Genomic DNA, 52,294 nt, shown 5'->3' on the forward strand with positions numbered 1-52,294 from the left:
TCCCCAAGATGGAGTAGATGCTATCACCATTGGAGGACAAATTTTAGTAGCTTTACAAACAGTGATAAGTAGAAATGTGGACCCTAGATCTTCAGCAGTACTAACTATTGGGACTATAAAGGGTGGATGTGGTGGTAATATAATTGCAGATAAGGTGGAAATGGAAGGAATAGTTAGAACCTTAAACAAGGAGTCAAGGGAATTGGTATTAAATAGAATAAAAAGCATAGTAGAAATAATTCCTCAATCCTTAGAAGGAAAAGGTGAATTTATTAGGACAGAGGGTTATATTGCCCTAATTAATGATAATCATATGGTGGACATTGTCAGAGAAAATGGATTAGAGTTATTAGGGAAAGATAATGTATACGAAATGCCTTATCCCAGCTTTGGTGTAGAAGATTTTTCCTACTTTGCTGCATCAAGACCTTCTGCCTTTTTCCATTTAGGTTCTGGTAATAGAGAAAAAGGAATAATTCATAGTGGCCATACCCCTTATTTTGATATAGATGAGGACTGTTTAGTCAAGGGTGTTTTACTACAGATAAAGAATACTTTAAAATTTTTAAATAGCTAGAATAGAAATAGGGAGGTTTAAAATGGATTTTTTGGACAAATATAATTATTGGTTAAATAATGAGTATTTTGATGAAGAAACTAAAAATGAATTGAAATCTATTAAAGATGATGAAGTTGAAATAGAGGATAGATTTCATACAGATTTAACCTTTGGAACTGCTGGGCTAAGGGGTAAAATTGGTGCAGGAACCAATAGGATGAATAGCTATACCGTATCCTTAGCTACTCAAGGATTGGCAGATACTATTGTAAGCAAAGGAAAAGAGGCTATGAAAAAAGGTGTGGCTATCGCTTATGATGTAAGACATTTTTCTAAAGAATTTTCAGAAATAGCAGCTAGAGTTTTAGCAGCTAATGGAATAAAAGTGTATTTATTTGATGATATAAGACCTACACCTCTTTTATCCTATACTATAAGAAGGTTGAAGACCATTTCTGGAATAGTTATAACAGCTAGTCATAACCCAAAGGATTATAATGGATATAAGGTATATTGGGAGGAAGGTTCTCAGATACTTGATGATATAGCCCATGATATTCTTAGTAATATAAATAATATTGGAGATTTTTCAAATATTAAAATTATAGATTTGGAAGAAGGCCTGAACAAAGGACTTATACAGTATATTGGAAATGAAATTGATGACGAATATGTAGAAAAGGTAAAGGCATTAGGAATAAACGATGATATAGATAAAGAAGTAAAGGTTATATATACTCCTTTAAATGGTACTGGTAATAAATTGGTGAGAAGAGTACTTAAAGAAAGAGGGTTTACTAAAGTATATGTGGTGCCTGAACAAGAAGAACCAGATCCAGATTTTAAAACAGTAGGATATCCCAATCCAGAAGATGTTAGAGCCTTTGAATATGCTAAAAGATATGGTAAAGAAAAAGAGGCGGATATTTTAATAGCCACGGACCCAGACTGTGATAGAGTAGCTTCTATGGTTAGGGATTCTAAGGGGGAATATGTATTTCTTAACGGAAATCAAACTGGTGCATTACTAGTAGACTATATATTATCATCAAGGGATAAAAAAGGTACTATTCCTAAAAATGGAGCTATAGTGAAAAGCATAGTAACTGGGGATTTAAGTAGAGCAATTGCTGATGATTATAATGTAGCTACATTAGAAACTCTTACTGGATTTAAACATATATGTGGAAAAGCCAATGAATTCGATAAGACTGGGGAACATACTTTTATATTTGGATATGAGGAAAGTATTGGTTATGTATATAATACTATTGTTAGGGATAAAGATGGAGTAATTTCCTCTATGTTGATTACAGAAATGGCTGCTTTTTATAAGAAAAAGGGGAAAACCTTATTAGATAGATTAGAAGAATTATATGAAAAACATGGATATTATCTTGAAAAGCTAATCTCTATAGTATTAGAAGGCGTTGAAGGTAAGGAAAGAATTAATAGAATAATGGATTCCTTCAGAGAAACTCCTATTACTACTATTGAAGATATGGAATTGGTAAAAACCATTGATTATTTATATGATGATACAGGAAATCCTAAATCCAATGTGTTAAAATATTTTTTCCATGATGGTTCTTGGTATGCAGTAAGACCATCAGGAACGGAGCCAAAGATTAAAATATATATCTATTCAAAAGGAGATAATAGCACCTTATCTAAAGACAAGATTAAGTATATTGAAAAAGCTACAATGGATAGGATTGAATCAATAAAATAATGAAAAACAACCTTCCCAGACTTAAAATGGGGAGGTTTTTTATGTATAAAATTATTATAAGTTCCACAAGATATCCATATATGATTATTAGACATAAAAGGAGTGATTACTATCAAAGGAGTAATTATGTCAGGAGGAATTGGTACCCGGCTTAGACCTTTAACCTGTGATTTGCCTAAGCCAATGGTACCAATTTTTAACAAACCAGTAATGGAATATGGGATAGAACTATTGAAAAAGCACGGAGTAAAGGATATAGCTGTTACATTACACTACTTACCTAATATGATTATGGATTATTTTGGCTCGGGTTCAAAATTTGATGTAAATATTAAATATTATTTAGAGGAAAAACCCTTAGGTACAGGGGGCAGTGTAAAAAATGCTGAAGATTTTCTGGATACTACAATAATTGTAATTAGCGGAGATGCTTTTACTGATATAGATTTAAGAAAAGCTTATGATTTTCATACTAGGAAGGGCTCTAAGGCAACTTTGGTATTAAAAAGAGAATCAATTCCTTTAGAATTTGGATTGGTTATTACAGATGAAGATGGAAGGATAATACGCTTTTTAGAAAAACCAAGCTGGGGAGAAGTATTTAGCGACACTATAAATACAGGCATATATATATTAGAACCAGAAGTTTTTCAATACTATAGACAAGGCGAGAATTTTGATTTTAGCAAAGATTTATTTCCTAGATTGCTGGAAGATGGAGTGTCTATCTATGGGTATATAGGAGAAGAATATTGGTGTGATATTGGAGATTTAAATACCTACATAGAAACCCATGAGGATATACTGAGACAAGGTAATAAACATTATCTTTTAGGAGATAGCCAAGGAGAAGGAATATGGATAGGAAAAGGAGCTATAATTGAAAAGGGCGCTAAAATATACCCTCCTGTTTATATAGGTAAAGATTCTATAATTAGAGCTGGAGCAAGCCTAAAACCTTATTCAGTAGTGGGAAGTAATTGTGTTATAGGTGAAGGCACATCTCTTAAAAGAAGTATAATTTGGGATAATGTAAATATTTCAAACAACTGCGAAATTAGAAAGGCTGTTATCTGCAATAATGTAAAAATAGATGAAGGAAGTAGGATATTTGAAGGAGCAGTAATTGGTGCCCATTCAAAAATTTTCAAAAACACCACTATCAAGCCAGGAGTAAAGATATGGCCTTATAAAACAATAGACGAAGATATGATATTACATGAAAATATTATTTGGGAAGAAAAAGCTTCTAAAAAACTTTTTGGATTTAGGAATATATCTGGAATTTTTAATACAACAATAACTCCAGAAATGGCAATTCGATTGGGAACAGCTTTAGCCACAGTAATTAAAAAGGAAGGGACATATGTCGTAAACAGTGATGAACATAATTTGTCTAAATCCATAAAATCATCTATTATCTCAGGAATTTTATCTACGGGTTCTTTGGTTATAGACATTAATGATAGTACTATGCCTATGTGCAGATTTGGGGTAAGACACTTCAAAGCAGATGGTGGAATCCAAATAAAAACAGATGATTTTAACAAGGACCTGGTATATATAGAAATAATAAATGATAAAGGAGGAAATATTGATAAAGGCCTAGAGAGGAAAATTGAAAACTCAATGATTATTGAGGATTATACAAGATGTTCTGGTAATGAAATAAAAGATATAGTAAATATATATAATTTTTCATCTATCTACCTAAATGAAGGAGTCAAAAGGCTTAAAAACATCCATAAGATTAAGAATAAAAAGCCTAAATTAATTATAGCTGCTCCATCAAAAAACATAGTATCTTTAGCAGAAAAATATTTGACGGAAATAGGTTGCCTAGTTAGTATAGCAGAATATGAAAAAGGATTGACAATAGAAGATATTAAAAACTTAGTACTAGAAGTAGATGGAGATTTAGGTGTTTTATACAGTGGAGATGGTGAAAAAGTAGCATTAACCGATGGATTCAATATTATCCAAGATGAAAAATATTATCTTCTATCCTTATTGATAGGTTTCAAAACAGGTGAGATTAAGGAGGCAGTGATACCCTATAACTTTCCAAGGATTATAGAAAAAATAGCTAAGAAATATAACAGTAGCACAACCTATACTAAATCCAATATTTCAGATTTAATTCAAGCCATAGTGAATAAAAATTTGGATTTCCAATTTGTGCTAAATTTTGATGGTATTTGGGCTACTGGGAAAATCATTGATTATCTAGTAGACAATAATATTGTATTAAATAAATTATTGGAAGAACTACCTGAGTATTTCTATTTCAAAAAAGAAATACCCTGCCAATGGAACCATAAAGGTAATATTATTAGAAGGTTAACAGAAGATAGAAAAGAAGGCATAGAACTTAAAGAAGGGATTAGATTTATAGATGATAAAGGTTGGGCATTAATAATTCCTGATGAAGAAATGCCCAGGTTTAATCTATATATAGAAGGTTACAATGAAGAGTATGCAGAAGAATTATGGTTTAAGTACGATAAAAAAATTAGAAATATGTTGAACAATTAATTTGAGAATCTAATAGGTGAAAGGAAGGACAAAAGAGATGTGGACAAAATATGTAAATAGATTGTTGGTAGGAGAAAAAGATATCCATACTCTATATAAAACCATTAGAAAAATTAATACTAAAAGATTCTTTTTAGATAGGTTAGACCAAAGTTTTAAAGAAATAGAAAAAACATATTTAAAGTTCAATAGGGATATATCTGAAGGCTATTCTCTACCAAGAGGTACAGAATGGTTATTAGATAATTTTTATTTAATTGAGCTAATATATAAAGAATTAAGAGCTAATATAAAAAAGGAAAGAAAGATAGTATTAAATATAATAGAGACAGGTAGCTATAAAGGTTATCCTAGAATATATCTTTTAGCCTTAGAATTAATTTCTCAAGGATCAGGAAGTATAACAGAGGAAAATCTAATAGGTTATATCAATGAATTCCAAAAAGAAGATATACTGTCCTTAGAAGAGATAATCCAGTTTTCAAGATATATTACTTTAGGTTTAATGGAATGGATTAGAAATATCTCTTTAAACTTTTTAAAAATAAATGAGTCATGGAGAGAAATAGATAATTTGAATGTATCTCCAGAAGAAAATATAGAAGAGATTATTGAAAATATACATAATATGAATTCCATACAAATAGAACGGCTAATCAGAAAAATAAGGGAAGAAAGAGAAAATTTTCAGCTAGTATTTGATAAAATAAATAAGAAATTGGATTATTATGGAAGAAGCATTGAAGATACTTTGGAAAATGAATATACCCTTCAATCCAAATATAAAATATCTTTAGGTTATTGCATAACATCCTTGAGAAATCTTTCCTCTTTAAACTGGGAGAATATTTTTCAATCAATATGCGTGGTGGAAAGAGTACTAATTGAAGACCCCTTAAACATATATGAAAATATGGACTTCCAGTCAAAGGGTTACTACAGGCATGAAATTCAACAATTAGCAGATAGATTCAATGTTCAAGAAATATTGTTATCAAAAAAGGCATTGGAATTTGCCAAAGAAGAATGGGGGAAAGGGAGTAGAGATAAAAAAGCTCATATAGGTTATTACCTTATAGATAAGGGTAGAAAAAGACTATTCGATTTTTTTCAAAAAAACAATAGAAATTCTAGTATTTATCTAAATCAATATAGTTATTACTATTTACCAATAGTTTTGTTTTCCTTATTACTAACAATATTTTTTAGTAGATATGGCTATAACAAAGGGAATATCTATTGGGGTATTCTAATTTTTTTTGTAACACTTATTCCAACAACGACTATTTCTATAAACTTATTTAATTATTTTTACTCCAAAAGATTTAGACCTAAAGTTTTACCTAAAATTGATTATAAAGAAAGAATACCTGAGGATTTGAAAACCTTTGTTGTTATTCCTACTTTGCTACCTAGTGAAGATAGAATAGAGGAATTAGCCAAGAATTTGGAAATGTATTATCTATCAAATAGGTTGGATAATTTATACTATGGAATAGTGGGAGATTTTAAGGATAGTGAAGATAAGATAGCCTTAGAAGATGAAAAAATAATTGATAAAGGATTAAAGGTAATAAAGGAACTAAATGATAAATATGCTTCAAATGAAGATATATTCTATTTTTTCCATAGGGAGAGGGTTTATTCTGAAACTCAAGCAAGATGGATGGGCTGGGAGAGGAAAAGGGGAGCTTTAGTTGAATTAAACAATTTGTTGAGTGGAGATGAAGATACTAGTTTTAATGTAATTTCAGGTGATATTTCAAAACTTCAAGGGAAAATAAGATATATTATTACTTTAGATGCGGATACTAAATTACCTATAGAAGGAGCTAAAAAACTAATAGGTACTATTTCTCATCCACTTAATAAGGCTATTATAGATAAAGATAAAAACATAGTTAAGGAAGGTTATGGTATAATCCAGCCAAGAATATTGGTGGATATTAAAAGTAGCAACAAATCTATGTTTACTCGAATATTTGCAGGAGCAGGGGGAATAGACCCTTATAGTACGGCAATATCGGATATCTATCAGGATTTATTTGGAGAAGCTATATTCACAGGAAAGGGGATATATGATTTAGAAGTATTTAAAAACTGTATTCACAATGGCATTCCTGAAAACTCTGTACTTAGCCATGACCTTTTAGAAGGAAGTCTAATAAGAGTAGGACTAGCAACAGATGTTGAATTGATAGATGGATACCCTGAAAAATATAGTTCTTATATTATGAGGCAACATAGATGGGTCAGAGGAGATTGGCAATTAATTAGATGGCTTGCTGGAGGATATGGGAAATCCATCTCATCCTTATCTAAATGGAAAATTCTTGACAATATGAGAAGAAGTCTATTACCCATATCTTTACTATTTATGATTTTCTTTAGTTTAGTACTTTTCCCTGGAAATGTTTATCTATGGATAGGATTAGCTATGATTGTTCTGCTTTTGCCCATTATAACAATGGTCATAGAGACTCTATTGCATAGAAAATCTAAAATTGAGAAGATGAAATTAAATGGGAATATAATATTTGGCTATAAAACCTATTTATATCAAGGACTTTTATCTTTAATGTTTCTTCCTCATGAAGGATTAATGATGATTGACGCAATAGTTAGAACTCTATATAGGGTATTGGTTTCAAAGAAAAATTTATTAGAATGGACTACTGCCTTTGATATGGAGAGAAAATTAGACAATGACATTTCCAGCTATTTCAAACTAATGAGAGGAAATTTTTTCCTATCCATATTATTAGTATTATTTACTTATATATTTAAATCATCTAATATAATTCTTAGTTTTATTATAAGTATATTTTGGTCTTTAGGACCTATTGCAGCTTATAAAATTAGTGAAGAAGAAGAGGATTTAATAGAAACTACAGAAGAGGATTCTAAGTTACTAAAAGAAATTGGAGAAAAAACATGGAAGTTCTTTGAAACCTTTACAGATAGTAAAAATAATTATTTACCACCAGATAATTTTCAAGAATACCCATATAATGGAGTGGCTAATAGGACTTCTCCCACTAATATAGGTTTCTATTTACTTTCCATACTTTCTAGTAGAGATATGGGTTTTATAACTACAGACAAAATGGTAAATCTAGTTAGACTAACTATAGATACCATAGAGAAAATGGAAAAATGGGAAGGACATCTATATAATTGGTATGATACTGAAACATTAGAACCCTTAAGGCCAGTTTTTGTCTCTACAGTAGATAGTGGGAATTTCATATCCTATTTAATTGTGCTAAAAGAAGGACTAAAGGAATATGTAGAAGATTTTAATAAAAAGCATGAGATAATTGATTTAGTATATAGGATTGAAAATATAATTAATAATACCAAATTTACGCCCTTATATGATGGGGTAAAAAATTTATTTTATATAGGTTACAATGTAAAAGAAGGAAAAGTATTAAATTCCCATTACGATTTATTAGCCTCCGAGGCTAGGATTTCTAGTTATATTGCTATTGCAAGAGGAGAAGTACCTCTAAAACATTGGGGACAACTGGGGAAGTCAATAGTTATGGAAAATAATCATATTAGTCTTGCTTCATGGTCTGGAACCATGTTTGAGTATTTAATGCCTTCTTTAGTGTTGAAAAACTATAAAAACACTCTATTAGATGAAACTTATAAGACATCCATTAATATTCAAATAGACTATGGAAAGAAAAACAATATACCATGGGGAATTTCTGAATCAGGATTTTTTGCTTTTGATAATAGACTCAATTACCAGTACAAAGCTTTTGGTGTTCCAGCATTAGGATTTAAAAGAGGGTTGAAGGATGAACTGGTAATATCTCCATATTCTACGTTTTTATCGTTAAAGTTTGAACCTAATGAAGCTTTAATGAATGTGAAAAGACTTAAAGAAGAAGGATTAGAAGGAGAGTATGGATTCTATGAAGCTATAGATTATAGTATCAATAGGTTACCTTCTCATTTAGATAAAGGTATAGTTAAATCCTATATGAGCCATCATCAGGGAATGATATTTGCAGCTATTAATAATTTCATCAATAAGGATATATTGGTAAATAGATTTCACAGAGATTCTCAGATGAAATGTGGAGAATTTCTATTACAAGAAAAAATACCTCTAAATCCAATTATCTCTAAGGAGAAAGAGAATTTAGAAGGGATAAATATAGAAAGAAAAAGAGAAGAGAAAATTGGAAAAAGAGTATATGGAAAAGAAGACTTAGTAGATATTAAATGTCACCTGTTATCTTCAAATACTTATACTTTAATGATAAACAATAGAGGAGAAGGGTTTTCAAAAAATGAAGATATATTTATTAATAGATGGAGAAAAGATTTTCTATCCATTCCCTATGGACAGTTTATATATATTAAGGATTTGAAAAACAATAACTTATGGTCTACAACTTATGCGCCAACCTACAAGGAATCAGACTATTATAATGTGGAGTTTACAACTTATAAAGCTAGTTTTAGACGAAAAGATGGGAATATTGAAACCAAGATGGACATATTTCTATTACCTGAAGAATCAGGGGAGATAAGAAGGGTTAGATTAGTAAATAATGGAGAAGAAGAAACTATCCTTGAGGCTATAAGTTATTTTGAAGTAGTAGGTGAAAGATTAGCCTCAGATTTAGCCCATCCTGCTTTTAATAATCTATTTATAAAGACAGAAGTTTTAGAAGAACAAGAGGGGATTTTAGCCCATAGGAGAAAAAGAGAAAAAGAAATTGGAGAAAGCTGGATTATTCATGGAGTGAAAATTTTTGATAATGATGAGTATAAATTCCAATATGAAACTAAAAGAGAAAATTTCATTGGAAGAGTAAATTCTTTGAAACATCCAAAAGGAATATTTAGAGGGCTTACCAATACTATAGGAGTGGTACTAGATCCAATAATGAGTATAGGGAAAAAGATAAAATTAAATCCTAAAGAAAAGGTAGATATATTCTTTATTACAGCATATACCAAGAATAAAGAAGAAGCTATAAGTATACTAAATAAATATAGTAATAAGGCAAATATTAAATTAGCTATTGACCTTAACAAAACTAAATCTCAAACGGAAATGGGCTACTTAAACTTAAACAAGTCAAACTTAAAACTATATGAAGGATTACTTCCTTATTTATTTTATTTACATGAGAATATAAAGTTTCCATATTCCAATATATTAAAACAAAATGAAAAAGGTAAAGAAGGACTATGGGCTCATGGTATTTCTGGAGATAATCCAATAGTTTTAGCCACAATTAAATCCATGGAGGGCATTGAGACTTTAATCCAATTATTAGATGCCCATGAGCATTGGACTTATAAGGGATTAGTTGTGGATTTAATCATATTAAATGAAGAAGATAGTATTTATTATCAACCTCTATTTGAAAGTATCCGAGAAGTAGTATATGAAAGGAGAGGTAATGTAGTTGATATTTCAGGAGGAATATTTATTAGAAGTGCAAATACCATGTCTAAAGAAGACATATCCTTATTGTTCAAGTGGGGAACAGTAATAATAAAAACAGAAGAAGGAGCTAGGTTTAACAAAATTAAAAAAACATCTCTTCCTTTCAAAGAATTTAGTGGAAAGTTAACCGAATATCCAGAAAAAAGTATAATTTTAGATTTGGACTATTATAACGGATATGGTGGTTTTTCAAAGGATGGTAAAGAATATATTATTAAGCTGACAGAAGGTTTAAATACCCCTTTACCATGGATAAATGTTATAGCTAATAGAGATTTTGGTTTTATTATTACTGAACAAGGTTGTGGATTTACCTGGTCTAAAAATAGTAGAGAAAACAAATTAACCCCTTGGTATAATGACCCTATAGTGGAAAGACCAGGGGAAATAATCTATTTCATGGATGATAATACTGGAGAAGTTTGGAATGTTACTCCTAAACCTATTAGGGACAATAAAGAGTATCTAATTATCCATGGATTAGGCTATACCAAATTTTATCATCATACCCAAGGCATAGAACAACAACTTACAGTATTTTTACCAATAGAGGACAATATAAAGATTAGTTTATTGAGATTAAAAAACGATACAGATAGGGATAGAACCATAAGCTTATATTATTATATTAGACCTGTATTAGGGGTTACTGACGAGGAAACGGAAAGGTTATTGGAAACGGATATAATTGATAATGTGTTTTTAGTAAAAAACTCCACTAATAGTGAATTTAAAGGTAGTACTCTATTTATAGGTACCTCTGAACAAATTCACTCCTATACAGGAGATAGAAATGAATTTTTTGGAAATTACCCTAATTTTGTAAGACCAGAAGGAATTAAAAGAGAAGGATTGTCAAATAGAGTAGGATTCGGATACAATCCATGTTCTGCTATAAAGGTAAATATAGACATTCCAGCTAATGGAGAAAAAGAAATAGTATTTTTGTTAGGAGAAGAAAGTGATTTAAAAAGGGGATATGAGTTAATAAACAAATATAAAGATAGGCTTGTTTCGAAAAATGCATTGGAAAAGGTAAAAGAATTCTGGGATAGTACTCTATCTACTATTGAAATTAAAACTCCCGATAATACTATGAACTACATGATGAACCATTGGCTAATGTACCAAACCATTGCTTGCAGAATATGGGGAAGAGCTGGATTCTATCAGGTAGGGGGAGCCTATGGAGCAAGAGATCAAATGCAGGATGCAATAAATGCCATCTATCATATACCAAAAAAGACTAGAAAACAAATTATTAGAAATTGTAGACATCAATACAGAGAAGGAGATATACAACATTGGTGGCACCCAATACCAGATAGTGAAGTTCATAAAGGGATTAGGAGCAAATACTCTGATGATTTATTATGGTTACCTTTAGGAGTAGCAAAATATATTAAAGTCACTGGAGATAACACTATACTTGAAGAAAAGATTCCTTTTATCGAAAGCCCTATTTTGCTAGAAACAGAAGAGGAAAGATATGAAGTTCCTATTATATCTGAAGATATTGGTACCGTGTATGAACATTGTATTAGAGCCATTGACAAATCCTTAAACTTTGGAGAAAGAGATTTACCCCTCATAGGTGGAGGAGATTGGAACGATGGTATGAATAAAGTAGGACATAGGGGAAAAGGTGAATCTGTATGGTTAGGATGGTTTATAGCTAAAGTACTAAAGGATTTCATACCCATTTGTAACATGGTAGAAGATTTTAAAAGAGCCAAAAGATATGAGAGCCTTATTGAAAAATTAAAAAATGCATTAGAAACTAATGCCTGGGATGGAGAATGGTATAGGAGAGCTTTCTTTGATGATGGAACACCTATAGGTTCAAAGGAAAATAGTGAATGTACAATAGATTCCATAGCTCAATCTTGGTCAGTTATTTCTACTTTGGGGGATGAGAAAAGGTCAAAATCAGCATTAAAATCTGTAGAGAATTATTTGATTAATGAAGAAGAAGGGATAATTGCTTTATTGACTCCCCCTTTTGATAAGACAAACCAAGAACCAGGATATATTAAATCCTATGTACCAGGAGTTAGGGAAAATGGAGGTCAATATACCCATGCAGCTACCTGGGTTATTAAAGCTTTTGCCATGTTAGGAGAAGGAGATAAAGCCTACAACCTATTTAGAATGATAAACCCTATAAATCATTCTAGAACTTTAATAGAATCTGCTAAGTATAAAGTAGAACCCTATGTAATAGCAGCAGATGTATATACTAATCCCCAACATTTAGGAAGAGGTGGATGGACTTGGTACACTGGTTCTTCTGGATGGATGTATATAGTAGGTTTAGAAGATATATTGGGCTTTTCAATAGAAAAAGACAAACTATTCATAGACCCATGTATACCAAAGGATTGGCAAGGATTTACCATAAAATATAGATATAAAAATACTAAATACAATATAGAAGTAAAAAATCCAAATAAGGTGAATAAGGGAATTAAAAAAATAACAGTAAATGGAATGAGCATGGAGGATAAGTATGTAGAATTGATAGATGATGGATTAGAACATATAGTCCTAGTAGAGATGGGGAATAGGTGATACAATATTACAGAATTATTACAAATAAGTTCCCTTATCGGTGCCTGGCACCAATTAGGGAACTTATTATTAGTTGTTACTACTTAATTTCATCAAATCTTTCCGATACTTTTTTCCAATCCACCACATTCCACCAAGCATCAATATAGTCTGCTCTTAGGTTTTTATATTTTAGGTAATATGCATGCTCCCATACATCGATGCCAAGTATTGGTGTTTTTCCACTGGAGATGGGGTTATCTTGATTTGGGGTAGATACTATTTCTAGTTTTCCATTATTAAGAACTAACCAAGCCCAACCACTACCGAATTGTCCTAGAGCAGCTTTCTTTAAATCTTCTTTAAACTTATCAAATCCACCTAGTTCTTCATCAATTCTATTGGCAAGTTCTCCTACTGGTTTGCCACCACCTTCTGGAGACATTATCTCCCAGAATATTGTGTGGTTATAGTGGCCACCACCATTGTTCCTTACAGCGCTTCTAATTTCTTCTGGAAGTTCATCTAGAGATTTTAATATCTCTTCAACATCCATTTCTTGAAACTTAGAATGTCCTTCCAAAACTTTATTTAAATTATCAACATATCCCTTATGATGTTTTGAATAATGGGTCTCCATTGTTAATGCGTCGATGTGAGGTTCTAACGCTTCATAGGAATACTTTAGTTCTGGTAAATTAAAAGCCATACTATCTCTCCTTTATATATATTATCTTTTAGTTATTATCTAATTTATATATATCCAAATAATTACATGATAAACATTATCATGTAGAAACCGGTATCAATAAAGGCGAGATAATTGGATGAATTATTAGGTCCCTTATTATTTGCCAAATATGAGAATAGTTACAAAAGATAGCATTCATAGTAAGGAAGGTTAAAACATTAACAAACATTAGTATGGAATATACTTTTATGGGTATAAAGAATATTATATTTTTCATAATCTATTGAATTTTAAAATTCTTTATGTTATATTTATTATTGAAGAAATCGTTAATTATATGACAAACAATGCTATTTATGTTAAAGTATAGTTTATACACTATTAAGTTATTTAGTGTATAGACATTCTTAATTTTGGAGCAAACTAGCTCTATTGTGGTGAAAACATTTTTCAATAGAGTTGTTAGTCATATAAATAACTAACCTTTTATATTTACCCTAAATGATGTATAATTAATATGATAAATTTAAATGAGGGAGGAGTTTCTATTGTATAAAATTGTTGAGAAAAAAGACCTTGCACCTAATATCTTTTCAATGGATATTTTAGCTCCAAGGGTGGCAAACTCTGCCCAACCAGGTCAGTTTGTAATTGTAATAGCTGACGAAGAAGGGGAGAGAGTTCCTCTAACTATTTGCGATTATGACAAGGAAAGAGGAACAGTAAACATAGTTGTTCAAGCTATGGGTTGTTCTACAAAAAAAATGGCAAAGTTCGAAGAAGGAGATTATTTTAAAGACTTTGTAGGTCCTCTTGGAAGGCCATCAGAATATGTTAATGAAGATATTGAAGAAGTTAAAAAGAAAAAGGTATTATTTGTAGCAGGTGGAGTTGGAGCAGCTCCTGTATTTCCTCAAGTAAGATGGTTCCACGAACACGACATTGATGTAGATGTAATAGTTGGCGCTAAAACAAAAGACCTAATAATACTCAAAGATAAAATAGAAGAAGTAGCAGGCAATCTTTATATTGCTACTGATGATGGTAGTTATGGGTTTAATGGTATGGTAACTGGGCTTATTGAAGACCTTGTAGTTAATCAAGGTAAAAAATATGATGTTGTTATATCAATTGGACCAATGATAATGATGAAATTCGTATGCCTGTTAACAAAAAAACTTGGTATTAAAACTATAGTAAGTCTTAACCCAATTATGGTAGATGGAACTGGAATGTGTGGTGCTTGTAGGGTTTCAGTTGGAAATGAAACAAAATTTGCCTGTGTAGATGGACCAGAATTCGATGGTCATCTAGTAGATTTTGATGAAGCATTAAAGAGACAAGCACAATATAAAGTAGAAGAGACAGAATTAGCTGCACGTGGCGAGAAAAAAACATGTACATGTCAACATGGAGGTGTTCATAATGGATAGATTTAAAAAAGTTCCTATTTCAGTACAAGATCCTATAGAAAGAGCTTCAAACTTTGATGAAGTTTGTTTAGGCTATACTAAAGAAGAAGCTATGGCTGAAGCTAAGAGATGTTTAAATTGTAAACATCATCCTTGTGTAGGTAATTGTCCAGTAGGTATCCATATACCTAAATTTATTAAGCATATTGCAGAAGGTGAATTTGAAGAAGCTGCTCACGTTCTTGCAGAACACAGTGCGCTTCCTGCAGTTTGTGGAAGGGTTTGCCCTCAAGAATCACAATGTGAACAAGTATGTGTACTTGGAATTAAAGGTGAAGCAGTTTCTATTGGAAAACTTGAAAGATTTGCTGCTGACTGGGCAAGAGAAAACAATATTCAATTAGGAAAGACTAAAGAGAAGAATGGATTTAAGGTAGCAGTTATAGGATCAGGTCCAGCAGGTGTTACTTGTGCTGGTGATTTGGCAAAAGAAGGATATGATGTAACAATATTTGAAGCCCTACATGAACCAGGTGGAGTTTTAGTATATGGAATTCCTGAGTTCAGACTTCCTAAGGAAAAAGTAGTAAAGCCTGAAATTGAGAATTTAAAGAACCTTGGCGTAAAAATAGAAACCAATGTAATAGTTGGTAGAACTGTAACTATAGATTCTCTTTTAGAAGAAGAAGGTTTCCATGCAGTATTTATTGGTTCTGGTGCAGGACTTCCTATATTCATGGGAATATCTGGGGAAAACTTAAATGGAGTATTCTCTGCAAACGAATTCCTAACTAGAAATAATCTTATGAAAGCTTTTAGAGAAGATTATGATACACCAATTAAAGTTGGCAAAAAAGTTGCTGTTGTTGGTGGTGGAAACGTTGCAATGGACGCAGCTAGAACTGCCCTTAGACTTGGTGCAGAAGTTTGGGTAGTATATAGAAGAACTGAAAAAGAATTGCCAGCTAGGGTAGAAGAAGTACATCACGCTATGGAAGAAGGAGTTAAATTTGAATTCTTAACTAGCCCAATAGAAATTATTGGCAATGAAAAAGGATGGGTTAGTAGTATAAGATGTCAAAGAATGGAACTTGGCGAACCTGATGCGTCTGGTAGAAGAAGACCTATGCCTATAGTTGGTTCTGAATTTGAATTTGATGTAGATACAGTAATAATGGCTTTAGGAACATCACCAAATCCACTTATTCCTGCAACTACAGCAGGACTAGAGATAAATAAGAAAAGATGTCTTGTAGTAGATGAAAATGGACAAACCTCTAGAGAAGGCGTTTTCGCTGGTGGGGATGCTGTAACTGGTTCTGCAACTGTTATACTTGCAATGGGAGCTGGTAAACAAGCAGCAGCAGGTATTGATAAATATATAAAAGAAAAATATGGAAAATAATAAATAAAGATCAGAATATCTATATAAAAGCTATAAACTATTGAATTCAATAGTTTATAGCTTTTATTAATTGCTATTAGACATAACTAAAACAATGATTTTCGAATTTGATTTATGTTAAATTTATGCTATAATATTTAGGGTATCGAAATTACTTACAAGAGGTGGTTGTTTATGGAGGAGGCTTGTAATAAAAAGAGAACAGCAGACATTGTACTAAAAACAGCAGGACCAGTCTTGATAGAGGTTTTTTTAGGAACTTTATTTGGCATGGTAGATATGATGATGTTAGGGAGGATTGTTGATTCAGGGGAGGCTGCTGCCTCTATAGCAGCAGTTGGAATAACAAATCAGGTGGTATTTATTGCATTGTCTTTAGTTCAGTCTTTAAACGTAGGTGCAACAGCTATGGTTGCCAGATATGTAGGGGCAGGAAAGGATGATAGGATAGAAAGTGTAGTCCGCCATGTGATTTTATTGACACAAGTTCTTCTGGTATTACCAATTTTTATTTTAGGTCTACTATTTACAGACCAGATAATGAGGTTTATTGGAGCTCATCAAGATACTTTAATGTATGGTAGAAATTATTTCAAAATTATTATTATTGGGCTTATATTTCAAGCTTTTAATTTTTCTATTTATGCGGTTTTACGAGGGTCAGGTGACACTAAAACCCCAATGAATATAAATTTAAAGGTGAACACCTTAAATGTAATTGGAAATGCTATACTCATATATGGATTATTTGGATTTCCTAGGCTAGGGGTTACTGGTGCAGGTATTTCTACATCATTTTCTCAAATTATGGCAACCTTAATGCTGTTAAGATATATATTTAAAAAGAATACTATTATACAGATAAATTTCAAGAATAGATTCAGATTTGATAAGGACATTATGTACAATCTAGTTAAAATTGGGATACCTGCTTCATTAGAGCAAATAGCTTTTAGGGCTGGTATATTAATATTTGTTCGAATTGTTTCATCTTTAGGTACTGTAGCCTATGCTACTCATCAGATATGTTTAAATATTTCTGGTCTTTCTTTTACTCCTGGACAAGCCTTTGGTATAGCAGCGTCCTCATTAGCAGGAAGGAGTTTAGGGGCAGAAAATCCAGATAAAGCTGAAGAATATATAAAGACTAGCGGTAGAATAGGAGCTATTATTGCTACAGCAGTAGGAGTAATATTTTTCTTCTTTGGTTCCTTTATTGCAAGCTTATATACTAAAAATCCAGAGGTAATAAAAGAAGCTACTAAAATATTGAAAGTTATCGCAATCATACAACCTTTCCAATCTTCTCAGTTAATTATAGCTGGTGGGTTAAGAGGGGCAGGGGATACGGTATGGACTTTAGTATCGATATTTTTTGGTGTGCTAGTTGTCAGAGTAATATTAGCTTATCTATTTATAAAGGTTTTAAGTTTAGGTTTAATAGGGGCTTGGTATGCTATGTTCTGTGATCAAATTGTAAGATGGGGACTTATTAAATATAGGTTTAAGACTAGTAAGTGGAAATATATAAGTATAAGGTAAAACTTGCTTTTATTCTAGATAAAAGCAAGTTACAGTTACCTCTTTATTTCGCTAACCATATTCTCAGCAAACTCTTTTGCTTTTTTCTCAATATTAGGAACTTTATTAATTGCACCTCTATCATTAGCTACAGCCATTAGAGAAAAATATGGTGGTAACCTAAATGTTTTATTTCTGTAATTTTTATATCATTTAGATTTTCCTTTACCATATCCCATAGGGTCAAAGTATTGGAAAACATCCTATTACTAGAATGGAGTACTAGAATTTTTGGGTTTTTCACTTTTTGAACTTTATCTTTAACAAATCTTTCTCCTAATTCCTTACATAAGTATAAGCAAATTTCTTCTAAGGGCAAATTATATACTTTTTGTAATGGAATAAAGTTGTTCAAATTTCCTGTAGCTTCTACTATAGGCCTTCCGGGAAATCTACAACCTAAAAGATTAGACATAAATATTATGGATTGGGCTGCAGTTTTTGTAAAATATTGATATTGGCTGTGAACTATCACAATTCCTTCAGAACCTAGCAAAGAATCATATCCTCTATTGAACAATTTCATAAAAAATTTGTTTAAGCTATTGCTAATTCCCGTTATAGGCAGTTCTATTCCAAATATTATCTTTTTACCCTTCAGATTTGGTAGATTATCATAATATTCCAACACTTCATATTCTATATTTTTGGTAGCCATATCTATCATTTCTTTTAAAAAGGGGGAGGGTTTTTCTGGTAGTATAAGATAATAATTTTTCATATTATATTCACTAACCTTTCATAGGTGTACTTTATTTTATTGAACAATTTTGGTGGGATATTTAGCTGTTCAACTTCTATTTGATTATCTATTAATCTACATTTTGACCCCATATAGGCTTTACCCATATAGGTAGAACCATAAAACCATTCTTCATTAATAGTGGCAATAATGGAAAGGGCACCAGAGGATAGGCTAGGAGCAACATAGGGCTTAAAGCCAAAATTCCTAACTTCTTTATTAGCGTTTAAAGTTTTATATGTTAAGTATTCCGATAGTTTTTTATTATAGTTATCAATACTATCAGCTACAATTAAACCTTCTCCATGGGGACCAAAAACTCTCCCTTCCCTTAGATGATGGATTGTATCCTTAGATTTTTCAGCATAAAAGCGAGCCCTTCCGTTCATAACCCCCAGTCCATATCCAATTATTTGGTTTGAAGCTAAGCCTTGAAAATCATATTCACTTTTTTCATTTTTATTGCTTTCTAAAAAGGCTACTTTACACAACAGATCTACTGGATCAGATACTATTGCAAATATCCCTTTAAAACCTTTATTTCGTGCCATTATTGCATATTCTTTTATTATTTCAGAATTGGATTCAAATTGTGCCATCCTAACATCGTCAATAGTACTACCTACAGGCGGTATTCCTTTTGAGGCACAAAATAGGAAAATATCGCAATCGAATAGTTTATTCCTATCCAACGGATAAATAGGAGGAAAAGCCTCTTCATCAAAAGGTTTTCTAATTTGATTGAGTTCATATTCCCACCGCTTTAACCTATTAATATTTCTATCGTATATACCTATTTTATCAATACATCCTTCGCCCATAAGTCTTAAACCTATGAGAAGAGTACTTCCTACATCGCCTAATGCTAATAGGTTAACTTTCCACTTTTTATTGATTCTTTGGTCAAGGACTTCTTCCCAATTAGGATAACAAGTATTTAAAGAGAGAACTAAACCATCATCAATCTTATTTATTATCCAAGGGGGAATTAAATGGAAATAATCTTTAGTATCTAAAAGAAGTAATTCAACCCCCTCTTTTTCAATAAACAACAAGGATGGATGGTTAATTAAAAAACTTCTTCTGGATTTAATAGGGTTTAGCCTATTCAAAAAATATAATTTTCCTCTATCTTTTTTCACTTCTTCTTCATGGATTTTATTAAAATTATCATATTCTTGGAAAGAGAAAAAATATTTTCCTTTGTATTCATAATAATTAATCATATTTATCACCTTTTATAAAGACTATCTATTAACAATATTTTCTATCCTTTTAAGATGTTCTAAATCTGCCTCTAAACAAGAGGAAGGCTTTAGATTAATAAGGGAGTCCATACTTTTATAGGTATCTGGCCTTCTTGGAGATACCAATATTTCCCCTAGATTTTTTATTATTAAATTTTTTTCATTTATTTCTTGATAAACCTTTTCTATTACTTTAAATATCTCTATTGTATTGATTAAACAGGTTTCAGATAATCTATATATATTTTTGGTAGAAGTATTTTTTATAAAACTTGGTGAAATATAAGGTAGTATTAAATTGATACTTGATATTAAATAATCTTGAGTCGCTCCATCCCTAAGCACCATATCCCCACCTATAAAGGGATATTGGTCACTTTCATTAAACCAGAGTTTTAAATTAGGCACAAAATAGGCGCTGTCTACATCGATGTTTTTTACCTTTCCTATTTCACTTCCTCTACCGGTTAGAATCCCTACTATTACCTTTTTAATATGAACTTGGGTCTTTCTTAACAAGGGTTCAATTACATTCAATCTATACCCCTTATGGAGAAGATCATCTACTAAAATCACAGGCCTATCGAAGGATTCCAACACCTTTGATTGATTTTCTAAGCTTAAATAATTTGGGAATGCTTCGATGGTAAAATTATCTATGCTAGGATTAAATATTTTCTCTGTATGCATGGTTTTGGTAATAGTATTGGGTAATATGGTACCATTTAGTATAGATCCAAAAGGTACACATATATTAGGTCCTAAAACCCTGTTTCTTTTTTGTGTTATAGAGACTTCATTAGCATCGCAGATTTTTTGAATTAGTTTGCTATATATCATATCCCTATTGAAAGATAGCAATAATTCTCCCGGATATAAACTTGAAATAGCCTCTTTCAATTTTTTTCTCCCAATATAGATTATTTTCTTCAATTCTAGATTATTTTCAAAAGGAGGTTTTAAGAGGTTTTCCAAATCTTGATTTAAGGTCATAGGATTATTCATGTCAACCATAAAAATGGGACAGCCATTATGGGTAAAGGGAGTCTCTATAAAACCTTGATGTTTTAAGTTTTCTTCTATATATTTCTTATTATGATGGGTTAAACAATTTTTAAATATGGCATAATTATAGTCTAAACTTATGCAATAAGCTAAAGTTTCATTTAATATGATTTCAGCAGTATGGTAGTCATTGTTTTCTGTATATATTCCAGAAATTAGAACTAATCTACCTTTTGAATGCTGCCTAAAATACTCCGTTATATTGGTATTTTGGAATTCATCATACAACATAATATTTCTAACCCAATAGAAGATTGAAAATCCAAGGATAGAATTGCTTTTGGTCTCTTTAATCAACAGTACTACTGGATTGAGTTTATTTCTCAATTCATAAATGACATTCACATCTATTCTATGGCCAAATTTATTATTTAGATATTGAATCAAATTGTCATTAATATTGTTTATGATCTCAGTTCTATTATTAAAGAGGGACTTTAGCTTAATTAAATCCTTGTAATTACTTATGTTGACAGGTATCTCACTAGGAAATAGGAATATGTTTCTTTCATGAGCAATGGTCATATTTATAATATCCCTTCTAAATCTATGAGGTTGAGTTCTTTTAGACCAGGAGAACTCATCTACTGCTAAATAGACTTCAAAGCCTTGTCTCTTTATTTCTGTAGCAATCTTCTTATGACTAAGGGAAAAGGGATCAAAACTTCCAGGGAAGAAGGCTACCTTTTTATTGCTAATTAATTCAATAGGACCATAAATAAATTCGTAATCCAATATAAATCTATATATACTGTTTAATGAAGCAGAGTTGTTAAGAAAAATAAACTCATCATCTTCCTTTTTTGTCAATAATGTCAGTACTTTTTTTCCTATTCTAGTAAATATAAAATATTTTTCTTTCAGTAGTAGTCTATTAGAATTGAAAATTTGACTGCCAATAATTCTAAAGGATTCTGCCTTTATTTCTTCATCAAAGGAGGCCATTCCGTTTAATAATAGCCCTAGAAGCCTATCTAACCGTTTCTCGTTAAATTCTTTTTCCTCTTTAAACTTTTTGCCATATTTAGGATAATTTTCAATACATATACCTATAGTTTTTAATAGCAAGAATACTATTTGGGTGTTAGACTGCCGAATTTTTTCTTCGAAATCATCGATTATCTCATCTAATTCAGTAGGTTGAAGGTATAAAAGTAGTTGGCCTAAATAATTTGGTATATATTTAGTAAATTGGTAGTTTTGCATCTCTAAAGCCCTAAGAAGTTCAACAGCTATATCATTTCTCTCCTCTTGGGATAAAAATTCAAATATATGCAATAAAGTATGTCCAGCATAATTACGTACTTTTTCTATAGCGCTAACTTTTAATAGATTGCAAAAATGCATACCAGTATGGAGGCCATAAGAATCTGAGGATCTCTTTACCTGATCATATAAGATATCGATATTTACTTTTTTATTCATCCACTCTGTTGCAGTTTTTAAGTTTGTTAGAAATATTTCTGAAATATTTTCTTCTACCTTTTTATAATTAAATTCTAGATGTTTCAGGATATGGGGTTCCATATCGAGTTTCAGGGCTAGTTTATATTTTAAATAGTTTTCAGATGCATAAGGTGAAATCTGTAAATTATCTAGCATCCAATTTTTTAGAAGGATTACAAATTTCTTATTTTCTTTTAATTCTTCGAAGATTTCGTCAATTATATCTAAAACTGTCAATCTAATTTCCAAAATATTTGAATTTAGTTGGTTTATTGTATATTCATGGAGTCTTTTTAAATCCCTATCATCTAAATAGAGTAGGGGAATATATTTTAAAGTTTGAGATAAATAAAGTTGATTAATTGGAGACATGGATTGGTAACAATCATAATAATTAATTAACAGTTTTGAATATTTTTCATAATTTTCTATTCTAGAATTATAGAATAAGGATTTAATAATAGTTTTTAAATTATATTGCCACTCTAAATGGGATTCAGCCATTTTGTGTTCTGGATATAGAATATAATTTAATAGTTTTTTCAAGACTTTTAAGCTAGTTGTTTCAGGATTATGCCTTTTAATAGCCTCTGGTACTTCCTTTCTATATTCTTCATCATATTGGCTAATCAACAGTCCTATTAATTCTGCTGCTTCTTTCCGAATATCTTCTTCCTTATGGAATAATAGGTCTGTTAGAAAATGCAAAGTTACTATTTTTTGTCTTTGAGTCAAGTAAGTAGAATATTCATTAAAAATCTGAAGATATAATCTAAGCTTTCTCCAATTATATTCGGACCTAGCCATTTCTAATATATTGTTGAAACCCACATCATCTAATAGCTTGGCCATTAAATTTATATTATGTTCTATTGCAAAATATTTAATATTTTCAACAATTTCCTCATTGTCCATTAAAGGATAGGGTTTTAAAGTTTTTCTTTGGGGAATACTTTTTGCTAAATCCGTATTTACTCCTAAACTTAACATATAGTTTTCAAAATCTTTAAGTTTCTTATATACTTTTTCATACCTCTGTTCTTTTTTAGAATCTAAATTATCCAATTTATTAAGTATAATATCGTAAGCTTCTTCTAAAGTGTATATATGCATTTTGTAATAATTTTTATATTTCTTGTTCTTAACTCTGAAATCTGCATATATTAAAACTAGAGATTCAAGAGGTAAATTTTCCAGTTCTAAATCCCAGGTAGAGTGATTGGTGGCAATATGACCAGTTTTTTCTATACCTAATCGATTAAACCATTTTTCAGTGTAGTAGTAGTGGAGATAGGGTACTCTGTCTATATCCTCTTCTCTTACCCCATATTTACCTATATCATGGCCTAATCCTGCACCTACTATAATGCCTAAATCAATGGGTAATCCTAAGATTTTAAGTTGTCTCCCTATATTAAGGCTAAGATGGTTTACTCCAACCACATGGTCTATAGTATTGTGATTAGTCAGGGATAAATCCATTTTCATTAATTCATATATCCAGTTATCTAAAAAGGCATTTTTAAAAATTAAATATTCATCTAGAAATTTTGTATTTCTTTCCTCTTCCGATTCTAGAAAACCTATAGGATATTTATGTAAAAAGCTGCTTTTATCATATCTTATTTCAAAACAGGAAAAAATACGCAATAGGTTTAAGTAAAGGAAGACTAAAGGATTTAATTCTTCTTCAAATTTTCTAGAAACCTTTTCGGGAAAGGACAAACTTAGAACATAATCAAAAATATATTTTAGCCAATCTATTTTTGGAGATTCGCGATATTTAACATATAATGGATATAATAATTCCATTAAAGAAAGAGCATCATATTTATTCTTGGAGATTATATTATTTAATTTAATCTTAAAATCATTCCTTTGGATAAATTGTAATAAATCTTTATGGTAAAGTTTTAAATATCCTCTTTCTAATTCGTTTAAAATCAATTTATAAATTTCATTATAGGCTTTGCTCATAGTAACCTCCTTTTAAATTCCTCTCCCGTTGGAGTAGCAGCCACTCCACCTAATGCAGTTTCCCTCAAGGATTCAGGCATAGTTTTGCCTACCCTATACATGGCTTCTACTACCTCATCAAAGGGTACCAATGATTTAATCCCTGCCATGGCTAAATCGGCAGATATTAAAGCATTAGCCACACCAGAAGCATTGCGCAATGCGCAGGGAAATTCTACTAGACCTGCCACAGGGTCACAAACTAATCCCATAATATTTATTAGAGAAAAAGAGGCTGCATTTAAAGCGGTTTCCACATCTCCACCTATCATCTCTACAATAGCTGCAGCAGCCATGGCGCTAGCAACTCCACATTCTGCTTGACAACCTCCTTCCGCCCCAGATATAGTAGCATTTTTTGCTATTATTTCACCTATTCCTCCGGCTGTAAACAGTCCATAGATCATATCTTTTTCCCTTAGATTAAACTTATTTTTAACTGTAATAATTGCACTAGGCAATATACCTGAAGCACCAGCAGTTGGTGCAGCCACAATTCGACCCATAGATGCATTGACCTCTGAAGTAGATAAGGCTTTGGCCATGGCAGAATTCATCAGATCTCCACAAATGGTATTGCCTTTATTTTTATAATCCTCTAATTTTTTTGCATCTCCACCAGTAAGCTTAGATACAGAAATAATCTCTTTATCTAGACCGTAATTAGCGGAATTTATCATAGTATCTAAAACAAATTTCATATTTTCCATAAGCTCATCATAGGATATATCATTATTATCCATTTCCTTTTCTATAACTATTTCCCATATTTTTTTATTTTGTTCTTTACATAATTTTAATAGTTCTTTTCCTTTGTTAAACATAGACTAAGACCTCCCTATGGGGTTGATACCCGTAATATATATAATTTCATCCAGAGATGATATGCTATCTATTATCTTACCTTTTATTGGGCTATCTATTTCCATAACCATAGTTGCAATTTTACCTTCCCGTGATACTTTCATAGTGGCAATATTGATATCTTCATTTGAGAGGATTGAGCTTATCCTACTTATAGAACCCTTTTGATCCTTATATTTTATTAATATAGTTGGATAATCACCGGTAAATTCCACTTTGTTTCCATTTATATTGGTAATCAGGATATTGCCTCCACCGATGGAAGAGCCTGTTATATAATAATCATCTTTATCCCTATAATGAAACACAATTTTAACAGTATTTGGATGCTCATATCCTAAATCCGCTTCTATAAACTCGATATCTATTCCTTTATCTTTTGCAATATTTAAAGAATCTTTTATTCTTTCATCAGAAGGATCCATTCCAAGGATGCCTGCTACTAAGGCTCTATCAGTACCGTGACCTTTATAGGTTTTGGCGAAGGAACCATGAAGATAGAATGTTACCTTGTTAAACAGTTTATCTGCAATCTCACTTCCAATTTTACCTAGCCTTGTAGCTCCTGCTGTATGGGAGCTAGAAGGTCCAATCATCACAGGCCCTAAAATGTCAAATACTCCATAATTTTTCATTTCCATCCTCCTTACCTTTAGTGTATTAATTTTAGCATTTTATTATAATTTAGGCAACAAAAAAAGGAGGCTTAACCTCCTAAGGTTATATCCTGATTATCATACCAATCTAGGGCTGCGTAAAAATGTTCTGGTTTAAAATCAGGCCAATAATCATCTATTACATAAAAATCCGCATATACCGCTTGCAATGGAGGGAAACCACTCAATCTTCTTCTCCCACCCCAACGGATGATTAGATCTACTCTAGAAATATCCCTAGATTTTATTAACTGGGTTAAATTGGGGTTTTTATCATCTGAGATGAAATAATCCTTTAAATCCCATTGCCATCCATAATTAACTAGGAAATTTACCTTTATACCTCCATTACCAAATATTTGTCTTTTTATGGTAAAGGGGATTAAAGATTTAGGAAACATTTCTGAATCCGTATTGCCTACCACTAGTAAAGAGGCATTTTCTCTTGCCAAGATATTAACCGCCTCCACACAAGCACGGGTAAAGGCCAATCGTTGAATTTTTGGGCGTTTAGTATTGTCTACAGTAAATCCATAATAGGTTAATTCTTTTACTCCCACTTTTTCGCATAATTTAAATAGTTCTAAACCTGGTTTTAGGCCTTCTTTGTAGCCCTTCTCTTTAGAAAGACCATTTTTCAAAGCCCATCTTCTATTGCCGTCAGGGATAATCCCTATATGTTCAGGGATTCTCATAGTACCACTACCTTCCTAATTTATTTATTCATATTATTTCCAGTTGATAGTTAAAAAATACACCTTATAGGCTTTCCATATTTAGACTAGCAAAGAACGGCAATAACAAGATGTGCTCCTATTTAGTGTTTATTATTGACTATTATATAGATACCTGCTAAAACTAGTAAAATTGGCCAATATCTAAAGATATTGAAGAATCTAAAGACATGTTGAGGTAATATAAGTCTGGCTAGCAAATATCCTCCTACGATAATTAAGGCAATACCGATGAAAATAGGGGTGTTTTTCGTACTTGGATTACTATCGGTATCCTGATATATTACTCCATTGTCTTCAGGAATTATTAATGCACAGACTACATAGGCTAGTAGTCCTGGTCCTCCAGGCATAAAACTAATCAATACCCAAAGGATACGTACAATTACCGGGTCTACATTGAAATATTCTCCTATTCCACCACAGACTCCTGCTAGAATTTTATCAGTACTAGACCGCTTCAATTTTTTATTCATATATTTCCTCCTCTTAACAATTGATTTATGTTAGATACTATTTTAACAGATAATTGGATAAAATTAAATATAACTTATAGTTTAAATTAATTCACAATATATAATCTTTGTGATAACATTAATAGAAGGATAGAATAAATTTGGAGGACTAAAATGTATAATATATTTTCTTTGATTTTTAAATATATATTTATTGTAATAATTTATCTATTTATATTGAGTATAATAAGGCTTATATACCTAGATATTAGAGGAATAGATACAACACCATTAGATGATAGTACCTATTTAAAACTTGTAAATAAAAAGGATACTTTACCATTTAAGGTGAAAGAATATTATCATTTAGATGATGAGGCTTATTTAGGTAGGGGAAAGGATAATGAAATTATAATAAAGGACCCATATATTTCAAAGGAACATTTAAAAATAACAAAAGATGAAGGAAATTATTATTTAGAGGATTTAGGTAGTGCCAATGGTACTTATCTTAATGGTGACAAAATTATGGATGTAGTTAAATTGAAAAATGGCGATAGAATAAGAGTAGGACAAGTAGAATTTCTATATGTAGGTAGAGAGTAGGGATATAAAATATGCTAAATAAAAAGGTTAATTATAAATTACCACGTAATCTACTAATGTTGTTCGAACTAATGGCATTATTACTTCTTTTTATATACGATAAGGATAATTTAGATAAACTTACAATAATTTATGCTATAGCCCTTATTTTTATTGTTTATATATCCAATTTTATATTGTTGCGTATATCAACAGGAGATAACTATATATTTCTAATAGTTACTATGCTTATAAGTATTGGTGTTATTATGATCTATAGGATAGAGCCATTCTTAGGCATAAAACAAGTTCTTTGGATAGGAATGGGAATTATTATATTTTTTATTACCTATTTTATTTTTAAAAAGATAAAAGGATGGGAAGAGTGGATTTGGATTTATGGGATTGCCCCAATTGTTTTGTTTATTCTAACTTTGTTATTGGGTACTCCTACAAAGGGTTCTATTAATTGGATAACAATTGGTGGATTTGGTTTTCAACCTTCAGAAATAATTAAAATATTGATAATTTTTCTAATTAGTTCTTATTATGCTAATTATGAAAAATATAAAGAAAAGAAATATGGCCCTTATTATTTAATGGGGCTAATGTATATATTTATTTTCTTCTTATTTTTACAAAGGGATTTGGGTACGGTATTAATATTTTACACCGTGTTTTTAGCTCTCCAATTTATCTATGAGGAAAACAGGAAGTTGGTATTATACAACCTTTTGATTTTTATGGTAAGTGGATTATTAGGGTATCTCATGTTTCCACATGTTAAGATTAGATTTGAAACTTGGATAAATCCATGGAAATATATAGATAATAAAGGTTATCAAATTACCCAGTCCTTGTTTGCTATTGCTGAGGGCGGATTTTTTGGAACTGGAATTGGATTAGGTTACCCAGATTTTATTCCTGAAGTTCATACGGATTTTATTTTTTCAGCCATATGTGAAGAAATGGGAATATTCACTGGGATAGGCATTATAATGCTGTTTTTAATCTTGGTTTATAGGGGTTTTAAAATTTCAATCAAGCAAGAAAATAAATTTTATAGAATAGTTGCTCTAGGTATTAGCATATTATTTGGAATCCAATCATTTATAATATTTGGAGGGGTATTGAAGATGATTCCTTTGACTGGCATTACTATACCATTTGTTAGTTATGGTGGTAGTTCTATGTTATCAAGTTTTATAGCTTTAGGGATTCTTCAAGTGGCTTCTGAAGAGTTGGATTTTGAGGAGGAAAAAAATGGATAAAGAACTTAAAAGAATAATTACTGTACTAGTAGGAATTTGTATATTATTCGTTAGCCTAGTGGCATATTTAAGCTATTTTCAAATATTTAAGGCTGAAGCCATAAAGATGAATAGCTATAATAAACGATTATGGATAAATGAAGAGAAGATATTGAGAGGTTCTATTATAGATAGAGATGGAAAGATATTAGCCTATAGTGAAAAGGATGGAGAAACCTATAAAAGGATTTATAATTATGGTAATTTATATAGCCATATTATTGGTTATAGCTACAGAGAATATGGAAAGGTAGGATTAGAATTAGAATACAATAATGCCTTGCTAAATATTAGTGATTCAACTCCTTTAAAGGAGTTGAAAAATATAGTAATACCAAATACAGAAGGAAATACATTAAAACTTACAATAGACCACCATCTTCAAGAATATACTAGAAGTCTTTTAAAGGGAAAGAAAGGATCAATAGTGGCTATGAATCCAAGCACTGGTGAAATATATGCCATGGTTAGTTTACCAGATTTTAACCCCTCAAACCTTAAAGAGAATTGGAATAACATCGTTGAAGACGAAAGTAGTCCTCTATTAAATAGAGCAACCTCTGGATTATACACCCCTGGTTCAACATTTAAGGTAATTACAACCATAGCAGCTATAGAAACCACTGATTTAGATAGAGAGTATGAATGTAGTGGCAGTACAAAGATTGATGGCTATGTACTAAAGGATTATGAAGGGAAAGCTCATGGTAAATTAAATCTAGAAGATGCATTGGTTAAATCCTGCAATACCTATTTTGCAGAAAAAGGTGTAATAATTGGAAAGGAAAAATTAGGGGAAGTTGCTGATAGGTTTATGATAAATAAAAAGATTCCATTTGATTTGCCAACATCAAAATCTATTTTTCCTTATAAGGATAATATTGGCAAAACTGATATTGCAGCTGCAAGTATTGGGCAGGGAAAGGTTTTGATAACTCCATTAAATATGGCAATGGTAGCTTCTGGCATTGCAAACAAAGGAGATATTGTAGAACCTATTTTAGTTAAAGAAATTATATCACCTGAAGGAAAGGTGATAAAGCATCACCAACCTCAAAGTGTCTCTAAAGGAACGGATATTTTTACAGCAAATGAAGTGAAAAACATGATGGTAGAAGGTGTAAAAAGAGGAACATCTAAAAATGCAAGTATTAAGAATATTAGGGTAGCTGGCAAAACTGGTACTGCTGAAAACCCATCAGGTAAAACTCATGCTTGGTTTATAGGTTTTGCTCCAGCAGACAATCCTCAGATTGCAGTTGCTGTAGTTTTAGAAGAGGAAGGTAGCTCTGGAGGTAAAGCTGCAGCACCCTTGGCAAGAAATATAATGATAGAGGCTTTAAATACAATTAAATAGTATGAACAAAAAAGGCAGACCATATTATCATAATAAGTCTGCCTGAATTTTTTCTACAAAAACTTGCTCTTCAAATTATTCCAGTACATATTTTTATCAAAGTTTAATTTTGATATGGTTTTCTTTGGAATTATAAAATCTATTTTGGTTATATTATCATACCTAATCTCAAATCCATCAACAACGATTAATATTGAATTTTCATAACGATATTCAGGTTCAATAGTTATTGGAATATCTCCTGGTACAATAGCACTATTAGGTAAAGAACGGTAAGCTCTAGAACTAATAGGTGAAAGGGGAGTAATCTGTAAAGTCTTCAATGAGGGATATACTATACTACCACCGCTGGAAAAGCTATAAGCTGTACTTCCAACAGGTGTAGATACAATAATACCGTCTCCACAAAACTTTTCTAAATGATTTCCATCGATAAATATTTCTAAATGGACTACTTTAGATTTAATCCCCTTTATGACTATTTCATTTACACCATATAATTCAAAACAATCTGTATGTGTACATATGTTAGCTCTTACCAAAAAGATTTCTTCAATAACATAGTCATTGTCCATATATTTTCTTATGAATTCATCAATATGCTCTGGGAGTATTTCTTGAAAAAAACCTAAATGTCCAGTATTAATTCCAATAAAAGGAATATTGGGGAATTGATATTTATGCACAGTTCTTAAAAAAGCTCCATCTCCACCGATACAAATATTTAATTCTGCCTTATTATCGTATTTTTCAGGGACAACAAAGCCATTATTATTCAACTTTTCAATTAATAAACTATAAGTTTTTTTTGAAGCAGGATTATAATTGGAAATAACATTTATAATCCTTTTATTGTTAGCAAGACTCAAAAATTTTCCCTCCAAACTTGTATGTCATTAAATTTTATTATATCATTGATATAATAAACTGTAGCTATATTATACAATAAAAGTTCTATCATTTGGAGGGTAAGATGAATTTATTAAAGAATAGTGAAAATGTAATTGTATTTCATGTAGAAAAAAGTGGTGAATCATTAGAAGAATTTTTATTTAATAACAAAATATCAGGAAGATTTTTTAGGCGATTATATAGGGGAAAAAACGTATTTATTAATGGAGTGTTTAAAAGGAAGGATAATTTGTTAAAGGAAGGAGATATTGTATCAATAAGAATGGTAGATGAAGTAGAAAATATTCTACCTGAACCTATTCCTTTAGATATCATATATGAAGATGTTGATTTACTGGTAATAAACAAACAACCTTATACGGTGGTTCATCAAACGAAAAGTCACCAAAAAAATACCATTTCTAACGGTATAAGCTATTATTTTAAAACTAAAGGGATTAATAAAAAAATAAGATTTATTAACAGGTTGGATATGGATACTTCTGGCATTTTGCTGGTAGCTAAATCTCCTTTTGCCCATCAACAAATGGCATTACAATTTGAAAACAACGAGGTAGAGAAAAAATATATGGTTGTAGTAGCAGGAGTTGTAGAAAAAGACCAAGGTATTATCGATTTACCTATAGGAAGGGAAGAAGAACAGAGTATTAAAAAAACTGTTACTCCAAAAGGAAAAGATGCATTAACCAAATACAAGGTATTAGAAAGATATAAAGAAACTAGTCTTTTGGATGTTCAAATACTTACTGGTAGAAGCCATCAAATAAGAGTTCATCTAAGCCATATTGGCCATCCTATTATAGGTGATACTCTATATTATGAACCTAGTGAATATATAGAAAGGCAAGCTTTACACTCCCATTATTTAAAGGCTAAACTTCCTAGGAGTAAAGAGATTATTGAGTTTAAAGCTCCACTACCTAAGGATATTGTTAATTTGATAAATCATTTAAATGATTCTTAATATAATGTAAAGCTTTAGCACTTGAATCAAAGTGCTAAAGCTTTACATTAATTATCTTCTTTTTTTTCTGTAGACTTTTTGGGTGAATCTAATGTTTGTAATATTTCTAGCATTTTAGTTATATCTTTGATTTGCTTTATTTCTTTTTCATCTTTACCATCCATCAAAGGTTCCATTAATTTTATTATATTAGTAGGGTCCTTTATATGGTCTGGATTTGTCATAATCGAATTTAGTATAATAAATAACTTATTAAATCTGTCTATAGTTAGAACCATTTCTATTGAAGTACCCATTTTGTTTATCTCTTCTTTTGAAAATTCTTTTTTTATAGTTTGTGCTATGTAACTTAACCTTTCCTGATTATTTTCAACAGGAATGGTATTCTGTATATAATTAGCTTCTGAAAATTGAATGAATTCTATAGTTTGATAAAGTTTAATTATCTTTTCTGTAACCATTAATGCTTTATTTATAGAAGGTATTATTTCTTCGGGAAAATAAGGACCAATCTTTTTTATCAGCTGTATTTTTTCCATAGTAATGGATACATCTAAGTCTATAGGTTTAAATGTATTATCTAACAGATTAGGAACATTATTATCCCTATTTTTAAATAGCATTAACATTAAAATAATAACAATTCCATGAGACATAGCAAATCCTCCTAGAATCAAATAGATATATATCTATTCTATGCTGTTATATGAATAAAGGTTACAAAATTTTATTGTAATATATTTTTAGTCTAGTTCATAAATTAGATTAGAATATATAAGGGGGTAATAAAATGGGGAAAAATGATGATATCAAAAAGGTAGCCAAAGAGATTAAAGATTTTCAACCTTCACAAGAGCAAATAGAGTTGATAGAAGGATTGACTAAGGCCTATTCTGATAAGTCTGAAGATGATGTATTTGTGGAAATAATAAGGGTTAATGAACAGATGGAGTCTGAAATGAGTTTAGAAGAGTATGAACAGATATTTGAAAAATTAAATAGTATAAGGCCTATGCTAAATGAAGAGCAGCAAAAAAAACTAGATAGAATATTGCATATTTTAGGTAGAGACTAACTAATGGATTATAGATAATTAATATTTGAGATTCTTTATTTTACTCGGAATAGGGTTAAATACCATAGGGTAACAACCATAGTAATCTGAGCTTAGTGAAGAATCTCAATTTTTATTGGCAAATTTATGAAATGGACAAGGACTATATCTAGTGATATAATTTTTATAGTATTATGTAAACCAAGGAGGAAATATTATGAGAATTAATGGAAAAATAAAACTATTATTAGTTTTAATTATATCCATTGGATTGTTTTCAAGTATATATTTTTATACAAATAGAGATAAAGGATATGAAGAAATTCAGTATAAAAAATTTTTAGATTATGTTGAAAAAGGTCAAGTAGATGAAATTGAGATAAGAGACTCTGATAAGCTGGCTGGTAAGTTAAAGAACGGAACTAAATTTGCTACGGATAATCCTCGAACAGAAAATTTTAAGGAATATTTGCTGCTAAATAATGTTAAAGTAGCAGAAGGAGATAAAAATGGAATAATAAATCAAGGGGTAAGCTTTCTTCTTATGATGATAGGAATAGGAGGAGTAGCATTATTAATTAAAAACAGTTCGAAACAAGCAGAAAAAGAGATGGCAACTATGTCAAATTTAGATACAGAAGACTGCCATACAGGCAATATAACCTTTGATGATGTAGCTGGTAACGAAGAAGCCAAAGAGTCTTTAAAGGAATTAGTAGATTTTATACAAGAACCTGAAAAATATATTAAATATGGTGCCAGATTACCAAGAGGAGTATTACTATATGGACCTCCTGGAACGGGAAAAACTTTATTGGCTAAAGCTTTAGCTTCTGAAGCAAAAGTTCCTTTTTATGCAGCTTCAGGGTCGGACTTTATACAAGTTTATGCTGGTTTAGGTGCTAGTAGGATAAGAGAATTATTTAAAAAAGCTAAAGAAAATGGTAAATCTGTCATATTCATTGATGAAATAGACTCTTTAGGGAAAAAAAGAAAAGGAGTAAATTCTCATAATGGAAGCGAAGAAGGAGATAGGACATTAAATGCTTTATTAACAGAAATGTCCGGATTTAAAGGCAATGAAGGGATACTTGTATTGGCAGCAACTAATCGAATTGATACTCTAGATGAGGCCTTATTAAGGCCAGGCAGGTTTGATAGACAAATAGAAGTTGGTTTACCAGATGTAAATGCTAGGTTGGCTATATTAGAGCTTCATAGCAGAAATAAACCAATATCTAAAGATGTAGATTTACGAAAAATTGCTTTAGAAACCGTCTACTTTAGTGGAGCTAAACTTGAAAATTTGATGAATGAATCTGCAATGATAGCAGCTAGAAATAAAGATAAAAAGATTACTATGGAACATATTAACAAAGCATATTTTACAGTATTAGTAGGGGAAGAAAAAAAGGATAGAAGTAATATTTCTCTAGAAGATAAGGAGATTACAGCCTATCATGAAGCAGGACATGCTTTGGTAGCCAAGAAATTATCTAATTCAAACCGAGTTACAAAGGTTAGCATTATACCAAGTACTAAAGGTATGGGAGGATTTAGCTTAAACATACCCCCAGATAGGATGTATCAAACAAAAAAAGATATTATCTCAAATATTATGATTGCATTGGGAGGAAGGGCAGCAGAGGAAATTATTTTTGGTAAAGCTAATATAACTACAGGAGCCTCTTCCGACCTACAAAAAGCCACAGAAATGACTTTGGCAATGATTGGTTCTTATGGAATGGATGAGCAATTAGGTTTAATAAGCTATGATATTATCTTAAATAGCAATTTAAACACAGATATTTCTCTAATGGAAAGAACAAAAGAGATGTTAGAAAATTTTTATATAGATACAAAGGAAATATTAAAGGAGAACAAAAAATATTTAGATTTAATTGCAAATAAACTAATAGATAAAGAATCATTAAATGAAGAAGAAATAAACCATATATTAGCAATATAGCCAAAGAACCACAGTAAAAATCATATCATCCACTTGCAGATTATATATAAAAAGGGTATAATATATATACAAAATATTTCTGCGGTGTGCGTTAGTCCAAATAATTCAACCGACATAGTAGACACGGGAGTTCGAGTTCAGCAGTGTAGAGCAGGCCTTCTTTGCATGGAAGCTTCAAGCTGTTGACAGGGCACCCACCTTGTGAGAGGCGGGTGTGAATTAATTGGAAGGACGGCACTGTGGGAATACAAAATTCTCTTAGGTGTACACCTAGGAGAATTTTGTATATTATAATCCAATTAAGTAAACAATAAATAGAGATTTTAATTTGGGCAAAGGAGAATTACAATGAAATCCATATGTCCATTATGCAATGGATTGTATAAAGTAGATTTTAATTGTTCCCAATGTAATTCCACCATGGTGGATAAAGGGCCACTAGTAAACCTTATGGACGATTACAGCCCCTATTTATTAGATGAAATAACCCATTTTGTTGATGGTGTGAAAAGAGAAGAATGTGTTCATACTTATCAATGTCCTAATTGTGGTATTAGAGAAAATTATTCAATTGAAAGGAAAGAACTTTAACCTATATGTATGGGGTATTTTTTCCTTTCTTTGTAGATATAGATATATTTAAACCCTAATTCACGAAGAAGTTTTTCAACTTCCTTATATTCGTAGCCTATAAATTCTGGCTTATGGGCATCAGAACCTACTGTAATTATTTCACCACCTAAATCTTTATACAATTTTAATATTTCTATTTTAGGGTGATAATATTCTAATCCATATTTCATCCCTGCTGTATTGATTTCAATGCCCTTACCTTGGTGAATTATTAATTCTAGAACCTTTTTTACATAGGGATAATATTCATTAAAGTCGGGTATTTGTGTAAAATCAGCAAAATATCTGTCTATATAGTCTATATGTCCAATTACATCATAATTATTGTAGCTTTTTATACTTTGATACAGATAATCATAATATATATTTAAAGCTTCTATAGGCTTTTTATCGTAAGTGAAATTATCTGAATGTATATCTTTTCCTTCAATAGTATGTACAGACATTATGACAAAGTCAAAGGGATTATTGTTAATAAATTTATTATATCTATTACATAGATGGGGCTGAATACCGATTTCAACTCCAGCTAATATTTCAATTTCACTTATATATTTATATTTCACTTGCTTTATTTTTTTGAAATAATCATTTGGTCTAAAGTCAATATCAATCCTGTTTTCAGTTACATCAAAATCTATATGATCTGTAAAGCAAATACTTTTCATATTTTTATTAATTGCTCCTAGTACCATTTCTTCCATTAAATATTTCCCATCTATAGAGAAATCACTATGGATATGACAATCATACATATTCAACACTCCTATTATATTTATTAAAATCATTATTAGTTAGGCTATGCAAAATAGTCCTCTTTAAACTGTAGTCTATATAAATCATAATAGATACCTTCTTTATCTAACAATTCTTGATGATTTCCCATTTCCTTAATAACTCCTTTACTTAATACTATTATTTTATCTGAGTTTTGAATAGTTGATAGTCTATGAGCTACAGCTATAGTTGTTCTATTCTTTATTAATTTAGATAATGCATCTTGTATCAACAATTCCGTTTCAGTATCAATATTTGAAGTTGCTTCATCTAGGATTAAAATACTAGGGTTAAAGGCCAAAGTTCTAGCAAAGGCCAATAATTGTCTCTCACCAGCGGATAAAGTAGACCCTCTTTCCATTACGGGCTCTTCATATTGATGAGGTAACTTTTTAATAAAATGGTGAGCATTAACATGTTTTGCCATTTCCACTATTTCATCATCTTGGATATTTTTATTATTCAATCTTATATTGTCTTTAATGGTACCAGTAAAAAGAAAGACATCTTGCAGTACCACTCCAATATGCTTTCGCAATTCATATTTATCATAATTCTTTATACTTACACCGTCAATTAGTATCTCCCCTTTTTGTATATCATAAAAGCGAGTAATTAAATTAATAATAGAAGATTTACCTGCACCGGTTGCTCCGACAAAGGCCACTGTTTCTCCAGGGTATATGGTAAAGCTTACATCTTTCAATACCCAATTTTCTTCTTCATAGGCAAACCATACATTTTTGAATTCAATTTTTCCATTGCAATGAGTAATAGGTATTGGTTTATCAATATTGTCAACCTGGGTTTTTTCATCTAAAATCATAAATATTCTTTCGCTAGAAGCCATAGCTGATTGGAGAATATTATATTTTTCAGTAATATCTAATATGGGTTGAAAAAATCTTTGTAAATAATCTATAAAAGCATATAGCACCCCAAATTCAATGACTCCTGATAGTACCTGATGTCCTCCATAATATATTAAAAGGGCCAATCCTAGAGAGCGAATTACTTCAATTGATGGTCTGAATATAGCATAAAGCCCTATCTCTCTTTTTGCAGTATTTAAATAGTCATTATTTATTTTATCAAATTGAGTAAATATTTTCTCCTCTTTTTTAAATATTTGAATGGTTTTCATACCAGTAATATTTTCATTTAAGGTAGAGTTTATTTTAGCCAATTGAACCCGACCGAGTCTATATACTTCTCTAATTTTTTTTCTAAAGATTATGGAAGCAATAAGTATTAACGGAACTAATGCAAAGGATACTAATGCTAATTTAAAATCCATTTTAATCATAATTATCATTATTCCACCTAATATAAATATATCTTTAAACAAGTTCACCAGTACACCAGTATACATTTCATTTAAATTTTCTGTATCGTTTGTTACTCTGGTCACCAATCTACCTACAGGATTTTTATCAAAATAGGCTATGGATAAATTTTGAATATGGGAGAATATATCCTGTCTAATGTTGAATATTATCTTTTGACTAGTGTAATTAAGAATATAGACTTGTAAATAATTGAATATGAAAGCTAAAGTAATGGCAATCAAAAATATAATACCTATTTTAGTTAAACCATCTATATCATATTTTCTAAAACTTTGATAATCAGATTTTGATAATTGGAGACCTTGAGAAGAATTACTGTCTTCAGGACTTATTAAATAATAATTATCTTTTTCTTTAATCAAAAGTTTCACAGGATTGTTCTTTAATGCTTCCTTTTCAGTCTCTGATAGTCTATCCAATCTAACATATTTTTTCCCATTATAAACAGTTCCTTTATATGGTTCAGATATGGACATTTCATACATAAGTTTTTTATAGCCGTTTATATAATCATCTATGGTTACCTTTATAAGATAAGGCCTAATAAGTTCAAGGCCAGTGACTAACATCATTAGTATTATAGTCAAGGATAATAAATGCCAATAGGGTTTAGCATATTTTAATAGCCTTTTCATCAAATTTGAATCATAAGCTTTTCCAAGTATTTCATCTTCATGATAATTTTTACTCATTATATCCCTCCAGTTAGTCCTTAGATATTTTTTCCTCTAACAATTGTTTTTCATATAAGTATTTATATAGTCCATCAATTTCTAACAGTTTATCATGGTCTCCCCGTTCTATAATCCTACCTTCATCTAAAACAATAATTTCATCAGCATCCTTTACAGTTGAAATCCTATGGCTAATTATTATAGTAGTTTTATCATTGGTAGTATTTTCTAATTGATTTAATATTTTTTCTTCTGTTTCCGTGTCTACACTGGAGAGACTATCATCTAATATTAATATGGGTGCATCCTTTACCAATGCTCTAGCTATGGATATCCTCTGTTTTTGCCCGCCAGATAGAGTTACGCCTCTTTCTCCTAAAACCGTGTCAAAGTTATTAGGAAAATCCATAATATTGTCATATACTTGGGCCAACTTGGAAGACTGTATCATTAACCCTTCGTCAATTGGTTCATCAAAGGCAAATCCAATATTTTCTCTTATAGTAGTGGTGAATAAAAAATTATCCTGAGGTACATAACTTATATTATCTCTTATAGATTTTACTTTAATATCTTTTATATCTATCTCATCCAATAGAATACTTCCTTTTTCCACTTCATGAAGTCGCAATAGTAAATTGATTAAAGTAGTTTTGCCGCTGCCAGTTCTGCCAACTATAGCTAAAGTATTACCTTTATCTATTGTAAAATTAATGTCTTTTAGTACATAATCTGTACTTTGTGAATATTTAAAATATACATTTTTGAATTGAATTTTACCATCTAATGAGTTTAAGGTCACTGCATTCTTAGAATCTACAATTTCTGGTTTTACTTCTAAAATTGCATTAATTCTTTCCATAGAAGCTATTCCTCTTTGTAAAAGGTTAATCAACCAACCCATTGCCATCATAGGCCATATCAAAAGACTCAAATAATTGTTAAAAGCAATAAAATCTCCCAAAGAAATAATATCTAATATTACAAGTCTACCACCGTAAACGATAACTACAAAAAAACTTATAGATGATATGAATTGAATTGATGGATGAAAAATTCCAGTAACTTTGACTAATTGTAGATTTTTTTCTAAATTATTTTCATTTACTTTAGTAAACTTTTCTACTACTAAATCTTCTTGAACGAAGGATTTTATTACTCGAATTCCTGCAAAACTTTCTTGTGCCGCATCCGTTAAGTCGGAAAAAGCTTCTTGGACTATACGAAATCTTTTATGTATTACTTTTCCAAATTGTTTCACCATAATAGTAATAAAGGGTAGTGTAAACAAGGCAATTATAGTCAATTTTATATTAGTAGTCTTAATCATCACAAATATAGTTAATAAAGTCAAAAACATTGAATCGATGAGCATTATTATACCTTGTCCTAAAGCATGCCTTATTGCATTAATATCGTTAGTAGCATGGGCCATTAAATCACCAGTTTTATGAGTGTTATAATAGTTAGGCGATAAAGTTAATAAATGGCCAAAAAGCTTTTTTCTCAAATAATATTCCATTTTTCTTGAAGTACCTAATATATATATTCTCCAAAAATATCTACCTATAGCAATAATAAAACCAGTCAATATAATATATAAACTATATTTTGCCAATCCTTGAAGAGTTAGCATCCTATCTTGAAGGAGGTTAGTAGCTGTTCTTAAAATCTGTGGAACTATAAGCTGGACTGAATCTATTAATATTAGCCAGATTATTCCCCAAAAATAATTCCATTTGTTCCGAATAAAAAAATCTTTTAAGGTTTTAAATGCTTTCATGAATATCCTCCTAATCAAAATATTTCGATGCTCAAAATAATAACTATATCTATAATTATAAATGAAATAATAATTTTTTAAAGTATAAAATGGACATATATTTGTTCATACTAATTCTATACCTTAGTTACCCATTATTAAGAACAAATAAATAATAACTAGTAAATAAGAGTAGAATTAGGAGGATTGAAGATGGAAATAAATACAAAAGAAGTGTTAAAGAAAAAAATATTAGATGCTCAAGAAATGGTTAGGGATTATGAAATGTATGCTAAAAATGTTCAAGATGTAGAAGTTGCAGATTTATTTAGAAATTTTGCTGAAGAATCCGGATATCAAGCAAGAAAGTTACAGGATATGTTGAAAAAGTTAGATAATAAATAAGATTATAATACTTCCCCTTAATTTATAAACTTTGTTACAAAACTGATTAACATCATGTTTTTAGGGTAATTAATACTCAAAATAGATATAAAGGGGAGATTATGCATGAAACTAATTGATTTACTAAACGAAAGGAAAAGAAAGGCACAACGACAAGAAAAGGTAGATACTGCTAAAAAGATAGCTTTAGGAACAGCTATAGGAGCCATTACTGGAATTCTTTTTGCTCCCAAATCTGGAAAGGAAACTAGAGGTGATATAACCAAAAAGACTAAAGAAGCTACGGATACAGCGAAAAAATCTGTAAAGGATTCGGTGGAATCTATTATAGATGCAAAAGATAAAATTAGAGGTGAAATAAAGGAGAAAGTTAAAGAATTTAAAGAGAGAGATATGATTGAAGTAAAAATAGGAAAAGTTGAATCGGATAGAGAACCTGAGGTTGATGAAGAACCTGAGGTTGATGAAGAACCCCAGAGCAACAGGGAAATGTAGCAGGTGATAAATATGACAGCTACTATAACAATTGAAGAATTATTAAGATTCATATTATTCCTACTGGGAATAGGGGTTCTAGGTTATCTAATAGTATTGCTTAAAAATGCCAATAGCCTAGTATCTCAAGCCAAAAGATTAGCAGAGAAAAACGAAAAAGAAATAGATACTGTTTTAAAGGAATTACCAGAGATATCTGGAAATATAAATTCTATATCAGAAGAGACAAAAACTATAATTGAACAAGTATCACCAGATGTAGTAGGTTTAATATCCAATGCTAATTCAATAACAGAAAAAATAGATAGTACTAGTGAAGTAGTCTTTGATACCATTGATGTAGTTGGCCATAGTATAAGTGGGACTGCCTCTACATTGCAAGACAATATAAAAAATATAACTGATTACATAACATTAATAGTGGAGATAATAGATATCATTAAGAGTGCATTTAAAAACCGATAAAGAATTCATTTGAGAACCCTGAGGGGTTCTCTTTTCTATAATAGAAAAACATTATATTTATCTTTTATTAATAGTGTTGATAAAGAGTTATCTATTGGTATACTATATATAGTGGGTTTAAAATATAATGAAATCACGGGAATAGGAGAGGTTGATATAGATGGAGAAGGTTAAAGTCATATGTAATCCTTCATCTGGAAGACAGATTATTCAGAGAAGAGTAGATTACCTATGTAATCTTTTAATAAATGATGGTTATATTGTTGGTAAATTTAACACAATGAAAAAACATGATGCCATGTATGAAACAATGAAAACTTGTAATGAAGATTGGGATTTTATTGTTGTATGCGGTGGAGATGGTACTGTAAACGAAGTGGCTAAAGGGATTGCTCAATGTGATAGAAAGATTCCTGTAGCAATATTATCAGCAGGTACAGTGAACGATTTTGCCAACTATATGGAATTACCAAGGAATATGGATGATTTTTTTAACATGATAAAAAATAAGAAAATTAAAAAGGTGGATTTAGGAAAGGTAAATGATGAATATTTCATAAACGTTGCAGCTGGTGGTCTTTTAACCAATGTAGGTTATCAAGTACCCCCAGAAGCAAAGGCTATTTTTGGAAGGATGGCTTATTATATAGAAGGTTTAAAAGAGATACCGAAGCAGAAATTTAAACCTATTAGAGTAAAATTTGAAAGTGAAGAATATACAAAGGAAGAGGATATTCTATTATTTTTAATTTCTAATAGTGCTTCAATAGGAGGTTTTAAAAGATTGGCTCCTGATGCCAATGTATCAGATGGATATTTAGATGTAGTTATTATTAAAAAATCGGAAGTGCAGGATTTAGCACAGATATTTATAAATATATTTAGGGGAGAGCATGTAAACCATCCAAATGTATCCTATTTCAAATCTAAAAAAATTAAAATAGATACTACTGAGGATGTTGTTATAGATATTGACGGTGAATATGGTGGTAAATTACCAGCTATTTTTGAGGCTGAACCAAAGGGGTTTAAAATTTTTGTTCCCTAATCAGTGGAAGATTGAAAAACAAAAGAATGGAGGTGCTGTTTTGAACGATAATGATATTTGTAATAATGTAATTAATATTGAGAAGTATTTGAGAAGAGTAGACTACATTATAAGATTAAAAGGCAGGGAAATATTAAACGATTTTAATATTACAATTCCACAATTTAGCGCTTTACAAATTCTTATTAATAATGGGGTATTGACCATTGGGGAATTAAGCCAGAAGATGGCATTAGCCTGCAGTACAATAACTGATCTAGTTGATAGAATGGAAAAAAATCAACTAGTGGTAAGAAAAAAGGATGAAAAAGATAAAAGGGTAGTAAGAATAGAAGTATTACCTAAAGGACATGACATCGTGAAAAGGGTATTAGAAAAACGGGTGCAATTTTTAGATTCTAAAATGGTGGATTTAACGGAAGAAGAGAAAATTTCTCTTAGTAAAGGATTGGAATCTCTATATAATGCAATGAAAGACAATTAAAATCATAAATTTTCCATTTATAAAATGGAATAAAGGGGAAATAAAGATGAAGTTAATAGACAATAGGTATAAAGTTAATAAGGTATTGGAAGATAATATTTACAATAGTATTTATGAAGTGGTAGATTTTTGGAATGATGATGAAAGACTTTTCATGAAATTATACAATATTGACAAACAGAACAGGGTGATAGATTACTTTATTAACAACTTTGTCAACTTAACTAGAATTAAACATAAGCATTTACTTTCAAGTGAACAGTTTTCAATAATAAAAACCATAGATAGGAAAAAAGTAAATATTATACAATATTATGCAACTACAGAATTTATTGACAGCCCTAGTCTTGATAAGGTACATGATTATTTAAATTTAGAAGAAAAATTAAGAATAATATTACAAGCATGTACTGTATTGGATTTTCTACATTATAGAGGATTAGTATATAGGCATTTAAGTCCTTCAAATATTTTTTTATTAGAAGATGGTAATATCAAGATAATGGATTTAGCTAATATAAGTGAAAACATAATTAATGCTAGTTATGCTGACTTAACAAGATATTTTATTGCACCAGAAGTCCTTTTAGATAGGAAAGATATGATAAATAAAAATGCAGATAAATATTCTTTAGGGATGCTTATTATATATTTATTAACTAAAGATTTTTATTCTGACAATATAACTTATCAATATAAGGATGACCTTCAAATGAATGACAGGCAGATAAATTTTTTGACAGATACAATAAATTCTTTAACCAAGAAAAATTCAATTGCTAGGGAAATATCGTTGAGAGAGGTAATTAATAGGATAAAAGAGATATTCAATTTAGATTATGAATACGATTTAGTAAAAGAGAGAGGTACCCTAAATTTTAAAACTCAGATAGTAGGTAGAGATAAGGAAATTGACAAAATATTATCAACAGATGAAGATTTAATGAATGAAAAAGATTTCAAAAAAGCAATATTAATAAGTGGAGATACAGGAGTAGGGAAAACAAGGCTTTTAAAAGAGATAACTTATTTATTAAAGATGAGAGGGAGAGAAGTATATTATTTAGAAATCACTCAAAATATTCAAAGTGGTTTAAAGCCAGCAACTAATATTTTGCGCCAAACTGTAAAAGATGCTCCAATTAATCTATTGAACAAATATAGTAAAGAGCTCATTAAAGTATTACCAGAATTAAAATTTGTGGTTAATATTGAACCCATAGATGATATACGTGGGGATAGAGAGCGATTAAGGTTATATGATAGAGTAACCAATTTTTTAGAAGAATTCACAAAGGACAAGCCTATGTATTTAATTATTGACAACCTTGGAGATTGTAGTGAGGAATTTTTGCATTTACTTGATTATTTAATGGATAATATAAATAAGGAGAGTTTAGTTTTAGTAGCCGCTATCAATGAGAAGAAGATACTAAAAAAATCTAGTAAGGATAATATCTTTCAAAAATGGTTTAGTGAACAAAATATTGAAAATATTAAAGTTTCCAATTTGAACTTGTCAGAAATTGGAGAATTTATTCAGTATATATTGGGCATGAGTTATAAACCATTAAAATTCGCTGCAGTGATGTTGAAGGAAAGTGGAGGAAACCCAAGGTACATAGAATATATGATGAAAGATTTATATGCTAAAGGAGAATTATTTTTACATCCGGACGGTTATTGGGAGATAAAAACACAGAAATACTCAGATATTTATTTCCCTTCGAGTATAGATGAAGCAATGAAAAATCAGATATCTCTTATTGAGAAACAATATATGGATATAATGGAGATAGTTTCTGTTTACAATGATTCTATGTCTAAGACAATTCTTTTTGAAATGCTTGATATTGACAACGATGATATAAATGCACAACTGAATGATTTAGTTGTAATGGGTCTTTTGGATGAAAAAGTTGCAGACTGGGGTTTTAGCTATAGTGTTAGTAATTTCCAATTAAAAAAGCTAATATATCATAGAATTCCTATTGAGGAAAGAATCAAACTCCATAATAAACTAGCTAAACTATTAGAGGAAAACTATGGGACAAACTATAAAATAATGATGGAAGAACTTATCTATCACTTAATGGCTTCAGATCAAACAGAAAAAGCTTTAAATTATATAATTAAGGAAGCTAGAGAAGAAACTAATATATTGAGTACACAATCTATACTATTGTGGGAGGAAGCATATGAAATAGTGAAGGATGTGGAATCGGAATATAGATTAGAAGTATTGAAATCTTTAGGTAATATTTATTTCTTAAAAGGGGAAAACGATAGAGCTTTGAATAGATTTAAGGAATTATATGATGTATGTAAAAATCAAGAAGAATTAAAATATATGGTTATTGCTAATATAGGTATTGGTGAAATTTATTTAAAGAGAAATTTAACTGAGAAAGCCATAAATAAAGCTCAAGAGTCAATAAAATTATCTAAAGAACTAAATTATCTACCTGGAATTGCTAAATCTAATATACTATATAGTAAAATATTGTTAAACGATGGAAAACTTCAGGAGTCAGAAAAGGATATAAAGAAACTATTGGACTTTGTGTTGAAGAATAATTTACACGAAGAATTAGGTGATGTTTATAATTTAATGGGAATTTTAGAATATTACAGTGGTAATATTGAGGTGGCTATTGAAAGATATAGCGAAAGTATTAAACATTTCCATCAGGTAGGAGAATTTATTAACTCTACTAAACCCATTAATAATATAGCTAATATATATTCTCAACGTGGAGAATATGATAAAGCTATGGACTACTATGAAGAGGGGTTAAAGATTGTTGAAAAATATGGATTATTGAATTTGAAATTGGTGTTCCTTAATAATATTGGAGAAGTTTATATGGATATATGTGATTATGATAAAGCTAAAACATATATTGAAGAAGCTAGGGCCCTTGCTATGGAAGTTAAAGATACCAATTTAATATTTTTATCCAATATTAATCTAGGTCTAATATATTTATTAACTGGCGATTATGAACTAAGTTATAATTGCTATATTATGCTTAAGGAAGGTTATATTAATAATCCAAACTTTAATTTTGAAGTGATTAGCCAATATAATAATTTTTTGGGTGAATTTTATTATGCTTTTGGAAAATGGGATGAAGCATTAAAATATTCCCTTAAGGCTATGAAACTTTGTAAGGAATATAATAATACAGGGTATCTAATGTCTAAAACTAGAGTAATCCTTATTCAATATTTGAAAGATGGAAGTTATAATAAAGTGGGAATGGAAGATATTAGAGCTGAATTTAGAAATATTAATTTGGAATTTATTAGAAGGACTAATCTATTACAATTAGGCATTATAGCATTATTAGAAGGAGATTATGAATATGTAGCTGATATACTCAAGGAGGACAATGAACTTAAAAAAGATTATTCTGCTCCTAGTTTAGAGTACATTAGGAAAATATTATTATACAGTATAACCAAGGATAAAAATAGGTATAAAGATATGATAATATTAGAAGAAGGTATGAAAAAACACAATTTATTACATTTGGATATATTTGCCAATATCCTAATAGGAAATAATCTCGTAACAGATGGGAAATATTACCAGGCAATTAACTATTTATTGGAAACATTAGATTTGATCTATAGAACTATTAAAAATGTACCCCAAAGGGATTTTCAAGTTAGCTTTATCAAAAGCCGAAAGACTGATAGAATAAAAATTAAATTGATGGAAGTAATATATAAAATCTTTAATAAAAGGTTGGATTATACATGTATAGATGATATAAAACCAGAAGATTCTATTGAAAACTATTTCGATTATAATTCTATATTTAGTTTAATTGATGATAGCCAATTTACAAGGATTACAGAAATAAATTACTTATATGAAGAAACAAAAGGCATATTTAACATAGAAGATTTAATAAAAAACTTAACAAATGATTATAAGTATAATTTAAAACTTATTCTAAAATATATATCAAAAGAGACTTTTGCTCAGAGAGGGTATATACTAATTTATGATGAAGAAAGCAATAGATACATGCCCATTGTTAGTTTAGATGAGGATCTAGATTGGAAACCCAATGAAAATCTATTAGCATTAGCTAATAGATACGAAAAAGGGATTTTAATAAGTAGCAGTTTAGGAAGCAACGTCATTGGTTTACATAAAGAATTTTTACCAAAGGATACTAGAGCTTTAATCTGTATACCAATTATTGCACCATCTACTGATACTTGTTCTCCGAAAGAAGAAAGAAGAAAAGTTCAAGTTCAATATAATCAAAAGAATGAAGGATACATTTATTTGGAAACAGGAAGGATATTTAATAGGTTTGATGAGGAAAGACAAAGATTGGCTAGCACCTTAACCAAAATATTATATATTAATATAGAAAATTATAAGCTAAAAATACTTTCTAATATAGATAAACTAACAGGAACTTATACTAGAAAATATTTTGAGACCGAATTTAACAGAACACTCATTGAAGCAAAAAGAAAAGACGAATCCTTTGCAGTCATGATGATGGATTTAGATAGGTTTAAAAATATAAATGATACTTATGGTCATAGAAAAGGAGATGAAGTTTTAGAACAGATAGGGACTACCTTATTAAGTAGTATAAGGAATACAGACATAGTAGCTAGATATGGTGGAGAAGAATTCATTATAGTCCTTAAAAACATTGAGGAAAATGAGGCAAAAAAGATAGGAGAAAAAGTTAGATTAAATATTCAAAACTTAAAAATTACAAACATAGAAAATCCCATTACTATTAGCGTTGGAATATCTATGTTTCCTAACCACAGTCAATTTAAAGAAGAATTAATAGAAAAAGCAGATCAAGCTCTATATTGTGCTAAAGAAAAAGGAAGGAACATGGTAGTATTATGGAATACAGATTTAGCAAATACTTTAAATAGAGTAGATAGATTAGCAGGTATATTATCTGGGAATACAAACATGAATCAGAGAAATATTTTAGCAATACTTGATATAATAGATATAGCTAAACAGGATATGGAAGATAAGGAAAAAATATTTGCATTTTTAGGTAGGGTTATAGAAACATTAGAAGCAGAAAATTGTGCCTTTATTGAAATAGAGCGTGGTTATGAGCTTTCTAATATTTATGCTCGGTCTAGATTAAATATAAATTGGATAGAGCCTAATTTTATAAACCAAAACATAGTAGATAAGGTTATTATGACAGGAAAAGGTGAATTTTTAATAGATTGGGAAAGTGCAAATGAGATAAACCTTCTGCTGAATACACCTGATTGGCAATCGGTTATTGCAATACCTTTGGTTTTTAAGGGTCAAACAAAAGGGATAGTCTATATTACAGTACCAATAAAAGAAAAAGAGTTTGACTATAATACCTATAATCTAACAAAAGTATTATGTGACATTTTTTCTACTGTAGTATAATCTATAATAATTAAAATTAGTAACAACATAAGATATAATATTAAATATTTTCCAACTAAATTTCATGAGGAGGTGGAGTAATGACAGTTACAATAAAGGATGTAGCTAAATTAGCTGGAGTTTCTATTTCCACTGTTTCAAGAGTTATTAATAACTCTAAACCAGTTAGTCTAGAAGTAAGAAGAAAAGTAAAAGAAGCTATAGAAGAATTGGGTTATAAGCCTAATGAAGTGGCAAGAAGTCTTGTTACTAGGAAATCGAATTTAATTGGAGTAATAATTACGGATATTGGAAACTCTTATATAGCACAGATGGTTAGAGGAATAGAAGAAGTAGGTAGAATGTATAAATATGATATCATTTTATCCAGCAGTTATGGAGATTCAGATACTGAAAGGAAATTTGCTCAACTTTTAAGGAGTAAACAGGTAGAAGGAATAATTATGGTTTCGGAAAAAAACAATTATGGAGTAATAGATGAAGTTGAAGATTATAAAATACCTTTTGTCTATTTAAATAAGTATTATAGTAATTTAAATATCCCTACTGTATCTATAGATAATTTTAAAGCCAGTTTTAAGATGACCAAATATTTGTTAGGACTAGGACATGAAAATATTTTATATGTAACCGCTAATGAGAAGGATGAAGGCTCTTTAGAGAGACTAAAAATTGATGGATACAGAAAGGCGCTAAATGAAAATGCAAAAGACAAAGGATTCTTGTATTCCACCAAAGGATTTAGTATAGAAGATGGCTATGATATGGGAGAAGATGTCATTAATCTAGTAAAAGAAAACAATATCACTGCAGTTTTTTGTTGTCAAGACGAATTAGCAATAGGGCTTATTAATTATTGTTATGACAATAATCTGCAGGTTCCTGATGACATTTCTATTTGTGGCTATGGTGATACAAAAATGGCTTCAATTTATAGACCTAAACTTACAACTGTAAGGGAGCCTTATTACGATATTGGTGCTGTTGCCATTAGGAGAATTATTAAGAAATTAAATGAAGAAGAAATAGAGGGAGAACATATTTTTCTTCCAATCCGAATAATGAAAAGAGAGAGCTGTAGAAGAATTTAATAATGGTGGTGTATTTTATGAGGGCTTTTATTGGATTGGATTTTAGCAATCAATTAAAAGAAGAATTACATGAAATACAAAAAAATATTATAACTAACTCAAAAAGAGGAAATTGGGTTCCTCTAAGTAATTTCCATATTACTTTGAAATTTCTAGGAGATATAAATGAAAACCAGATAGATGAAATAGATAATATTATTAAACCCATAGCTTATAATACTTCACCTGTATTTATAACTTTAGATAAGCTAGGTTATTTTAACCTAAGAAACAATCAATATGGTGTGATTTGGATAGGTATTGAAGGAGAAACTATGAAAATAAATTCCATATATGATATAATAGAAGAAGAAATGAAAACCATCGGTTTTCCCATGGAAAAAAGAAAATTTACTCCTCATATAACTTTAGGAAGAAGGGTAAAGCTAAATCCGTCCTTTAATGAATTAAGCGAATGTATTAATCATAAACTTGGGATTGAATTTATACTGGATAATTTGACTCTTATGAAAAGTGAGGAAATTATGAAAAAAAGAGTATATACCCCAATAAAATCTTATAAGTTTAGAGATATATTAGAAAAAAACCACAGATAATCACTGTGGTTTTTTCACTTTAACTTGATAACGTATGAAAATGTTAAATAAAAAATGGAGGAGAGAATGATGGAGATTATATCAATTGATGGCAACAACCTTAGTTTAGAAGAATTTATTAAAATTGTCAGAAAAGGTTACAAAGTAAGATTGGCAGAAGAAGCAGCAAAAAGAGTTAATAAAGCAAGACAATTAGTAGATGAATTTGTGGAAGATGAAAAGGTAGTATATGGAATTACTACTGGTTTTGGAAAATTTAGCGATATATCCATTACAAAAGAAGAGACTAAAACCTTGCAAAAAAATCTAATAATTAGCCACGCTTGTGGTGTAGGAGAACCGCTAAAGGAAGAAATAGTAAGAGGAATAATGCTTCTTAGAGCTAATGCATTGGCTAAAGGATATTCTGGCATTAGACTTTCTACCTTGAATACATTGATAGAAATGCTTAATAAAGGAGTACATCCATTAATTCCTGAAAAGGGTTCTTTAGGAGCCAGTGGTGATTTAGCTCCTCTATCCCATATGGTATTGGTTATGCTTGGAGAAGGGGAGGCCTATTATAAGGGAGAGTTACTATCCGGAAAGGAAGCTATGGATAAAGCGGGTATATCTATTATTGAATTAACTTCAAAGGAAGGATTAGCATTAATAAATGGGACCCAAGTAATGACTTCTATTGGTGCTTTAACTGTTTATGATGGAATAAACTTATGTCAAACAGCTGATATAGTAGCAGCATTAACTGTAGAAGCATTAAATGGATTAGTAGAAGCCTATGACAATAGAGTTCATATGTTAAGACCTCATCAAGGACAAATTGCTACAGCCCAAAATTTACTTCACCTATTAGAATCTAGTGAAATGACTACAAGACAAGGAGAGATTAGAGTCCAAGATGCTTATTCTTTAAGATGTATTCCCCAAATTCATGGTGCTAGCAAAGATGCAATAAAATATGTAGAAGATAAAGTGAATATTGAGATGAATTCAGCCACTGATAATCCATTAATATTTGAGGATACAGAAGACGTTATATCGGGTGGAAATTTTCATGGTCAACCTATGGCTCTTAGTTTTGACTTTTTGGGCATAGCATTGTCTGAACTAGCTAATATATCTGAAAGAAGAATTGAACGACTTGTAAATCCAGCTTTAAGTAATCTACCAGCATTTTTAGCTAAAAATGGTGGATTAAATTCAGGATTTATGATAGTCCAATATTCAGCAGCTGCTTTAGTATCAGAAAACAAAGTATTGGCACATCCAGCTAGTGTTGATTCTATTCCATCTTCTGCAAATCAAGAAGACCATGTTTCCATGGGAACTATTGGGGCAAGAAAAGCTAGAGAAATTTTAGGAAACACTCGAAAGGTATTAGCTATGGAACTTTTAACAGCTTGTCAAGCAATCGATTTAAGAGGCAAGAAAGGTCTGGGAAAAGGAACAGAAATAGCTTATAATATAGTTAGAGACAATGTATCAATAATTGAAGAAGATAAAGTAATGTATAAAGAAATAAATATATGTGAAGAAATATTAAAATCAAATAAAATACTTGATGAGATTAAGCTAAAACTTGGAAGATTATTATAAAAGGAGGATTTTTATGATAAATAATAATCATATTAGCAAAGCCATGACTATCAAATTGGACAATGAATTACCCCCTATGCCTAAATTTGCTGAAGGCATAAGGCGAGCACCTAAAAGGGAGTTCAATCTGTCCAAAAAGGAAACGGAAATTGCATTAAAGAA

The 52,294-nt window shown here is 30.4% G+C and carries 36 protein-coding genes and 1 other RNA gene (1 of these 37 running past the window's edge); 24 read left to right on the forward strand and 13 right to left on the reverse strand.

The window, feature by feature from the left end; genetic code table 11:
• From C3E90_RS12540 to C3E90_RS12555, 4 genes are all read left to right on the forward strand, one after another.
• Positions 1-577: the end of a M20 metallopeptidase family protein gene (locus tag C3E90_RS12540; protein ID WP_236916013.1), read on the forward strand. Its footprint begins 608 nt before the window's first position; only the last 577 of its 1,185 coding nucleotides appear in the window; its start codon lies beyond the left edge, outside the window; its stop codon occupies positions 575-577.
• Positions 578-599: 22 nt separating this feature from the next.
• Entirely contained in the window at positions 600-2,291 is a 1,692-nt protein-coding gene (locus C3E90_RS12545) for a phospho-sugar mutase (RefSeq protein WP_236916014.1), read from the forward strand.
• A gap of 126 nt (positions 2,292-2,417) precedes the next feature.
• On the forward strand, positions 2,418-4,826 hold the full coding sequence (locus C3E90_RS12550) for a sugar phosphate nucleotidyltransferase (protein ID WP_236916015.1): 2,409 nt from the start codon (positions 2,418-2,420) through the stop codon (positions 4,824-4,826).
• Positions 4,827-4,863: 37 nt separating this feature from the next.
• A complete protein-coding gene (locus C3E90_RS12555; protein ID WP_236916016.1) occupies positions 4,864-12,879 on the forward strand; it encodes a GH36-type glycosyl hydrolase domain-containing protein in 8,016 nt (2,671 codons plus the stop codon).
• A 79-nt stretch (positions 12,880-12,958) separates the two neighbouring features.
• Here the strand turns inward: C3E90_RS12555 and C3E90_RS12560 are convergent, their stop codons facing one another.
• Positions 12,959-13,567 (reverse strand): superoxide dismutase, encoded by a 609-nt coding sequence (locus C3E90_RS12560; RefSeq protein ID WP_236916017.1) that lies wholly within the window; start codon positions 13,565-13,567, stop codon positions 12,959-12,961.
• 530 nt (positions 13,568-14,097) lie between these two features.
• Here C3E90_RS12560 and C3E90_RS12565 point away from each other — a divergent pair.
• From C3E90_RS12565 to C3E90_RS12575, 3 genes are all read left to right on the forward strand, one after another.
• Complete coding sequence (locus C3E90_RS12565; protein ID WP_236916018.1) at positions 14,098-14,982, forward strand: sulfide/dihydroorotate dehydrogenase-like FAD/NAD-binding protein; 885 nt, start codon at positions 14,098-14,100, stop codon at positions 14,980-14,982.
• On the forward strand, positions 14,975-16,366 hold the full coding sequence (gene gltA, locus C3E90_RS12570; protein ID WP_236916019.1) for an NADPH-dependent glutamate synthase: 1,392 nt from the start codon (positions 14,975-14,977) through the stop codon (positions 16,364-16,366). Before C3E90_RS12565 ends, gltA begins: the two co-directional genes overlap by 8 nt.
• A gap of 174 nt (positions 16,367-16,540) precedes the next feature.
• Entirely contained in the window at positions 16,541-17,908 is a 1,368-nt protein-coding gene (locus C3E90_RS12575) for an MATE family efflux transporter (RefSeq protein WP_236916020.1), read from the forward strand.
• A gap of 136 nt (positions 17,909-18,044) precedes the next feature.
• Here the strand turns inward: C3E90_RS12575 and C3E90_RS12580 are convergent, their stop codons facing one another.
• From C3E90_RS12580 to C3E90_RS12610, 7 genes are all read right to left on the reverse strand, one after another.
• Positions 18,045-18,668, reverse strand: a complete 624-nt coding sequence (locus C3E90_RS12580; RefSeq protein WP_236916021.1) for a hypothetical protein — start codon at positions 18,666-18,668, stop codon at positions 18,045-18,047.
• Positions 18,665-19,915, reverse strand: a complete 1,251-nt coding sequence (locus tag C3E90_RS12585; protein WP_236916022.1) for a lactate dehydrogenase — start codon at positions 19,913-19,915, stop codon at positions 18,665-18,667. The genes C3E90_RS12580 and C3E90_RS12585 overlap by 4 nt, the downstream gene beginning before the upstream one ends.
• A 21-nt stretch (positions 19,916-19,936) precedes the next feature.
• Positions 19,937-24,424 (reverse strand): HD domain-containing protein, encoded by a 4,488-nt coding sequence (locus C3E90_RS12590; protein WP_236916023.1) that lies wholly within the window; start codon positions 24,422-24,424, stop codon positions 19,937-19,939.
• Positions 24,421-25,287 (reverse strand): L-serine ammonia-lyase, iron-sulfur-dependent, subunit alpha, encoded by an 867-nt coding sequence (gene sdaAA / locus C3E90_RS12595; protein ID WP_236916024.1) that lies wholly within the window; start codon positions 25,285-25,287, stop codon positions 24,421-24,423. The genes C3E90_RS12590 and sdaAA overlap by 4 nt, the downstream gene beginning before the upstream one ends.
• A gap of 3 nt (positions 25,288-25,290) precedes the next feature.
• Positions 25,291-25,962, reverse strand: a complete 672-nt coding sequence (sdaAB, locus tag C3E90_RS12600; RefSeq protein WP_236916025.1) for an L-serine ammonia-lyase, iron-sulfur-dependent subunit beta — start codon at positions 25,960-25,962, stop codon at positions 25,291-25,293.
• A 71-nt stretch (positions 25,963-26,033) separates the two neighbouring features.
• Positions 26,034-26,678 (reverse strand): undecaprenyl diphosphate synthase family protein, encoded by a 645-nt coding sequence (locus tag C3E90_RS12605; RefSeq protein WP_236916026.1) that lies wholly within the window; start codon positions 26,676-26,678, stop codon positions 26,034-26,036.
• A 122-nt stretch (positions 26,679-26,800) separates the two neighbouring features.
• Positions 26,801-27,193: a PspC domain-containing protein gene (locus tag C3E90_RS12610; protein WP_236916027.1), complete on the reverse strand. Its 393-nt coding sequence runs from the start codon at positions 27,191-27,193 to the stop codon at positions 26,801-26,803.
• Positions 27,194-27,346: 153 nt separating this feature from the next.
• Here C3E90_RS12610 and C3E90_RS12615 point away from each other — a divergent pair, with 153 nt between their 5' ends.
• The 3 genes from C3E90_RS12615 to C3E90_RS12625 are packed head-to-tail and all read left to right on the forward strand — an operon-like array spanning position 27,347 to position 30,424.
• Positions 27,347-27,778 carry an FHA domain-containing protein gene (locus C3E90_RS12615; RefSeq protein ID WP_236916028.1) on the forward strand — a complete coding sequence of 144 codons (432 nt, stop codon included), beginning with the start codon at positions 27,347-27,349 and terminating at the stop codon, positions 27,776-27,778.
• 11 nt (positions 27,779-27,789) lie between these two features.
• Positions 27,790-29,028, forward strand: a complete 1,239-nt coding sequence (locus C3E90_RS12620; RefSeq protein WP_236916029.1) for an FtsW/RodA/SpoVE family cell cycle protein — start codon at positions 27,790-27,792, stop codon at positions 29,026-29,028.
• Positions 29,021-30,424, forward strand: coding sequence for a peptidoglycan D,D-transpeptidase FtsI family protein (locus C3E90_RS12625; RefSeq protein WP_236916030.1), 1,404 nt, complete (start codon positions 29,021-29,023; stop codon positions 30,422-30,424). The genes C3E90_RS12620 and C3E90_RS12625 overlap by 8 nt, the downstream gene beginning before the upstream one ends.
• A gap of 53 nt (positions 30,425-30,477) precedes the next feature.
• On the opposite strand, the gene C3E90_RS12630 is transcribed toward C3E90_RS12625, so the two are convergent.
• Positions 30,478-31,293, reverse strand: a complete 816-nt coding sequence (locus C3E90_RS12630) for an NAD(+)/NADH kinase (protein WP_236916031.1) — start codon at positions 31,291-31,293, stop codon at positions 30,478-30,480.
• A gap of 104 nt (positions 31,294-31,397) precedes the next feature.
• Here C3E90_RS12630 and C3E90_RS12635 point away from each other — a divergent pair, with 104 nt between their 5' ends.
• Entirely contained in the window at positions 31,398-32,300 is a 903-nt protein-coding gene (locus C3E90_RS12635; RefSeq protein ID WP_236916032.1) for an RluA family pseudouridine synthase, read from the forward strand.
• 47 nt (positions 32,301-32,347) lie between these two features.
• Here the strand turns inward: C3E90_RS12635 and C3E90_RS12640 are convergent, their stop codons facing one another.
• On the reverse strand, positions 32,348-32,956 hold the full coding sequence (locus C3E90_RS12640; RefSeq protein ID WP_236916033.1) for a hypothetical protein: 609 nt from the start codon (positions 32,954-32,956) through the stop codon (positions 32,348-32,350).
• Between the two features lie 134 nt (positions 32,957-33,090).
• On the opposite strand from C3E90_RS12640, the gene C3E90_RS12645 reads away from it, so the two are divergent.
• From C3E90_RS12645 to C3E90_RS12660, 4 genes are all read left to right on the forward strand, one after another.
• Positions 33,091-33,375, forward strand: a complete 285-nt coding sequence (locus tag C3E90_RS12645; RefSeq protein ID WP_236916034.1) for a hypothetical protein — start codon at positions 33,091-33,093, stop codon at positions 33,373-33,375.
• A gap of 196 nt (positions 33,376-33,571) precedes the next feature.
• On the forward strand, positions 33,572-35,323 hold the full coding sequence (locus tag C3E90_RS12650) for an ATP-dependent metallopeptidase FtsH/Yme1/Tma family protein (RefSeq protein ID WP_236916035.1): 1,752 nt from the start codon (positions 33,572-33,574) through the stop codon (positions 35,321-35,323).
• Positions 35,324-35,396: 73 nt separating this feature from the next.
• A non-coding RNA gene (gene ssrS / locus C3E90_RS12655) (6S RNA) lies at positions 35,397-35,573 on the forward strand.
• A gap of 98 nt (positions 35,574-35,671) precedes the next feature.
• Positions 35,672-35,914 (forward strand): hypothetical protein, encoded by a 243-nt coding sequence (locus C3E90_RS12660; RefSeq protein ID WP_236916036.1) that lies wholly within the window; start codon positions 35,672-35,674, stop codon positions 35,912-35,914.
• Here the strand turns inward: C3E90_RS12660 and C3E90_RS12665 are convergent.
• The 3 genes from C3E90_RS12665 to C3E90_RS12675 are packed head-to-tail and all read right to left on the reverse strand — an operon-like array spanning position 35,911 to position 40,539.
• Positions 35,911-36,711 carry a histidinol-phosphatase HisJ family protein gene (locus C3E90_RS12665; protein WP_236916037.1) on the reverse strand — a complete coding sequence of 267 codons (801 nt, stop codon included), beginning with the start codon at positions 36,709-36,711 and terminating at the stop codon, positions 35,911-35,913. The genes C3E90_RS12660 and C3E90_RS12665 overlap by 4 nt on opposite strands.
• Positions 36,712-36,755: 44 nt before the next feature.
• Positions 36,756-38,774 (reverse strand): ABC transporter ATP-binding protein, encoded by a 2,019-nt coding sequence (locus C3E90_RS12670; RefSeq protein WP_236916038.1) that lies wholly within the window; start codon positions 38,772-38,774, stop codon positions 36,756-36,758.
• A gap of 13 nt (positions 38,775-38,787) precedes the next feature.
• Complete coding sequence (locus C3E90_RS12675) at positions 38,788-40,539, reverse strand: ABC transporter ATP-binding protein (protein ID WP_236916039.1); 1,752 nt, start codon at positions 40,537-40,539, stop codon at positions 38,788-38,790.
• Between the two features lie 192 nt (positions 40,540-40,731).
• Here C3E90_RS12675 and C3E90_RS12680 point away from each other — a divergent pair, with 192 nt between their 5' ends.
• The 9 genes from C3E90_RS12680 to hutH all read left to right on the forward strand — a co-directional run bounded on the left by C3E90_RS12680 (position 40,732) and on the right by hutH (position 52,132).
• Positions 40,732-40,923: a hypothetical protein gene (locus C3E90_RS12680; protein WP_236916040.1), complete on the forward strand. Its 192-nt coding sequence runs from the start codon at positions 40,732-40,734 to the stop codon at positions 40,921-40,923.
• 105 nt (positions 40,924-41,028) lie between these two features.
• Entirely contained in the window at positions 41,029-41,418 is a 390-nt protein-coding gene (locus C3E90_RS12685; RefSeq protein ID WP_236916041.1) for a YtxH domain-containing protein, read from the forward strand.
• 12 nt (positions 41,419-41,430) lie between these two features.
• Positions 41,431-41,883, forward strand: a complete 453-nt coding sequence (locus tag C3E90_RS12690) for a hypothetical protein (RefSeq protein WP_236916042.1) — start codon at positions 41,431-41,433, stop codon at positions 41,881-41,883.
• A gap of 160 nt (positions 41,884-42,043) precedes the next feature.
• Positions 42,044-42,931, forward strand: coding sequence for a diacylglycerol/lipid kinase family protein (locus tag C3E90_RS12695; RefSeq protein WP_236916043.1), 888 nt, complete (start codon positions 42,044-42,046; stop codon positions 42,929-42,931).
• A gap of 40 nt (positions 42,932-42,971) precedes the next feature.
• Positions 42,972-43,415, forward strand: coding sequence for a MarR family winged helix-turn-helix transcriptional regulator (locus C3E90_RS12700; protein ID WP_236916044.1), 444 nt, complete (start codon positions 42,972-42,974; stop codon positions 43,413-43,415).
• 46 nt (positions 43,416-43,461) lie between these two features.
• Positions 43,462-48,849: a diguanylate cyclase domain-containing protein gene (locus C3E90_RS12705; protein ID WP_236916045.1), complete on the forward strand. Its 5,388-nt coding sequence runs from the start codon at positions 43,462-43,464 to the stop codon at positions 48,847-48,849.
• An 80-nt stretch (positions 48,850-48,929) separates the two neighbouring features.
• A complete protein-coding gene (locus C3E90_RS12710) occupies positions 48,930-49,940 on the forward strand; it encodes a LacI family DNA-binding transcriptional regulator (protein WP_236916046.1) in 1,011 nt (336 codons plus the stop codon).
• A gap of 17 nt (positions 49,941-49,957) precedes the next feature.
• A complete protein-coding gene (thpR, locus tag C3E90_RS12715) occupies positions 49,958-50,536 on the forward strand; it encodes an RNA 2',3'-cyclic phosphodiesterase (protein WP_236916047.1) in 579 nt (192 codons plus the stop codon).
• A 69-nt stretch (positions 50,537-50,605) separates the two neighbouring features.
• The gene (hutH, locus tag C3E90_RS12720) at positions 50,606-52,132 is read left to right on the forward strand and encodes a histidine ammonia-lyase (protein ID WP_236916048.1); all 1,527 of its coding nucleotides are present in this window, start codon (positions 50,606-50,608) and stop codon (positions 52,130-52,132) included.
• Positions 52,133-52,294: the final 162 nt, after the last annotated feature.

This window comes from Clostridium sp. Cult2 (assembly GCF_021655075.1).
Taxonomy (GTDB): domain Bacteria; phylum Bacillota; class Clostridia; order Tissierellales; family Tepidimicrobiaceae; genus Schnuerera.

Coding starts and splice junctions, on each gene's coding strand:
- C3E90_RS12545 (WP_236916014.1), top strand. CDS start 600: ATGGATTTTTTGGACAAATATAATTATTGGTTAAATAATGAGTATTTT.
- C3E90_RS12550 (WP_236916015.1), top strand. CDS start 2,418: ATGTCAGGAGGAATTGGTACCCGGCTTAGACCTTTAACCTGTGATTTG.
- C3E90_RS12555 (WP_236916016.1), top strand. CDS start 4,864: ATGTGGACAAAATATGTAAATAGATTGTTGGTAGGAGAAAAAGATATC.
- C3E90_RS12560 (WP_236916017.1), bottom strand. CDS start 13,567: ATGGCTTTTAATTTACCAGAACTAAAGTATTCCTATGAAGCGTTAGAA.
- gltA (WP_236916019.1), top strand. CDS start 14,975: ATGGATAGATTTAAAAAAGTTCCTATTTCAGTACAAGATCCTATAGAA.
- C3E90_RS12575 (WP_236916020.1), top strand. CDS start 16,541: ATGGAGGAGGCTTGTAATAAAAAGAGAACAGCAGACATTGTACTAAAA.
- C3E90_RS12580 (WP_236916021.1), bottom strand. CDS start 18,668: ATGAAAAATTATTATCTTATACTACCAGAAAAACCCTCCCCCTTTTTA.
- C3E90_RS12585 (WP_236916022.1), bottom strand. CDS start 19,915: ATGATTAATTATTATGAATACAAAGGAAAATATTTTTTCTCTTTCCAA.
- C3E90_RS12590 (WP_236916023.1), bottom strand. CDS start 24,424: ATGAGCAAAGCCTATAATGAAATTTATAAATTGATTTTAAACGAATTA.
- sdaAA (WP_236916024.1), bottom strand. CDS start 25,287: ATGTTTAACAAAGGAAAAGAACTATTAAAATTATGTAAAGAACAAAAT.
- sdaAB (WP_236916025.1), bottom strand. CDS start 25,962: ATGAAAAATTATGGAGTATTTGACATTTTAGGGCCTGTGATGATTGGA.
- C3E90_RS12605 (WP_236916026.1), bottom strand. CDS start 26,678: ATGAGAATCCCTGAACATATAGGGATTATCCCTGACGGCAATAGAAGA.
- C3E90_RS12610 (WP_236916027.1), bottom strand. CDS start 27,193: ATGAATAAAAAATTGAAGCGGTCTAGTACTGATAAAATTCTAGCAGGA.
- C3E90_RS12615 (WP_236916028.1), top strand. CDS start 27,347: ATGTATAATATATTTTCTTTGATTTTTAAATATATATTTATTGTAATA.
- C3E90_RS12620 (WP_236916029.1), top strand. CDS start 27,790: ATGCTAAATAAAAAGGTTAATTATAAATTACCACGTAATCTACTAATG.
- C3E90_RS12625 (WP_236916030.1), top strand. CDS start 29,021: ATGGATAAAGAACTTAAAAGAATAATTACTGTACTAGTAGGAATTTGT.
- C3E90_RS12635 (WP_236916032.1), top strand. CDS start 31,398: ATGAATTTATTAAAGAATAGTGAAAATGTAATTGTATTTCATGTAGAA.
- C3E90_RS12640 (WP_236916033.1), bottom strand. CDS start 32,956: ATGTCTCATGGAATTGTTATTATTTTAATGTTAATGCTATTTAAAAAT.
- C3E90_RS12645 (WP_236916034.1), top strand. CDS start 33,091: ATGGGGAAAAATGATGATATCAAAAAGGTAGCCAAAGAGATTAAAGAT.
- C3E90_RS12650 (WP_236916035.1), top strand. CDS start 33,572: ATGAGAATTAATGGAAAAATAAAACTATTATTAGTTTTAATTATATCC.
- C3E90_RS12660 (WP_236916036.1), top strand. CDS start 35,672: ATGAAATCCATATGTCCATTATGCAATGGATTGTATAAAGTAGATTTT.
- C3E90_RS12665 (WP_236916037.1), bottom strand. CDS start 36,711: ATGTATGATTGTCATATCCATAGTGATTTCTCTATAGATGGGAAATAT.
- C3E90_RS12670 (WP_236916038.1), bottom strand. CDS start 38,774: ATGAGTAAAAATTATCATGAAGATGAAATACTTGGAAAAGCTTATGAT.
- C3E90_RS12675 (WP_236916039.1), bottom strand. CDS start 40,539: ATGAAAGCATTTAAAACCTTAAAAGATTTTTTTATTCGGAACAAATGG.
- C3E90_RS12680 (WP_236916040.1), top strand. CDS start 40,732: ATGGAAATAAATACAAAAGAAGTGTTAAAGAAAAAAATATTAGATGCT.
- C3E90_RS12685 (WP_236916041.1), top strand. CDS start 41,029: ATGAAACTAATTGATTTACTAAACGAAAGGAAAAGAAAGGCACAACGA.
- C3E90_RS12690 (WP_236916042.1), top strand. CDS start 41,431: ATGACAGCTACTATAACAATTGAAGAATTATTAAGATTCATATTATTC.
- C3E90_RS12695 (WP_236916043.1), top strand. CDS start 42,044: ATGGAGAAGGTTAAAGTCATATGTAATCCTTCATCTGGAAGACAGATT.
- C3E90_RS12705 (WP_236916045.1), top strand. CDS start 43,462: ATGAAGTTAATAGACAATAGGTATAAAGTTAATAAGGTATTGGAAGAT.
- C3E90_RS12710 (WP_236916046.1), top strand. CDS start 48,930: ATGACAGTTACAATAAAGGATGTAGCTAAATTAGCTGGAGTTTCTATT.
- thpR (WP_236916047.1), top strand. CDS start 49,958: ATGAGGGCTTTTATTGGATTGGATTTTAGCAATCAATTAAAAGAAGAA.
- hutH (WP_236916048.1), top strand. CDS start 50,606: ATGGAGATTATATCAATTGATGGCAACAACCTTAGTTTAGAAGAATTT.